The organism is Streptomyces sp. NPDC041940, from assembly GCF_055589465.1.
This window is the reverse complement of sequence record NZ_JBVJBP010000017.1, coordinates 125,555-180,936: the sequence shown is the minus strand read 5'-3', so window position 1 is coordinate 180,936 and position 55,382 is coordinate 125,555. Positions and strand designations below refer to the sequence as shown.

The 55,382-nt window shown below is 71.2% G+C and carries 50 protein-coding genes and 1 pseudogene (2 of these 51 running past the window's edge); 18 read left to right on the top strand and 33 right to left on the bottom strand.

Annotated features, from left to right (window positions below):
- The 11 genes and pseudogenes from ACZ6I3_RS26925 to ACZ6I3_RS26875 all read right to left on the bottom strand — a co-directional run.
- Positions 1-390: the 5' portion of a GvpL/GvpF family gas vesicle protein gene (locus tag ACZ6I3_RS26925; RefSeq protein ID WP_469418039.1), read on the bottom strand. The gene continues 366 nt to the left of window position 1, outside the view; the window shows 390 of its 756 coding nt (coding positions 1-390); its start codon is at positions 388-390; the stop codon falls past the left edge of the window.
- Positions 387-725: a gas vesicle protein gene (locus tag ACZ6I3_RS26920; RefSeq protein ID WP_469418037.1), complete on the bottom strand. Its 339-nt coding sequence runs from the start codon at positions 723-725 to the stop codon at positions 387-389. The genes ACZ6I3_RS26925 and ACZ6I3_RS26920 overlap by 4 nt, the downstream gene beginning before the upstream one ends.
- Positions 722-1,843, bottom strand: a complete 1,122-nt coding sequence (locus ACZ6I3_RS26915) for an SRPBCC family protein (RefSeq protein WP_469418035.1) — start codon at positions 1,841-1,843, stop codon at positions 722-724. Before ACZ6I3_RS26915 ends, ACZ6I3_RS26920 begins: the two co-directional genes overlap by 4 nt.
- On the bottom strand, positions 1,840-2,520 hold the full coding sequence (locus ACZ6I3_RS26910) for a DNA primase (RefSeq protein ID WP_469418034.1): 681 nt from the start codon (positions 2,518-2,520) through the stop codon (positions 1,840-1,842). The genes ACZ6I3_RS26915 and ACZ6I3_RS26910 overlap by 4 nt, the downstream gene beginning before the upstream one ends.
- Positions 2,517-2,780, bottom strand: a complete 264-nt coding sequence (locus ACZ6I3_RS26905) for a gas vesicle protein GvpG (protein WP_468183897.1) — start codon at positions 2,778-2,780, stop codon at positions 2,517-2,519. The genes ACZ6I3_RS26910 and ACZ6I3_RS26905 overlap by 4 nt, the downstream gene beginning before the upstream one ends.
- A gap of 4 nt (positions 2,781-2,784) precedes the next feature.
- Entirely contained in the window at positions 2,785-3,561 is a 777-nt protein-coding gene (locus ACZ6I3_RS26900) for a GvpL/GvpF family gas vesicle protein (RefSeq protein ID WP_469418032.1), read from the bottom strand.
- Positions 3,558-3,992, bottom strand: coding sequence for a gas vesicle structural protein GvpA (locus ACZ6I3_RS26895; protein WP_469418031.1), 435 nt, complete (start codon positions 3,990-3,992; stop codon positions 3,558-3,560). The genes ACZ6I3_RS26900 and ACZ6I3_RS26895 overlap by 4 nt, the downstream gene beginning before the upstream one ends.
- Before the next feature lie 46 nt (positions 3,993-4,038).
- The gene (locus tag ACZ6I3_RS26890) at positions 4,039-4,407 is read right to left on the bottom strand and encodes a gas vesicle protein GvpO (RefSeq protein ID WP_469418029.1); all 369 of its coding nucleotides are present in this window, start codon (positions 4,405-4,407) and stop codon (positions 4,039-4,041) included.
- A 97-nt stretch (positions 4,408-4,504) separates the two neighbouring features.
- Positions 4,505-4,984, bottom strand: a pseudogene (ligD, locus tag ACZ6I3_RS26885) (non-homologous end-joining DNA ligase LigD); the annotation flags it as partial.
- Entirely contained in the window at positions 4,981-6,828 is a 1,848-nt protein-coding gene (locus ACZ6I3_RS26880; RefSeq protein WP_469418027.1) for a transketolase, read from the bottom strand. The gene ACZ6I3_RS26880 and the pseudogene ligD, both read right to left, overlap by 4 nt.
- Complete coding sequence (locus tag ACZ6I3_RS26875) at positions 6,825-8,816, bottom strand: NAD(P)/FAD-dependent oxidoreductase (protein ID WP_469418026.1); 1,992 nt, start codon at positions 8,814-8,816, stop codon at positions 6,825-6,827. The genes ACZ6I3_RS26880 and ACZ6I3_RS26875 overlap by 4 nt, the downstream gene beginning before the upstream one ends.
- Positions 8,817-8,975: 159 nt before the next feature.
- Here ACZ6I3_RS26875 and ACZ6I3_RS26870 point away from each other — a divergent pair, with 159 nt between their 5' ends.
- Positions 8,976-9,938: an LLM class F420-dependent oxidoreductase gene (locus ACZ6I3_RS26870; protein ID WP_469418024.1), complete on the top strand. Its 963-nt coding sequence runs from the start codon at positions 8,976-8,978 to the stop codon at positions 9,936-9,938.
- Between the two features lie 4 nt (positions 9,939-9,942).
- Here ACZ6I3_RS26870 and ACZ6I3_RS26865 read toward each other — a convergent pair whose 3' ends face one another.
- On the bottom strand, positions 9,943-10,419 hold the full coding sequence (locus ACZ6I3_RS26865; RefSeq protein ID WP_469418023.1) for a phage holin family protein: 477 nt from the start codon (positions 10,417-10,419) through the stop codon (positions 9,943-9,945).
- Between the two features lie 48 nt (positions 10,420-10,467).
- Between ACZ6I3_RS26865 and ACZ6I3_RS26860 the strand changes: the two genes are divergently transcribed.
- Positions 10,468-10,815 (top strand): VOC family protein, encoded by a 348-nt coding sequence (locus ACZ6I3_RS26860; RefSeq protein WP_184588514.1) that lies wholly within the window; start codon positions 10,468-10,470, stop codon positions 10,813-10,815.
- A gap of 24 nt (positions 10,816-10,839) precedes the next feature.
- Here ACZ6I3_RS26860 and ACZ6I3_RS26855 read toward each other — a convergent pair whose 3' ends face one another.
- The 11 genes from ACZ6I3_RS26855 to ACZ6I3_RS26805 all read right to left on the bottom strand — a co-directional run bounded on the left by ACZ6I3_RS26855 (position 10,840) and on the right by ACZ6I3_RS26805 (position 23,370).
- Positions 10,840-11,418, bottom strand: a complete 579-nt coding sequence (locus tag ACZ6I3_RS26855; RefSeq protein WP_469418022.1) for a GNAT family N-acetyltransferase — start codon at positions 11,416-11,418, stop codon at positions 10,840-10,842.
- Between the two features lie 25 nt (positions 11,419-11,443).
- Positions 11,444-13,219 carry a CocE/NonD family hydrolase gene (locus ACZ6I3_RS26850; RefSeq protein ID WP_469418021.1) on the bottom strand — a complete coding sequence of 592 codons (1,776 nt, stop codon included), beginning with the start codon at positions 13,217-13,219 and terminating at the stop codon, positions 11,444-11,446.
- A gap of 132 nt (positions 13,220-13,351) precedes the next feature.
- Positions 13,352-14,284 carry a S66 peptidase family protein gene (locus ACZ6I3_RS26845; protein ID WP_469418020.1) on the bottom strand — a complete coding sequence of 311 codons (933 nt, stop codon included), beginning with the start codon at positions 14,282-14,284 and terminating at the stop codon, positions 13,352-13,354.
- The gene (locus tag ACZ6I3_RS26840) at positions 14,281-16,245 is read right to left on the bottom strand and encodes an LpqB family beta-propeller domain-containing protein (protein WP_469418018.1); all 1,965 of its coding nucleotides are present in this window, start codon (positions 16,243-16,245) and stop codon (positions 14,281-14,283) included. Before ACZ6I3_RS26840 ends, ACZ6I3_RS26845 begins: the two co-directional genes overlap by 4 nt.
- Positions 16,246-16,249: 4 nt before the next feature.
- Positions 16,250-17,563, bottom strand: a complete 1,314-nt coding sequence (locus ACZ6I3_RS26835) for a M20/M25/M40 family metallo-hydrolase (RefSeq protein ID WP_469418016.1) — start codon at positions 17,561-17,563, stop codon at positions 16,250-16,252.
- On the bottom strand, positions 17,556-18,389 hold the full coding sequence (locus ACZ6I3_RS26830) for a M55 family metallopeptidase (RefSeq protein WP_469418014.1): 834 nt from the start codon (positions 18,387-18,389) through the stop codon (positions 17,556-17,558). Before ACZ6I3_RS26830 ends, ACZ6I3_RS26835 begins: the two co-directional genes overlap by 8 nt.
- 71 nt (positions 18,390-18,460) lie before the next feature.
- Positions 18,461-19,558, bottom strand: a complete 1,098-nt coding sequence (locus ACZ6I3_RS26825; protein ID WP_469418013.1) for an SGNH/GDSL hydrolase family protein — start codon at positions 19,556-19,558, stop codon at positions 18,461-18,463.
- Between the two features lie 89 nt (positions 19,559-19,647).
- A complete protein-coding gene (locus ACZ6I3_RS26820; protein ID WP_469418011.1) occupies positions 19,648-20,931 on the bottom strand; it encodes an NAD(P)/FAD-dependent oxidoreductase in 1,284 nt (427 codons plus the stop codon).
- Positions 20,928-21,722, bottom strand: coding sequence for an amino acid ABC transporter ATP-binding protein (locus tag ACZ6I3_RS26815; protein ID WP_469418009.1), 795 nt, complete (start codon positions 21,720-21,722; stop codon positions 20,928-20,930). Before ACZ6I3_RS26815 ends, ACZ6I3_RS26820 begins: the two co-directional genes overlap by 4 nt.
- Positions 21,719-22,474: an amino acid ABC transporter permease gene (locus tag ACZ6I3_RS26810; protein WP_469418007.1), complete on the bottom strand. Its 756-nt coding sequence runs from the start codon at positions 22,472-22,474 to the stop codon at positions 21,719-21,721. The genes ACZ6I3_RS26815 and ACZ6I3_RS26810 overlap by 4 nt, the downstream gene beginning before the upstream one ends.
- Before the next feature lie 11 nt (positions 22,475-22,485).
- On the bottom strand, positions 22,486-23,370 hold the full coding sequence (locus ACZ6I3_RS26805) for a substrate-binding periplasmic protein (RefSeq protein ID WP_469418005.1): 885 nt from the start codon (positions 23,368-23,370) through the stop codon (positions 22,486-22,488).
- A gap of 217 nt (positions 23,371-23,587) precedes the next feature.
- On the opposite strand from ACZ6I3_RS26805, the gene ACZ6I3_RS26800 reads away from it, so the two are divergent.
- The gene (locus ACZ6I3_RS26800) at positions 23,588-24,769 is read left to right on the top strand and encodes a CdaR family transcriptional regulator (RefSeq protein WP_469418004.1); all 1,182 of its coding nucleotides are present in this window, start codon (positions 23,588-23,590) and stop codon (positions 24,767-24,769) included.
- Between the two features lie 9 nt (positions 24,770-24,778).
- On the opposite strand, the gene ACZ6I3_RS26795 is transcribed toward ACZ6I3_RS26800, so the two are convergent.
- From ACZ6I3_RS26795 to ACZ6I3_RS26780, 4 genes are all read right to left on the bottom strand, one after another.
- Complete coding sequence (locus tag ACZ6I3_RS26795) at positions 24,779-25,504, bottom strand: class I SAM-dependent methyltransferase (RefSeq protein WP_469418003.1); 726 nt, start codon at positions 25,502-25,504, stop codon at positions 24,779-24,781.
- An 89-nt stretch (positions 25,505-25,593) separates the two neighbouring features.
- Positions 25,594-28,014, bottom strand: a complete 2,421-nt coding sequence (locus tag ACZ6I3_RS26790) for an ATP-binding SpoIIE family protein phosphatase (protein ID WP_469418001.1) — start codon at positions 28,012-28,014, stop codon at positions 25,594-25,596.
- A gap of 144 nt (positions 28,015-28,158) precedes the next feature.
- On the bottom strand, positions 28,159-30,555 hold the full coding sequence (locus ACZ6I3_RS26785) for an MFS transporter (protein ID WP_469417999.1): 2,397 nt from the start codon (positions 30,553-30,555) through the stop codon (positions 28,159-28,161).
- Between the two features lie 163 nt (positions 30,556-30,718).
- Complete coding sequence (locus ACZ6I3_RS26780) at positions 30,719-31,162, bottom strand: SRPBCC family protein (RefSeq protein WP_184590182.1); 444 nt, start codon at positions 31,160-31,162, stop codon at positions 30,719-30,721.
- 170 nt (positions 31,163-31,332) lie between these two features.
- Between ACZ6I3_RS26780 and ACZ6I3_RS26775 the strand changes: the two genes are divergently transcribed.
- The 3 genes from ACZ6I3_RS26775 (at position 31,333) to ACZ6I3_RS26765 (ending at position 34,673) form a co-directional block, all read left to right on the top strand.
- Complete coding sequence (locus tag ACZ6I3_RS26775; protein WP_469417997.1) at positions 31,333-32,370, top strand: Rv2578c family radical SAM protein; 1,038 nt, start codon at positions 31,333-31,335, stop codon at positions 32,368-32,370.
- Positions 32,371-32,506: 136 nt separating this feature from the next.
- Entirely contained in the window at positions 32,507-34,084 is a 1,578-nt protein-coding gene (locus ACZ6I3_RS26770) for an alpha/beta hydrolase (RefSeq protein WP_469417996.1), read from the top strand.
- Between the two features lie 52 nt (positions 34,085-34,136).
- Entirely contained in the window at positions 34,137-34,673 is a 537-nt protein-coding gene (locus ACZ6I3_RS26765) for a GNAT family N-acetyltransferase (RefSeq protein ID WP_469417994.1), read from the top strand.
- 2 nt (positions 34,674-34,675) lie between these two features.
- On the opposite strand, the gene ACZ6I3_RS26760 is transcribed toward ACZ6I3_RS26765, so the two are convergent.
- Positions 34,676-35,251 carry an adenylosuccinate lyase gene (locus ACZ6I3_RS26760; protein ID WP_469417993.1) on the bottom strand — a complete coding sequence of 192 codons (576 nt, stop codon included), beginning with the start codon at positions 35,249-35,251 and terminating at the stop codon, positions 34,676-34,678.
- Between the two features lie 331 nt (positions 35,252-35,582).
- Here ACZ6I3_RS26760 and ACZ6I3_RS26755 point away from each other — a divergent pair, with 331 nt between their 5' ends.
- From ACZ6I3_RS26755 to pssA, 9 genes are all read left to right on the top strand, one after another.
- A complete protein-coding gene (locus ACZ6I3_RS26755; RefSeq protein ID WP_469417991.1) occupies positions 35,583-37,388 on the top strand; it encodes a 3-hydroxyacyl-CoA dehydrogenase family protein in 1,806 nt (601 codons plus the stop codon).
- Between the two features lie 115 nt (positions 37,389-37,503).
- Positions 37,504-38,313 (top strand): TetR family transcriptional regulator, encoded by an 810-nt coding sequence (locus ACZ6I3_RS26750; RefSeq protein WP_469417990.1) that lies wholly within the window; start codon positions 37,504-37,506, stop codon positions 38,311-38,313.
- 408 nt (positions 38,314-38,721) lie between these two features.
- On the top strand, positions 38,722-40,059 hold the full coding sequence (gene ccrA, locus ACZ6I3_RS26745; RefSeq protein WP_469418053.1) for a crotonyl-CoA carboxylase/reductase: 1,338 nt from the start codon (positions 38,722-38,724) through the stop codon (positions 40,057-40,059).
- A gap of 8 nt (positions 40,060-40,067) precedes the next feature.
- Complete coding sequence (locus ACZ6I3_RS26740) at positions 40,068-42,095, top strand: protein meaA (RefSeq protein ID WP_469417988.1); 2,028 nt, start codon at positions 40,068-40,070, stop codon at positions 42,093-42,095.
- Positions 42,092-43,054, top strand: coding sequence for an HpcH/HpaI aldolase/citrate lyase family protein (locus ACZ6I3_RS26735; protein WP_382486804.1), 963 nt, complete (start codon positions 42,092-42,094; stop codon positions 43,052-43,054). Before ACZ6I3_RS26740 ends, ACZ6I3_RS26735 begins: the two co-directional genes overlap by 4 nt.
- 5 nt (positions 43,055-43,059) lie before the next feature.
- Entirely contained in the window at positions 43,060-43,572 is a 513-nt protein-coding gene (locus ACZ6I3_RS26730) for a MaoC family dehydratase (protein ID WP_215117585.1), read from the top strand.
- A 2-nt stretch (positions 43,573-43,574) separates the two neighbouring features.
- Complete coding sequence (locus ACZ6I3_RS26725) at positions 43,575-44,780, top strand: acyl-CoA dehydrogenase family protein (RefSeq protein ID WP_469417986.1); 1,206 nt, start codon at positions 43,575-43,577, stop codon at positions 44,778-44,780.
- A 170-nt stretch (positions 44,781-44,950) separates the two neighbouring features.
- Complete coding sequence (locus ACZ6I3_RS26720; RefSeq protein WP_215117587.1) at positions 44,951-45,607, top strand: phosphatidylserine decarboxylase; 657 nt, start codon at positions 44,951-44,953, stop codon at positions 45,605-45,607.
- Positions 45,594-46,454, top strand: coding sequence for a CDP-diacylglycerol--serine O-phosphatidyltransferase (gene pssA / locus ACZ6I3_RS26715; protein ID WP_469417985.1), 861 nt, complete (start codon positions 45,594-45,596; stop codon positions 46,452-46,454). Before ACZ6I3_RS26720 ends, pssA begins: the two co-directional genes overlap by 14 nt.
- 87 nt (positions 46,455-46,541) lie before the next feature.
- Here pssA and ACZ6I3_RS26710 read toward each other — a convergent pair whose 3' ends face one another.
- The 3 genes from ACZ6I3_RS26710 to ACZ6I3_RS26700 all read right to left on the bottom strand — a co-directional run bounded on the left by ACZ6I3_RS26710 (position 46,542) and on the right by ACZ6I3_RS26700 (position 51,094).
- Positions 46,542-47,996 carry a glycosyltransferase family 39 protein gene (locus ACZ6I3_RS26710; RefSeq protein ID WP_469417984.1) on the bottom strand — a complete coding sequence of 485 codons (1,455 nt, stop codon included), beginning with the start codon at positions 47,994-47,996 and terminating at the stop codon, positions 46,542-46,544.
- A 159-nt stretch (positions 47,997-48,155) separates the two neighbouring features.
- Entirely contained in the window at positions 48,156-50,294 is a 2,139-nt protein-coding gene (locus ACZ6I3_RS26705) for an ABC transporter permease (RefSeq protein WP_469417982.1), read from the bottom strand.
- A gap of 89 nt (positions 50,295-50,383) precedes the next feature.
- On the bottom strand, positions 50,384-51,094 hold the full coding sequence (locus ACZ6I3_RS26700; protein ID WP_469417980.1) for an ABC transporter ATP-binding protein: 711 nt from the start codon (positions 51,092-51,094) through the stop codon (positions 50,384-50,386).
- A 504-nt stretch (positions 51,095-51,598) separates the two neighbouring features.
- Between ACZ6I3_RS26700 and ACZ6I3_RS26695 the strand changes: the two genes are divergently transcribed.
- A complete protein-coding gene (locus tag ACZ6I3_RS26695; RefSeq protein WP_469417978.1) occupies positions 51,599-51,970 on the top strand; it encodes a hypothetical protein in 372 nt (123 codons plus the stop codon).
- Between the two features lie 123 nt (positions 51,971-52,093).
- Here the strand turns inward: ACZ6I3_RS26695 and ACZ6I3_RS26690 are convergent, their stop codons facing one another.
- The gene (locus ACZ6I3_RS26690) at positions 52,094-53,212 is read right to left on the bottom strand and encodes a glycerate kinase (protein ID WP_469418051.1); all 1,119 of its coding nucleotides are present in this window, start codon (positions 53,210-53,212) and stop codon (positions 52,094-52,096) included.
- 201 nt (positions 53,213-53,413) lie between these two features.
- Here ACZ6I3_RS26690 and ACZ6I3_RS26685 point away from each other — a divergent pair, with 201 nt between their 5' ends.
- Both ACZ6I3_RS26685 and ACZ6I3_RS26680 read left to right on the top strand, forming a co-directional pair.
- Positions 53,414-54,484 (top strand): ADP-ribosylglycohydrolase family protein, encoded by a 1,071-nt coding sequence (locus tag ACZ6I3_RS26685; protein ID WP_469417977.1) that lies wholly within the window; start codon positions 53,414-53,416, stop codon positions 54,482-54,484.
- Between the two features lie 18 nt (positions 54,485-54,502).
- Complete coding sequence (locus ACZ6I3_RS26680; RefSeq protein ID WP_469417976.1) at positions 54,503-54,997, top strand: NUDIX domain-containing protein; 495 nt, start codon at positions 54,503-54,505, stop codon at positions 54,995-54,997.
- A 15-nt stretch (positions 54,998-55,012) separates the two neighbouring features.
- Here ACZ6I3_RS26680 and ACZ6I3_RS26675 read toward each other — a convergent pair whose 3' ends face one another.
- On the bottom strand, positions 55,013-55,382 hold the 3' portion of the coding sequence (locus tag ACZ6I3_RS26675; protein WP_469417975.1) for a hypothetical protein. The gene runs 14 nt beyond the window's last position; the window shows 370 of its 384 coding nt (coding positions 15-384); the start codon falls outside the window, past its right edge; the stop codon is at positions 55,013-55,015.

Sequence of the window (55,382 nt, the reverse complement as noted above, 5' to 3'; positions counted from 1 at the left end):
GGCGTACACCTTCACGCCCCACTCGACCCGGCCCTCCAGCCGGTCGAGGGTGCGCAGGAAGTTCTCTTCGCGGGCCTCCATCATCGTCCGTACGCCGCTGTCGTCCCGGAACACGGTGCCGAGCCGCAGCGGCAGCGGGGTCGTGACGGTGGTGAGCGCGTCGATCACGCCCTGATGGGCGCGGGCGGTCTCGGTGAGCCAGTCCAGGTCCTCCAGATGGGCGTGGAGCGGTTCCTCGGCGAAGTCCCGCTCCGGCACATGACTCACCACGGCGACGAGACCGTGGTGAGTCAGCGCGCGGGGCGGATCGCCCGCCACCCCCGACAGCTGGGACTGGAGCGGCGTACCGAAGGGGCGGCAGACGGCGTAGACGTACCGCAGTCCGGTCACTGGGACTCCTTCTTCTCCGCGCGGCCCGGCTCCAGCTCCTCCAGCCGGGCCAGCCTCTCGCGCAACTCGGCGTTTTCACGGGTCAGTTCATCACGGCGGGCCCGAGAGCTCAGGTTCGGGTCGCTCTCCCACCAGTCGATGCCCATCTCCTTGGCCTTGTCGACGGAGGCGACGATGAGGCGGAGCTTGATCGTGAGGAGTTCGATGTCGAGCAGGTTGATACGGATGTCGCCCGCGATGACGATGCCCTTGTCCAGCACCCGTTCCAGGATGTCGGCCAGGTTGGCACCGCCCCCCTGGCCGTAGGGTTCGGGCATCCTGCTGGGCGTTGTCATCGACGGCTCCCGCTGTCGGCGTACTCGTCCTCGTCCTCTTCTTCGTACTCCTCCTCAGGCTCCTCCTCGGCTTCCTCCTCGGGCTCTTCCTCGCCTTCGGCCTCCTCGTCGTACTCGGCCTCGGCGTCGTCCTCGTACTCGCCCTCGGGTTCTTCCTCTTCTTCCTCTTCCTCCTCCTCGTACTCGCCCTCCGGCTCGTCCTCCGGCTCCTCGCCCTCGGGGCGCTCCTCCTCCGACTCCTCCTCGGCGAGCGCGTCCTCGTGGCTGACGACGACCTCGCCGTCGCGGATCTCACCGCGCCAGCCGTCCTCCGCCTCGCCCTTGATCGTGATGAAGCGGACGTAGTTCTTCAGGTCGAGCCGGGCGCGGCGGCCCTGGGCGCGCCAGATGTTGCCGGTCTTCTCGAAGAGGCCGGAGGGGTAGTACTCGATGACCAGCAGGACGCGGGTGAGGTTGTCGGTGAGCCGGTGGAAGGAGACGACGCCCTTCGTCGTGCCCTTGGCGCCCTCCGACGTCCAGGCGATGCGGTCGTCCGGCACCTGCTCGGTCGTCTTCGCCTTCCAGCTGCGGTTGGACCAGAAGACCTTCAACTGCCAGTCGGAATTGGTGTCGTCGGCCTTGCTCGCGGACTTGACGCCCTTCGCGAAGGTGCTGAAGTCCTGGTACTGGGTCCACTGGTCGTACGCCGTGCGCAGCGGTACGCCGACATCGATGTGCTCGATGATGACGGTGGGCTTGTTGCCGGAGCGGCCTTTGCCCTTGCCCTTGCCCTTGCCGCCGAGGCCCTTGAAGGCACCGGTGACCTTGTCCTTGATACGCGAGCCGCCGGTCTCCAGTGCGGCGCGCAGCGGACTCTTGCCCTCGGCGAGCTTGCGGCCGCCGTCGAGGGCGAGCTTGGCGAAGCCGGGGCTGTTGCCCTCGGCGATGTCGTTCAGCTTGCCGGTGGTCTCGCCGAGCTTGCGGCCCACACCGGTCAGCATGCGCGTGGCCTGAGCGGCGAGGTACTCCTGCAGTTCGGCCTTCAGCCGGTCGGCGGCCTCGCTGTGGGCCAGGTCCGTGAGCGGGTTCTTCGTCGCTCCGTCGGCGGCGGACTTCGCCGAGCCGAGAGTGTCACTCATCCCTCACCGCCTCCCTTCGGCAGCCGGGACCGGGCGCTGCCGCCCCGGCGCCCGGAGGTCGCCTTCTTGGCGGGCGTGGTCTTCTTCGCCGCCGCCGTGCGGGCCGCCGTCTTCTTCGCGGGTGCCTTCTTCGCGGGGGCCTTCTTGGCGGGAGCCTTCTTCGCTGCCTTCTTCGCCGGCGCCTTCTTGGCGGGGGCCTTCTTGGCGGGAGCCCTCTTCGCCTCCGGCTCCTCGTCCTCTTCCTCTTCCTCGCCCTCGTCGGCACCGGAGTCCTCGGGCTCCTCGGGCTCCTCGGGCTCCTCGGGCTCCTCGTCCTCGTACTCGGCGTCCTCGGCGTCGTCGTCCTGAGCGCCGGGCACCACGCCCGTCAACTGGTCGCGCACCTGGGCGGTCCGGCCGTGCAGCCGGTCGGCGAGGGCGTCGATCTGCCGCTCGACCATGGCACCGGAGGCTGCCTTGCCGACACCGCGCAGATCCTCACGCAGCTGGTCGCCTATCTCCTTGAACTGCGGGTTGTTCCGCAGCTGCTGCTGGAGCAGCTCCGCGACCATGCGCGGGCTCAGGTTCAGCTTCTTCCCGGCCACCAGTCCGCCGACGGCGATCGCCATCTTCAGCTTTTTGGTACGTCCCAGGAGGTATCCGGCCCCCACCGCGAGGCCCAGTCCCATTCGGTTCATGGTGTCGTCCCGTTGCCCGTTCCCGCGCTCCCGCGCGAAGCGATCTCCAACCGGTCGAGAAGGTCGTCCTCAAGACGGTCGAATTCCTCCTCCGTGATCTCTCCGGCCTCCATCTGCTCCTCAAGGCGGGCCAGCTCGGCCCGGACCGTGGCGGGGTCGTAGTAGATCCGCTCGGCCTCCTGCACCACCTGTCTGATGGCCCAGGCGCTGCCGCGCACGGGTGCGAGCGGCAGCAGCAGCACCTCGGAGATCAGGCCCATGTCGTCACCCCGCTCCGGTGGTGTCCGTGCCGCTCGCCACGGTGCCCGCGGGCTCGGCCGGGCCGGGCTCCACGAAGCTGTACGGCGGCAACGGTCCGTTGAGCCGCACCTCCAGGTGCGGCAGGTCCTTGCGCGCCTGTTCCACGGCCGCCAGGAAGTCCTCCGCCGTCTCCCGGTCGACCAGGAACGACACATTGGCCAGCCAGCCGGTGGACTCGGGGCCCACGCTCACGGCGTCGGCGACCGGCTCCAGGACGGCCTGCAGTGCGGCGGCGTCGTCGGCCTCCTTGGCCTTGACCGCGGCCGCGACCAGCTCGCCGAGCCGGATCTTGTCGTCGTAACTACCGCCGCCGGACTCCCGGTTGGCCTCCGCGAGACCGCGGATGTCGGGACTCTCGGCCATCACCTGGTGGAGTACGGCCTCTTCCACATGGTTGGCCTTGACGTTGTACTCGACCCGGCCGTCCAGCGCCCCCAGGCGCTCCTTGTAGTGCTCGGCGCGCTCGGCGAGCACCCCGGTGATCGAGTTGTCGTCCGGGGCGACACTGCCGAACCGCATGGGCAGCACGCAGCCGGCCGCGCCCGCCTCGCTCAGCACGTTCTGATGGGCGAGCAACTCCCTGCGCTTGGGCCGCAGCCCTTCGGGCGCGTCGCTGACGACGGCCGCCAGGTCGCCCTCACGCAGGATGCGCACCGGGCGGGGCGGGTCGCCCACGCCGCCCATGCCCTCGGGCAGCGCCGGATGGGAGTGCGCCGCGATGCCGTAGACGTAGGTGCTCACTCCTGCTCCTCCTTCCGGCGGGCGGACGTGCTCTTGCGGGCCCGCGGACGCGACTCGGACTGACGCTCGGAGCCTTCGGACCGAGCCTGATTGAAGGCGTCGGAGATGGTCTCGGCGGCACCGGACAGCGCCCCCTTGGACTTACCGCGCGCTCCGGACTCGGTGATCTCGCCGACCAGGTCGGGCAGGCCCGGGTCCTTGCGCGGCCCGGCCTCCAGGTCGAGCCGGTTGCACGCCTCGGCGAAGCGCAGATAGGTGTCGACGCTGGCGACGACGACCCGTACATCGATCTTGAGGATCTCGATACCGACCAGGGAGACCCGCACGAATGCGTCGATGACGAGCCCCCTGTCCAGAACAAGTTCGAGCACGTCGTAGAGACCGCTGCTGCCGCCTCCGCCGCCGGACTGTTGTGCCGGTACGACTGTCATGCCGGATGTCCCTCCTTGTCGTGGGGTGTGGGTCCGGTCGGGCGGCCTAGCGGCCGCCGGGCCTGCGCGCGTCGGACCTGCCGCGTTCGTAGCGGCGGACACGCCGGTAACCGGTGAGCTGCCCCTGGGAGTCCAGGTCCACCTGGTAGCTCGCCATCAGGCTCATCGTGTCGGGCACGCGCTCGAGTTCGAGAACCTCGATCTCCAGCGCCCAGCCCTCCTCCGTCTGCTCGAAGGACGACACGGACTCGGCTTCCATGCCGGTGAGTTCCGCGAGCTGGCCGCGCGCCTGGCGCAGCACTTCCATGGGGCTCGGCCGGTCGTCGGCCGTGCTGTCAGTCGACTTGCGCGAATTCTGTGAGTTCTGGGACTTCTGTGAACCCTGTGACTCTTGCGTGTTTCTTGTGTTCGACATGGCCACCTCCCCCTCCGTGTGGCCGCAAGAGTGTTCGCCAAACCTCCGCGGTCTCATGCATCTGCCATTCGCCCAGGGAGGCTCGGGTGGCTCACCCGCGGGCGTGCAGTTCCGGGTCGTCGAGCTGGTCCCAGGTGATGGGGGTCGCCACGGGCGCGCCCGGCCGGGGCCGGACCGTGAAGGGCGCGACGGCGGTCTGGGCGCAGGCGTTGCGCTGCACGTCGAGGTAGAGCCGCCCGCCGCGGTCCTTCTTGCGGGCGGCGGTGGTGAGCCGGTCGGGGTGGTCGACGCTGTCGGCGCGGGACAGCCGGCGGTGCAGGGCGATGCTCGCCTGGTCGGCCAGGTAGAGGAGGGTGGCGGTGTCGTCACAGACGGTGTGGCGGACGGTGCCGCCCTCCTCGGCCGGCTCGACGCGCCTGCTCCACTCCGGGTAGTGCTCCGGGGTGTTCTTGAACGTCGGCCCGTCGAGCCCGTCCTTGGCGTGCGCGCCGCCGGGGAAGAGCAGCTTGTCCGGCCGGGGGACCGTCACGGTGCGACGGCCCGCCCGCACCCCGCGCGTGCCGTCGCCGCCGCTCACGGCACGACCGCCTCCTCCACCAGCAGCCGCCCGGCCGCCGCGATCGACTCGGCGTCGATGCCCGCGGCGTGCAGCGACTCGGCCGGTGACGCCGAGCCGGGCATCGACCGTACGGCGAGCCGCACCAGGCGCGGGACGGGCCGCCCGTCGGTGAAGGCGTCGAGGACCGCGTCCCCGATGCCGCCCTCCGGGTGGTGGTCCTCGACGGTCACCAGGCAGCCGGTCTCCTCGGCGGCCCGGCGCAGGGTGGCCCGGTCGACGGGCTTCACGGAGTACAGGTCGATCACCCGTGCCTGGATGCCCTGCCGCTCCAGGGCGTCGGCGGCGGCCAGTGCCTCGTGCACGGTGACGCCCGCCGCGACCAGGGTCAGCCGGTCGTGCCCGGAGGAGCGCAGCACCTTGCTCCCGCCGACCGGGAACTCCTCGTCCGGGCCGTAGATCACCGCGCTCTCGCCGCGCGAGGTGCGCAGGTAGCGGACGCCCTCAAGGCCGGCCATCGCGCCGACGAGCCGGGCGGTCTGGTTGGCGTCGCACGGGTACAGCACGGTCGAGCCGTGCACCGCCCGCATCATCGCCAGGTCCTCCAGGCCCATCTGGCTGGGCCCGTCCTGGCCGATGGCGACACCGGCGTGCGAGCCGACCAGGTTGATGCCGGCGCCACTGACGGACGCCATCCTGATGAAGTCGTGGGCCCGGGTCAGGAAGGCCGCGAACGTCGCGGCGTACGGCATCCAGCCGCGTGCGGCGAGCCCGACCGCCGAGGCGACCAGCTGCTGCTCGGCGATGTAGCACTCGAAGTAGCGGTCGGGGTGCTCCTTGGCGAAGAACTCGGCGCGGGTGGAGTCGCCGACCTCGCCGTCCAGGGCGACGATGTCGCCGCGGCCGGTGCCGAGCGCGGTGAGCGCCTCGCCGAAGGCGTTGCGGGTGGCGACCTCTTCGCCCTTGTCCCACCTGGGGAGTTCGTAGTTCCCGGTGTGGACGGCGTGCAGCATGCGGGCGGCCGGCGGTTCCTGCACCTGGACGCGGATGTCGCGCGGACCGCCGAGTTCGGCGATCGCCTCCTCGGCCTCCGGCAGCGGCTTGCCGTGCAGGCCCTCGCGGTCCTGGACGCTCTCGACGCCCTTGCCCTTGAGGGTACGGGCGAGGATCGCGGTGGGCTGGCCCTTGGTGGAGGCGGCCTCGCCGTAGGCGCGGTCGACGGCGTCCACGTCGTGCCCGTCGACCTCGATGGTGTGCCAGTCGAAGGCCTGGAAGCGGCGGGCGTAGGCGTTCAGGTCGTGGCCGTGCCGGGTCGGGCCGCGCTGGCCGAGCCGGTTGACGTCGACGATCACGGTGAGGTTGTCCAGGTGTTCGTACCCGGCCTGCTCGGCGGCCTCCCACACGGATCCCTCGGCCAGCTCGCTGTCGCCGCACAGCACCCAGGTGCGGTAGCCGGTGCGGTCCAGCCGCTTGCCGGCCAGCGCGATACCGACACCGACCGGCAGGCCCTGCCCGAGCGAACCGGTGGCCGTCTCGACCCACGGCAGGCGCTGCGGTGTGGGGTGCCCTTCGAGGCGGCTGCCCAGCTTGCGGAAGGTGAGCAGTTCCTCGTCGTCGATGGCGCCGGCCGCCTTGTACGCGGAGTACAGCAGCGGCGAGGCGTGTCCCTTGGACAGCACGAAGCGGTCGTTGCCGGGGTGGGCGGGGCGGTCGAAGTCGTAGCGGAAGTGGCGTGCGAGCAGCACGGCCATCAGGTCGGCCGCGGACATCGAGGACGTCGGATGCCCAGAGCCCGCGGCGTCGGCGGCGCGGACACTGTCCACGCGCAGCTGTCGGCCGAGATCGGTGAGTTCACCGGTGTTCATGAGTCTCCTTTCGCGGAGTCGTCCGGTGGGTCGGAACGCTTGACGGGGCCGGGGGCGACATCAGGACCCGGAGGTGGTTGATCGTCAGGGGGCCGCAGAACGGGCACGGGCTGATTCTTGGCGGGCTCACCGCCGGGCTGATTCCTGGCGGGCTCACCACCCGGCTGATTCCTGGCGGGCTCACCGCCGGGTTGATTCTTGGCGGGCTCGCCACCCGGCAGATTCCTGGCGGCTCCACCACCCGGCTGGTTCCTGGCGGCTCCACCACCCGGCTGATTCCTGGCGGGTCCACCACCCGGCTGGTGTCGCGCGGGTGCGCCACCGGGCCGCCCCTCTGGGGGCTCACCACCCGGCTGCCCTGCGGAGGGATCACCACCCGGCTGCCTCTCGCCCGGCCCGCTCCTGCCCCGTGTGCCGCCGAGCGGTCCCTTGGCGGGCCTGTCGGCGGGCCAGGTCCGGGCCCGTTCTCCGGCCGGTCGGCCCTTGGCGAGCTCCGTTTCCGAGCGGCGCTCCGCGGCCCCGGATCCGGACAGTGTCACCCCGGATCCGGGCTGCCCCTTCGCGGGCTCTTCTGCGGCCCGGCCCTTCCCGGGCCCGGTGCCGGTCCCCCCGTCGTAGATGTCGGCCCGTACCGCCGCGCCCGGCCCCGAGCGGGCGCTCGCCTCCTGCCGCGTCCCGGGCCCGCCCGGCACCCGGGCCACCTCCGGCGACGACGTGTCCAGGGGCACGGACCAGGACCGTACGAGCCCCAACTGCACGGCCTGGCGCGGCAGTACCGCGTCCAGCAGCCAGTCGGCGGCGACCCGGACCCGGTTTCCGGGCATGGCGGCGAGGTGATAGCCACGCGTCACCGCACCCGCCGGTACCCCGGACAGCGCCACGCCGAGCGGATTGGCCGCGGCCTTCGCACCGCCCAGGTCGACGACGAAGCCCAGGTCGCGATGGCGGTAGGGCTTGCGCTCCCCGCCCAGGCCGAGTGACGCGGCGACGTTCTCGGCCGCGACCTTGCCGTGCCGCCAGGCGTGCTGCGCGGTCATCGGCGTACAGCTGCCCGGCTTCTCCAGATCGGGCACCGCGGCCGCGTCACCGCACGCGAACAGCTCCGGACGCCCCGGCACCTGGAGGTACGGGTCGACGAGCAGCCGCCCCTTCTCCAACGGCAGCCCGAGGGACGCGACCAGCGGGTCGGGCCGTACGCCCACGCACCAGACCAGCGTCCGGGTCTCGACGAACTCGCCGTCGCTCAGTACGACCCCGTCGGGCAGGGCCTCCTTCACGGAGGTCCCCGTCCGCACGTCCACGCCCCGCTGCCGCAGCACCCGGTCGGCCGTGGCGGAGAGCTTGTCGTCCATCTCGGGCAGCACCCGCGGCGCCACGTCCAGCAGGATCCAGCGCGGTCGCATGCCCTGCCGCAGCGGGTGCTTGCGTACCTGCGCGTCGGTGAACATCTGCCCGTGCGCGGCGACCTCGGTGCCGGTGTACCCGGCGCCGACCACGACGAAGGTGCAGCGCGCGGCGCACGACTTGGGGTCCTCGGCGGCGGCTGCCAGCTCCACCTGCCGGGTCACGTGGTCGCGCAGATACAGCGCCTCGGGCAGCCCTCGGAAGCCGTGCGCGTGCTCGGCGACGCCCGGGACGGGCAGCAGCTTGTTGACGCTGCCGGCGGCGATCACCAGCCGGTCGTAGGCGAGCGTGCCGCCGTCGCCCTCGGGGCCCGTGTAGTGCAGCGTGCGTCCGTCGAGGTCGATCCGGTCGGCCTCGCCGAGCACCAGCCGTACGTGCGGCAGCGTGCCCGAGAGGGAGACCGTGACCCGGCGCGGCTCCAGGATGCCGGCGGCGACCTGCGGCAGCAGCGGCAGATACAGGAAGTAGTCGGTGGGGTTCAGCAGGGTGATGTGGGCCCGGCCCCGGGTCTGCCGGGCCAGGGTGCGCGCGGCACGGTAACCGGCGAAGCCGGCACCGACGATCACGATGCGGGGTCGACTCACGGTTCACCTCCGGCGCTGTCGCGTACCTCGGGAGCCTTCCGCGTCCCCCTGGCCAGGGCACCCAAACGTCCGCCCGGCCCGGAACCCGCCGGTTTCCGCCCCTGCGCCCGGGTACCCGGGGCGGGATACGGACCACCCACGTCGCGGAGGCACTCCCCCATGCCCGAGTACGGATATTTCCTCTCGTGCGAGCAGTACGGACCAGCCGAACTGATCGAGCAGGCGCGGATGGCCGAGCAGGCCGGATTCCAGGCGCTGTGGATCTCGGACCACTACCACCCGTGGAACGACGAGCAGGGCCAGAGCCCGTTCGTCTGGTCGGTGATCGGCGCGCTGTCCGAGGCGGTGTCGCTGCCGGTCGAGACGGCGGTGACCTGTCCGACCGTGCGGATGCACCCGGCGGTGGTGGCGCAGGCCGCGGCGACCAGCGCGGTGATGACGGCGGGCCGCTTCCGGCTCGGCGTCGGCTCCGGCGAGGCGCTCAACGAGCACATCCTCGGTGACCACTGGCCGCCGGCCCATGTCCGTCTGGACATGCTGGAGGAGGCCGTCCAGGTGATGCGCCGGCTGTTCACGGGCGAGGAGGTGAACCATCACGGGCCGCACTACACGGTGGAGAACGCCCGCCTGTACACGGTGCCGGACGAGCCCGTCCCGATCGACATCTCCGGCTTCGGCCCGGCGGCGACCCAGCTCGCGTCCCGCGTCGGCGACGGCTACATCACCATGGCGGCGGACGAGACCATGGTGGAGCAGTACCGCAAGGGCGGAGGCGGCGGAAAGCCGGTCAGCGGCGGCACCAAGGTCTGCTACGACACCGACCGGGACGAGGCCCTGCGCACCGTCCACCGCCTCTGGGCGAACGAGCAACTGCCGGGGGAGCTGGGCCAGGTGCTGCCCTCGCCGAAACACTTCGAGCAGGCGCAGCAACTGGTCACCGAGGACATGGTGCGCGAGAACCGGGTGTGCGGCGACGACGTGGACGCCCACGTCGCCGAGCTGAAGCGGTTTGCCGACGCGGGCTTCGACCGGGTCTACGTCAACCAGATCGGGCCCGATCTGCGCGGCTTCTTCGACTTCTACCGCACGAAGGTCCTGCCGCAGCTCCAGCAGGGCCTCTGACGCGTCACCCCCGGGGGCGGGGCACGTCCGGGGCGTCCGTCGGCCGCGGGGGCACCGTGCCCGGGGCGGGCCCGGCGGCGGGCGGGGCCGGCGGCACGGGCGGATACGGCAGACCATCGGCCGCGGCGGCTGCCCGGCCCGCGTCATCACGGCCTGGGACCGCACCGGCCCCGTGCCCGGAACCCGGGCGGTCCGGCCGGGCCATGCCACGCAGCACATAGGCCGCGGCGCCCAGGAGCACGGCGGTGATCAGCGCGGCCGCCCAGCCGGGCAGGCCGAGGGCGAGGGCCAGTCCCACGGCGAGTGCGAGTGCCGCGCCCGCGTACAGGGCGAGTGCGCCGGACGCGGCGTACAGCGTGGCCCTGCGGCGCTGCTTGCGTGTCTGCTCGCGCAGTTCGTCCCGTACGGTCTCTCGCGCCACCTGCGCCAGCTCGTCAACCAGATGTTTGTCCAGATGCTCCAGGTGATCCATCGGCTTCATACCCGGCCGGGTACCCTCGCCCCCCGGCGCGTAACTAGGCTCGTCCTCATGGAGATTCTGGGTGCCACACTGCGCGTCTGCGTCGACGACCTCGAGACCGCGATCCCCTTCTACGAGCGGCTGGCGGGCGGCAGCGCCCAGCGCTTCGAACGGGGCGGTGTCGAGGTGGCGGCGATCGGCTGCTTCCTGCTGATGAGCGGTCCCCCGGCCGAACTGGAGGTGCTGCGCAAGGTTTCCGCGACGATCGCCGTCAAGGACGTCGACGACACCCACCGGGTGCTCACCGAACTGGGCGCCCACATCGTCGCGGGCCCCATCGCGTCCCCGGCCGGCCGCAATCTGATCGCGCTGCACCCGGACGGGTCGATCTACGAGTACGTGGACCGCAACGCGTGAGGTCCGCCGGGGCCGGACCCGGACTCAGTGCCGCTCCGGCCCCGTAACCGTCTCGGCGGTGATCGCCCAGCGTTCGTGGTCGCGCCAGGCCCCGTCGACGAAGAGCATCTTCGGCGAGAAGCCCTCCAGGCGGAACCCGCAGCCGCGGGCCAGGGCGATCGACGCGGCGTTGGCGGGCTGGACGTTGATCTCCAGCCGGTGCAGTCGCATCGGGCCGAACGCGTACCGCACGACGAGGTCGAGACCTTCGCGCATCAGCCCCCGCCCGGCGGCGTGCGCGAAGGCGCCGTAGCCAAGCGCCCCGCACTGGAAGCCGCCCTCGACGATGTTGTTGATGTTGATGAACCCGGCGATGGCCCCGTCGCCCCGCTCGCTGACGTCGCCCTTCTCGCAGACGAGGAAGCCGGCCTTGGACGGGTCCTCGATCAGCCGCCCGGCGTACGCGGTGTAGGCCTGGGCGCTCTCGGGCGGGAAGAGCCAGGGGTGGTGCAGGTCCTTGCTCTCCCGTGCCCGGGCGGTGAACTCGGCGCCGTCCCCGTAGGTGAAGTGGCGTATGCCCACCCGGGGGCCTTCGGCGAGGTAGCGGGATGCGTTGTGGGGCACCCCGCCACAGTAGCCGGGCCTCCTGTCAGGAGCCCGCGACCGGCAGCCGGAGCACCCCGGTGTTCCGCGGCCCGCTGACCACGGTCACCGGTTTGATCCCCCGGTTGCCGAAGTACGCGTCGTCGCTCGCCGCGATCACGAACCGCAGCCGGTGCCCCTTCTCGTACCGGTGCACGATCCCGGGCAGTGTGACGGTGAAGCTCTTGGTCACGTCCGGCACCCGGACCGGCGCGACCAGACGGCGCACCAGGGTGCGGGTGCCGTCGGGGGCGACGTCGTAGAGCTTGGCGAACAGCACGAGCTTGTCGGCCGCGTCGCCGGAGTTCTGGGTGCGCTCGGCCTTCGGGGAGTTCACCTTGAGGGTGGCCCGGGGCGCGCCCACGACGTCGAGGGGGCGTGACAGCGGGGTGCTGGTCCAGCCGAGGTAGGTGCCCTCGGTGTCGTGCGGTGGTGTGTCGGGCAGTCCGATGAGGCCGGCCAGCGAGCTCTCGGAATGGCTCGTGGGAATCGCCCAGTTGGTGTATCCGCGGCTGCCCCGGGCCACCTTGTCGCGGTTGTCGACGAGCTTGCCGTCGCCGGAGAGGTACAGCGTGCGGCTCGGTGCGGGGAGATGGTCGGCGGTGGCGTAGGCGCGGTCCGGGTCGGTGATCCAGTCCCGGTGATAGGCGAAGGCCGGTCCCGTGTCGGCCTGCGTCCGGCCGCGCAGATGGCGGTCGAACCAGGCGAGGACGCGCCGGCCGACGTAGCTGGTCTCCAGGTTGCCCTTCGACAGATCGAGTTCACCGGGGCCGGTGAGCCCTCCGCTGTGGCCCCAGGACTGCCAGATCATCTTCACGGGGGTGCCCTGTGCGCGAAGCGTCCGGTACGTCGCCGTCGCCTCGTTGAGGTTGAAGAGGGTGTCGGTCTGTCCCTGGACCAGCAGGGTGGGTGTCTTGACGCGATGGAGGTACGACGCCGGGGAGACGCTCCGCGCGAAGGCGAGCAGCTCGGCGGTCCGGTCGGCGGGGTAGCCGCCGGAGTTGAGCGTGTGGATGGTCCGGCAGGCCTTGGTGACGAAGTGCAGACAGGAGAGGCGGTTGATGCGGGACGGGTCGAGGCTGGGCTGGAGCAGCGGCTGGCCCTCGCCGATGAGGTAGAAGCCGTTGGTCCACTGCCATTTGAAGGCGCCCGGGACGCCGGTGCCGCCGGTGGCGTTGTTGGGGGCCAGGGCGTACGCCAGGTCGTTCCAGGTGATCATGGGGACGAGCGCGTCGAGGCGATGGTCGACGGCGGCCGTCGCCAGCTGGACGGCGCCGCCGTAGGAGCCGCCGATCATGCCGACCCGTGGGTCGCCGGGCCGGTCGAGGGTGACGAAGTCAGCGGTGGTGCCGTCGTCGGCGGCGCGTTCGCCGCCCAGGAAGTCGACCAGCCGCGCGGTTGCGGCACCGTCGATGGCCGGGTCGTCGAGGGAGATGAGACAGCCGCTGCGGCCGAATCCGAGCCCGGAGTAGATGAGGGAGACGTAGCCGCGCTGGGCGAAGGCCTTGCCGATGGTGTCCGTCGAACCGTCCGACTTGCTGCCGCCGAAGCCGTTCGTGCCGAGCACGGCGGGCGCCCGGTGGGTCCGGTCCACGCCCGCCGGGCGGTACAGGTCGGCGTCGACCGTGCAGGGCCGGCCGCCCGCCTGGACGGTGAACTTGAGCGGGGTGACGGTGTAGGAGCCCGCCGCGGTGGCGGGCGGGGTGAGGGCGAGGGGGGCGGCCAGGGCGGCGCCCAGAGCGAGAGCGAGCGGCGCGCGGGATCTGGGCACGCGTCGGGACACACGGACCTCCACGGTGGGGACAACCCGAATACCGACCAGTAGGTACTTGGTCGGTAGTCATCGTGTGACACGTGTCAGGGAGCGTCAATCACCGAAACGAGGGTTCTTGACAGGATTTCAGTAACGGCATGTTCAGCTCAGGGCCGGTTCGTCGAAGGTCAACGTGCCCTTCCCGGCGTCCAGTTCGGCCACCATCCCCAAGGGCATCGTCAGCGCGCCCTCGCCGTGCCCGAAACCGAACTCCTCCACGACCGGGACACCGATCCCGCCGAGCCGGTCGGCGAAGACCGCGCGCAGGTCCTCGTACAGGCCGCACGACGCCCAGGACCCGAGCACCACCCCGGCGACCCCGTCCAGCCAGCCGGCGCGCAGGAGTTGGGTCAGGTACCGGTCCAGGCGGTACGGGCTCTCGCCGACGTCCTCGATCAGCAGCAGTCCGCCCCGGGCCGCCGGGTGGGCGTGCGGGGTGCCGAGGTCGCTCGCGAGCAGGCTCAGACAGCCGCCCAGGGTGACGCCCCGGGCCCGCCCGGGCACCAGGGCGCTGCCGCCCGGGGGCACGGCCGTGACGGTCCGCACGGTCTCCGGCGCGAAGAGGGTCGCCCGCAGCTGCTCCTGGGCCCGGGCGCTCTTGAGGAAGTCGACGCCGGCGACCGCGGGGCCGTACAGGGTGACAAGGCCGAGGCGGGTGGCGAACGCCTGGTGCAGGACGGTGATGTCGCTGAACCCGGCGAACACCTTCGGGCCCGCCGCGCGCAGCGCCGCCCAGTCGAGCAGGTCGACCATGCGCTGCGCCCCGTACCCGCCCCGGGCGCACAGCACCGCGGCGACGGACGGGTCGCACCAGGCGCCTTGCAGATCGGCGGCCCGCTCGGCGTCCGTTCCGGCCAGGTAGTCCAACGCGCGGTGCCGGCCCAGCACATGGGGCGCCACCACGGGGTCGAGGTCCCAGGCGCGCAGGATGTCGAGCCCGGCCTGGAGCCGCTCCTCGGGCACGGGCCCGCTCGGCGCGACGACGGCGACACGGGCGCCGGGGGCGAGCCGGGGCGGTCGCAGAAGCTGGTTCACGTGCTGAGCTCCAGAGTCGGGACACCGGGCGGATCGAGCCGGAACACCTGGGCGTACAGGGAGAGTTCGGCCTCCAGGGCGCGCACCATGGTCTCCGCCCGCCGGAACCCGTGCCCCTCCCCCTCGAAGGCGAGATAGGCGTGCGGCACCCGCCGGCCCTCCAGCCGGGTCAGGAACCGCTCGCACTGGACGGGCGGGCAGATCGGGTCGTCCAGGCCCTGGAGCAGCAGGAACGGCACGCCGAGGCGGTCGGCGTGGGTGGCGGGCGAGCGCTCCGCGTACCGCGCGGGCACCTCGGCGAGCGGCCCGATCAGGCTCTCCAGGTACCGCGACTCGAAGTCGTGGGTCTCCCCCGTGCCCCAGCCGGTGAGGTCCAGGATGGGGTACTTGATCGTGCCGCAGGCGTAGACATCGGTCGTGGTGAGCGAGGCCGCCGCGGTCCAGCCGCCCGCGCTGCCGCCCCGGACGGCGAGCCGGTCGCGGTCGGCGGTGCCCTCGTCTGCGAGGGCCAGGGCGACGGCCGCGCAGTCCTCGACGTCCACCACGCCCCACTGCTCGCGCAGCCGCTCGCGGTAGGGGCGGCCGTATCCGGTGGAGCCGCCGTAGTTCACCTCGGCGACGCCGATGCCGCGCGAGGTGAAGTAGGCGATCTCCAGGTCGAGCACCAGGGGCGCGTGGCCGGTGGGCCCGCCGTGCGCCCAGACGACGTACGGCGGCCGTTCGTCGTCCGGCGCGACACAGCCGGGGTGGTGGGGCGGGTAGATGTGGGCGTGGATGTCGCGTCCGTCAGGGCCGGTGAAGGTGCGGATCTGCGGCTCGGGGTAGTACGCGGGGTCCACGGCGTCGTCGTGCTCGGCGCCGATGACGCGGGCGTGACCGGTGGCGGCGTCCAGTTCCACGACCTCGTGGGCGCTGCGCGGGCTGGCCCCGACGGCGACGATCCGTTCGCCGTGCGCGGCGAGGGTGGGCGCGAACTCGGTCCAGGGTCCGGCCGCGTCGACGACCTCGCCCGTCTCGGGGTCCAGGATGCCGAGAGCGGTGGCGCCCCGGCCGTGCACGACGGCGATCAGGCCGCTGTCGAGCGGCGCGAACCATCGCATGCCGAGCTTCCACAGCGCCCCGCCGAACTCCTCCTCGCGGGGGCACACCGGCTCTCCGTCGAGGTGGAGGTTCCACCAGCCGCTGCGGTCGCTCGCGTGCAGGAGGCGGCCGTCGTGGGTCCAGTCGGCCTGGGCGATGGACTCGCCGGGCCCGCCGGCCACGGTCCGCGCCTCGTGCAGGCACCCGTCGGGGCCGACGTCGGCGAGGATCAGTTCGGTGCCGTCCCACGGCATGCGCGGATGGTCCCAGGCCAGCCAGGCCGCCCGCAGCCCGTCGGGGGAGAGCCTCGGCCCCGTCACGAACCGGTGCCGGGCGTCGGTGAGTTCGCGTACGGCGTCCCGGTCCCGGGCGGCGGAGCCGTCGAGCGGGACCGCGGCCGGGACGCGGCGCACATCGGTGGGTCCGTCTCCGGTGAACTCCTCCAGCACGCACCACACCTCGCCCCGCTCGGGCCGCAGCGACGGCTCCGCCCAGCGCAGGCCCCCGCCCACGGGAGACACCGGCGTGAGCGGGCGGGGCTCTCCGCCCGGCTCACAGCTGTACAGCCGCTGGTCGGCGAAGTTCACGAACACCACCAGCGGGCCGTCGTCGCCCGCGAGCGCCGCCCAGGGGTGCCCGCCGTACTCGATGACCCGGCTGCGTACGTTCCACGGCGCGGGCAGCACCGGCTCCTCCGTGCCGTCGGTGTGCCGCCGCACCAGGGTGCGCCGGCCGCCCTCGGCGGGGCGCGGCTCGGTCCACCACACCTCGTCGCCGACGAAGCCCACGTACTCCGGGTGCCCGTCGTGCGCGGCGGCCAGGGCCGCGTCGATGGGCGAGGGCCACGCCCCGTACGCCAGCGTCCGCACGCTCTCCCCCACTCCCCTAGGCCGTCCGCAGGAACCGGTCGAGTACCCGCACACCGAAGTGCAGCGCCTCGACCGGGACCCGTTCGTCGACGCCGTGGAACATCGCCCCGTAGTCGTAGCCCTCCGGCAGCTTCAGCGGTGTGAAGCCGTAGCCGGTGATGCCGAGGCGCGAGAACTGCTTGGCGTCCGTGCCGCCGGACATGCAGAACGGCACCACATGCCCCTCCGGGGCGAACTCCTCGACGGCGGCCCGCATCCGGGCGAACGTCGGCGAGTCCACCGGCGACTCCAGGGCGACCTCGTGGTGGTGGAACTCCCACTCCACGTCCGGCCCGGTGAGCCGGTCGAGGGTCTCGCGGAACTCGTCCTCGCCGCCGGGCAGATACCGGCCGTCCACCTGCGCCACGGCCTCCCCGGGGATCACGTTGACCTTGTAACCCGCGTTCAGCATCGTCGGGTTGGCACTGTTGCGCACGGTCGACTCGACGAGCTTCGCGGCGGGGCCCAGCTTGTCCAGCAGCGCGTCGACGTCCGTCAGGTCGCTGTCGATGCCGTAGAGCGCGGCGAGTTCGGTGAGCGCCGCGCGTACGGTCGCGGTCGGCCGCAGGGGCCATTCGTGCTCGCCGATCCGGGTGATCGCGGCCGACAGCCGGGTGACCGCGTTGTCCCGGTTCACCTTGGAGCCGTGCCCGGCGCGTCCGCGCGCGGTGAGCTTAAGCCAGGCCGTGCCGCGCTCCCCGGCCGCGATCGGGTAGATCTGCCGCCCGTTGCCGTCGTGGAAGGTGAAGGCGCCCGACTCGCTGATGCCCTCGGTGCAGCCCTCGAACAGGGCCGCGTGTTCGCCCGCGAGGAAGCCGGAGCCGTCCTCGGCGCTGGCCTCCTCGTCCGCGGTGAACGCGATGACGATGTCCCGCCGGGGCCGTACGCCCTGGCGCACCCAGCCGCGCACCACGGCGAGGATCATCGCGTCCATGTTCTTCATGTCGACGGCGCCGCGCCCCCAGACGACCCCGTCGCGGACCTCCCCGGAGAACGGGTGCACGCTCCAGTCGGCCGCCTCGGCCGGTACGACGTCCAGATGGCCGTGGAGCAGCAGCGCGCCGGCTCCGGGGTCGGTGCCCTCGACGCGGGCGACGACGTTGGTCCGGCCCTTCGTGCGCTCCAGGAGCGTCGGCTCGATCCCGGCCTCGGCGAGCCGCGCGGCGGCGTACTCGGCGGCGGGCCGCTCCTGGCAATCGCCGCCGCCCCGGTTGGTGGTGTCGATCCGGATCAGGTCGGACGTGTACGTCACGACCTCGTCCAGCGCCTGCCTGTCCACCTGCTCAGCCATACTGCTCCTCCACCGCGGCCGAGACGATCGTGGTGACCGCCTTGAAGGCGCGGATGCCCTCGTACATGGTCTCGCTCGTACAGGCCACCTTGCGCTCCCCGATCCGGTCCACACCCGGCACGACGGTGGCGGCCATCGCCAGATGTTCCGCGTCGAACTCGACGGCGACGGTGAACGGACCGCCGTGCACGGGTTCGTGACGCACCGCCAGCGCGGTGGCCTCCTTGGCGGCCGCGCGGATGTCGGCGGCGGTCCGGGCGGGGGTGCGGCACACGGCCGCGTACCGCGACACATGGTCCTTCACCGCGACCTTCAGCGCCTCGGGCGCGTACCCGAGCGCGTCCTCGCAGGCGATGTCGTCCCCGGTGACCAGCACGACCGGCACCCCGAACTCGGCGACGACATGGGCGTTGAGCAGCCCCTCGCTGGCCCGTACGTCGTTCAGCCACACGCCCGTGATCTGGTTCGCGAGGTAGGTGTGGGCGAGGACGCCCTCCATGCCGGCGCCCGCGTGGTAGCCGACGAACGCGATGCCGTCGACGTCGCCGTGCTGCACGCCCTCCACCATGGAGAGCGCCTTGTGCCGCCCGGTGAGCAGCTGGGCCCGTTCGTCCAGCCGCTCCAGCAGCAGATTGCGCATCGTCGCGTGCGCCTCGTTGATGATCACCTCGTCGGCGCCGCCGTCGTGGAAGCCGAGCACGGCGGCGTTGACGTCGGAGGTGAACAGCGAACGGCAGCGCTCCCACTGCGCGGCGCCCGGCACGACGTCGTCCGGCCAGGTGACCCCGGTGGCGCCCTCCATGTCGGCGCTGATGAGGATTCTCATGACGACCCGTTCCGGATGGAGATCTTCATGGTTCGTCACGTTACGCGCTGCGGGCAGAACCGGCTACGACGTCACCAGCGGATCGGCAGGTCGCCGAGGAACGAGGTGAGCCGGCCGGCGAGGAGCCGGTGGTCCCGGGCCGAGTAGTGCCAGTGGCAGCCGGCGTGGTCCAGGCCCGTGTCGTCGAGCCGCCAGTAGCGGACCCGGCGGTCACCGGCGCCGGTGCGCTCCTGGACCACCTGCTCGACATGTCCGGCGAACGGCCCCGCACCGACGGCCAGCAGCGTGGTGCCGGGCCCGTAGCGCGTCCGCAGCTTCTGGAGGAAGCCGCTGTAGGCACTCCGGTACGCGGCGGCGAGGCTCTCGTCCGTCCAGGGCTCGCCCGGGTTGAGCGGCGTCGAGAAGTCGTTCGTGCCGAGGTGGACCACCACGAGCCGCGGCCGCCAGGTGCCCGGGTTCTGCCAGACGTCGCCCGGCACGTTGAGCAGCGCGCGGTCGTAGAAGGTGCGGTAGTTCTCCTGCGGCGAGCCTCCGTTGTAGTTGCGCACCATGCCCCGGCCCGAGTACGCGTTGATCTGGTAGTCGGCGCGCAGCCGCCGGGCGGTGAGGGCGGCATAGCTCACGTCGGCGTTGGTGGTGCGGGCGACCTGCTCGCCGGTGCAGTCGCGGGAGGCAGAGAGGTTGCCGTAGCCCGCCGTGAGGGAGTCTCCGACGAACTCGATCTGGCGTCCGCGGGCGGCCGGGCGGGTGAGCACGGCCCCGCCCGGCGCGGCGACGAAGCCGCCGAACACGCTGGTGCTCCACGGGGTGTCGTTGCGTTTGACGAGCCGTACGGTGTGCGCTCCCTTGCGCAGGCCGTCGACCCAGTGCGTGGTCCTGCCCGGCGTGACGAGGGTCGCCACGGTGGTTCCGTCGACCTGGACGTCGTAGTCGGCGGCCGGGTCGTCGAGCACGATGCCGACGCCGGTGCCCCTGATCCGGCCCTCGAAGTACACGCCGGGCCAGCTGTACCGGAGCACGTCCCCGCCGTCCTCGACCCGCCCGGCGGTGTGCACGCTCGTCGCCACTCCGCCTTTGTCCGGGGCGGCGGCTGTGGCAACCGCGGACGTGCCGAGCAACACCGTCGACGCGGCCGACGCGACCAGCATCCGTAACCAGGGCGATGTCATGACTGTCCTCCGGAGGACGAGACAGGTGCACGGACCGGGCAGAATGACCGTACACCGACAAAAACCTCGCTCACCAGGCCGCGTCGGGCTCAGCTCCGGAGCCGGCCGAAGCGGAAGGGCACCAGCGCCTCGGGCCGCCGCCCGGTGACCACGTACTCGGCGAGCCGGTGCCCCGTCACCGGCCCCAGGGTGACGCCGAGCATGCCGTGGCCGGTGGCCGCGAAGGCGTTGTCGTGCCCCGGGACGCGGTCGATCACCGGAAGCCCGTCGGGAAGGAACGGCCGCCCTCCCACCCAGGGGTCGCGGATCAGCCCGACCAGGTCGTCCGGGTCGTCGAACCAGCGGCCCAGGTAGTGCCGGCTGGCGAGGGCTACCGCGACGATACGGCGCCAGTCGAGACGGTTGTTGTTGCCGCTGAGCTCCATCGTGCCGCCGATCCGCGTGGTGCCGCCGATCGGTGAGGCGACGGCCCTGCGCTCGCCGAAGTACAGCGTGTGCCGGGGCGCCGGATCCAGGTCCACGGAGAAGCTGTAGCCCTTGCCGGCCTGGAGGGGCAGGTGGTGGCCGAGAAGCCTGAGCAGCCCCGGGGAGCGCATGCCGGCGGCGACGACGACCGCCGCGCAAGGCAGCTCGTAGTCGGCGGTGCGCAGGGCGGTGACCCGGCCGCCCCGCGACCGGAAGCCGGTGATCTCGGCGTTCTCGTGGATCTTCACACCCGAGGCGGTCAGGGCCTCGCCCAGGGCACGCGCGAACGCCTCCGGGTCGACCACGCCCTCCCCCGCCACGAGGTAGGCCGCGCGTACGGCCGGTGACAGGGCCCCGTCCAGCAGGTGCGCCTCGGCACCCGTGGTGATGTCGTCGGGCACGGGATAGTGCCCGTCGGCCATCTCCCGCTGGATCGCGAGGTGATGGCGTGCCTCGGCCGGCGACAGGAAGGCGTGCACCATTCCGGGCCGGGTCAGCGTCGTGTCCACTCCCGCCTCCCGCAGCCCGTCGAACAGGCCGAAGGTGTCCCGGTTCAGCCCGGCGATCGCCGCGTAGCCGCGCCGGAAGGCCGCCGGTGTGCTGCTGCGCCAGAACCGCCACAGCCACCGTACGAACGCCGGATCCGGAAGAGGGCGCAGATAGAGCGGGGAGTCCGGGCGGCCGAGCGAGCGCAGGGCGTAGCGCACCACGCCCGGGGCCGGCACCGGCGTCGAGTGGCTGAGGCAGACCCAGCCCGCGTTGCCCCGCGACGCCCCGGAGCCCAGTTGCCGCCGCTCGACCACCTCCACCTCGAGGCCCGCGGCGGCCAGGTAGTACGCCGTGCACAGCCCCACGACGCCGCCGCCCACGACGACGACCGGGCCGGCCGTACCGGATACGGCGCTCATGACGGGTTCCCGTACGACGCGAGGAACTCCCGGGTGCGGGCCTCCGCAGGGGTGTCCAGGACGTCCTCGGGCCGGCCCTCCTCCACGATCCGGCCGCCGTCGACGAAGACGACATGGTCGGACACCTCGCGGGCGAACGGCAGTTCATGGGTGACCAGCAGCATCGTCATCCCGTCGGCGGCGAGTTCACGCATCACGCTCAGGACCTCCCGGGTGGCCTCGGGATCCAGGGAGGACGTGGGCTCGTCGAACAGCAACACCTCGGGTGTGAGGGCGAGAGCGCGCGCGATGGCGACGCGCTGCTGTTCGCCGCCGGAGAGCTGTTCGGGCCGGCCGAGGGCACGGTGGGCCACACCCACCCGCCGCAGCAGCGCCACGGCCCGCTCCAGCGCCCGCTCCTCGGGCACGCCCGCCTTGCGCTGCGCGAGCACCACGTTCTCCACGGCCGTCAGATGCGGAAACAGATGGAACCGCTGGAAGACCATGCCGACCGTGCGGCGCAGCCGGGGCAGATCACGGCACACCGTGCGGCCGCCCTCGTGCACCACCTCCCCGGCGACCTCGACGGTGCCCCGGTCCGGGCGTTCCAGCAGGTTGACGCAGCGCATCAGGGTGGTCTTGCCGCCGCCGCTCTGCCCGATGACGCTGACGATGCTGCCCCGGCGGACCTCGAGGTCCACCCGGTCGAGAACGAGCCGTCCGTCGAAGGACTTGCACAGCCCCTCGATCTGTACGACGGGCTCGGAGGAGGCCCGGGTAGCGGGGGTCGCGGCGGCCACCGACTCGGTCATGCGGAAACCTCCTTCACGGGTACGCCGGCGACGGGCTCACCGGCCAGCAGGGCACGGGCCGCCCGCAGGCGCCGCCGTCGCCAGGGCGTCAGGGGCACTCCCGAGCGGACCTTCCGCTCCAGGAGCAGCAGCAGTTGGGACAGCGGGTAGCAGAGGGCGAAGTAGATCGCCGCGATCACCAGGTACACCTCCAGGGCCCGGAAAGTGGCGGAGGTGATGAGCCGCCCCTCGGACATCAGCTCGGCGGCGGAGACGGTGACCAGCAGCGAGGTGGACTTGAGCAGGTCGACCAGCATGGTGTTCGTGCCGGGCAGCGCCAGCCGGAGGGCCTGGGGCAGCACGATGTGGCCGAAGATGCCCGCCCTGCCGATGCCCAGCGCCTCACCGGCCTCGGTCTGCCCGGCGTGCACGCCGCTGATCGCGGAGCGGAAGATCTCCGACAGGTAGGCGGCGTAGAAGACGATCAGGCTGAGGCAGCCTGCCGTGAAGACGTCCAGCCGGATCCCGGCGGAGGCGAGGCCGAAGTAGGTGAGGAAGATGATGGCGAGCAGCGGGATGTTCTTGAACACCTCGGTGTAGACGGCGGCGAGGGCTCGCGCGGGCCAGGACCTGCTGAGCCTGAGCAGCGCCACGGCAAGGCCGAGGAGCACCGCGCCGGCGAAACCGACCACCGTGTAGGACACGGTGCGCCCGAGCGCGTCGATGAGATCGGGCCGGTAGTCGGACCAGGGAACCTCGAAGAGACCGGACATGGCGACTGCTTTCACTTGGCGATGGACGGGGGCGTCCAGTCCTGGGGCCGGTCCACACCGCGGCGGGCCGTGGCCACGTCGGCGGCGGGCACGAGGAACTGCTTCGGGTCGCCGCCGTACTTCCTGACGAGCTTCGTCAGCTCGCCGCTGCCGTACATGGCGTCGATCCGCGCGGAGATCGCCCGCTCCAGCTTCGTGGCCTTCCTCGGCAGGTAGAAACCGGTCTGGTACGGCTGGAAGTACTGGTAGGCGGGCTCGGCCTTGACCTGTGCCGCGGTCGGCGGGGTCAGGTACTGCGTGTCGATCTTCAGCTCGGGCCGCTGCTTCTGTGCCGCGATGATGAGCAGCGGGTCGAGGAAGCCGACGTCGACCCGGCCGGCACCGAGGTCGTCGAAGACGCCGTTGGCGTCGGGGTAGGCGTGCAGTTTCGCGCCGCGCACGGCCTGGATGGACTTGACCCAGACGTAGCCCTCGACGGTGCCCAGGTTCAGGTTCTCCAGATCATCGACGGTCTTGTACGACTTGCCGCTGCGAACGGCCATCGCAGGGGGCGAGTAGTAGGGCGGATCGGTGAACAGCCCCTGTTTCTGGCGTTCCGCGGACCAGGCGACGCCGCCTACGGTGATGTCGACCCGGCGGGACTGCACCCCGGCGAGCATGCCGGCGAAATCCGTCACCTCGGGCTCCACCTTCAGGCCCAGCCCCTTGGCGACGGAGGCGAGAATGTCACCGTCGAGTCCGACGATTCTGCCGCCCTGGACGCTGGTGTAGGGCGCGTAGGGCTGGACGGCCACCTTGATGACGCCGGGCGTGAGCGTCCCCAGCGCGGCGGCCTGCGCCGACACGTTCTCGGGGGCGTCGTCCCCGCCCGAGCCGCAGGCGGCGGCCGTGGACATCAGGAGCATCGTTGACAGGGCGAGGGCAAGCGAACGCATACGGATCATCGGCTCGGGCCTTCCGGCTGGGCGCCCCGGCGGGGTCTGACTGGGCCCATACGCTAGGCAGCCCCCAGCCCCGCGTCACCGTTCACTTCGTACGAACTTGTGGCTGGAATCGCCCCCTCCCCTGTACGGTGCGTCCAACCTCGGACCGTCCGCCGACGGGAGGAACGCCGTGCTCAGCCCGTCACTCGCGCAGGAGATCGCCGGGGACACCTCCGCGGTCATCGGCTTCAACGTGCTGATCACGGACGCGGACGGCATGGTCATCGGCAGCGGCGACAGCAGCCGCGTCGGCACCTTCCACGAGGCGTCCGTCGAGGTCATCCGTACCAAGGAGCCCGCGACGCACAACGCGTCACAGGCCCACGCGCTGCGCGGGGTGCGCCCCGGGGTCACGCTGCCCCTGGTCACGGACGGGCAGGCGGTGGGGACGGTCGGGATCACCGGCACGCCCGCCCAGGTGGGCCGCTTCGGCCTGCTGGTGAAGCGGCAGACGGAGATCCTGCTGCGGGAGTCCGTGATGCTGCGCTCCCGGCTGCTCGCCGAGCGGGCCGCCGAGAAGCTGCTCGCCGACATCGCCTCCTACGACCCGGCGGTCGTGGAGGGCGAGTTCCTGATGTTCCGGGCCGCCGAACTCGGCTTCGACCTGCGGCTGCGCCGGATCGCGGTGGCGTTCGAGGTGACCGTGCCCGACCCGGGCGCCCGTCGCGTCGCCCCGGCCCGGGACATGGCGCTGGTCCGCTCGGAGCTGCTGCGCACGGTCCGCGATGTCTTCGCCGACCCGCAGGACATCGTCGCGAGCACGGCGCCCGGCTGGATCGGCGTCCTGCACCGGCTCCCGGCCCGGGAACCGGCGGACGCGCCGGCCGCCGCCTGCCGCCGGGTCACGGACGTCATCGCCGCCCAGGACGGGCTCGCCGCCCGCGCCGGCATCGGCGAGCCGGCCACCTCCGTCGGCGGGCTGCACGACTCCTACCAGGACGCCTGCGACGCGCTGCGGCTGGGCGCCCGGGTGGGCGGCGGCTCAACCGTCCACCCGATCAGCGATCTGCGGGTCCATCAACTGCTGGCGGCGGCGAGTCAGTCCGCCCGCACGCGCCTGCTCGACCTCACCGCGGCGCGGTTGCGGGACCAGCCGGACTGGCCGGCGCTCCGCGACACGGTCACGGCCTGGTGCGAGAGCGGCCTCAACCTCGTACGGGCGTCCGAGGCGCTGCACATCCACCGCAACACCGTCGTCTACCGCATCAACAAGATCGAGCGGCTCACCGGCCGTTCGCTGCGCGAGCACCGGACGGCCATGGCCCTGTACCTGGCCTGTCTGGCCGACCGGCTGGGCGGCCCGGAGCGCTGATCGCTCGCCTCAGGCGGTACGCCCCGCCACCAGCCACCTGGAGGGCAGCTCGATGCGCGTGCCGTCGGGGTGGTATTCGGTGGTCGTCAGGGGCAGCTCGCCGCCCGCCAGGACGGTGAGGCCGGCCGAGCGCAGATACTCGGGGACGGCCTCGTCGGAGACCTCGCCGGGGGCGATGCCGTGCCGGAACACCGGCGCGAGCTTGGGCGGCGGACCGTCGGGGCCGCCGGCCAGGCCCATCAGCAGCGGCTTGGCGGACCCGGAGAGCTCCACCAGGAAGGCCCGGCCGCGGTCGCCGACCAGCGTGGCGATCCCGTCCACCAGCGACTGCCGGTCGTCCGGTTCGCACTGGTGCAGTACGCCCCGCATGTAGACGTTGGTGTCACCGAGCTCCGCGTGCAGGGTCTGCGTCTCGCTCTTCTCGGCGGCGTCCAGTTGCCGGTACGTGGCCTGCTCCGCCGGGTCGGCCCGCCGGGCGTGGTCGAGGGCCGCGGCCGACAGGTCGGTGCCCACGACCCGCGGGAAGCGGTCGGCGAGGTAGCGGGTCTGGGTGCCGTTGCCGCAGCCGAGGTCCACCATCGGCAGCGCGGGATCGGCCACATGAGGTTCGAACAGGGCGAGGTGCGGGCCGGCGGTCAGGACCGGCTCGGCGTCCCAGAACACCGCCCCCGGTTCGGCGGACGCCGCACGCCAGAACCCCTCCCACGCCTCCCGGTACCGACTCGTCACGCTCATGACCGACTCCCCAGGGTGCGACCGAATCCCGCCGTGCGGCGGGCGAGTCCGGTGTACCGCGCGGCGCGGGCCACGACAAGCGTCCGGGGTCAGCGCCTGGGCAGTGTCAGTTCGAACCACACGGTCTTGCCCGTCTTGGTGCGGCTGCTGCCCCACTCGCGGGACAGCGCGCTGACGACCCGCAGACCGCGCCCGGCATCGTCGAGCGAGCCGCTGCTCAGCAGCGTCGGAAGCTCGTGATCGTCGTCGTCCACCTCGCACAGCAGGGTGTCGCCGCGGACGAGGCGCAGTTCCACGGGGCGTGCGTGGGAGTGCCGTACGGCGTTGGTGACGAGTTCGCTGACCATCAGCTCGGCGGACGCGACCAGCTTCGCCAGGCCCCAGTCGTGCAACTGCTCGCGGACCGCCGCGCGGGCCCGGCCGGCCTCGGCCGGGTCGAGGGCGAGCCGCCACTCGGCGACGTCGTCCGGCTCGATGCCGTTCAGGCGGGCCATCAGCAGCGCCACGTCGTCCTTGCGTCCGCCGCGGGTGTTGAGGGCGCGGATGATGGTGTCGCAGGCGTCGTCCATGGACGCCGCCGGGTGGGCGGCCGACTCGCAGAGCGTCGCGAGGCCCACCCCGATGTCCTCGCCCCGCACCTCGACCAGCCCGTCGGTGCACATCACCAGCCGGTCTCCCGGCTCCACACGCAGGCGTTCCGCCTCGAAGGGCACGCCCCCGACGCCGATCGGCGCGCCCGTGGGCAGCTCCAGCAGTTCGCTGCGCCCGTCGTCGGCCCGGACCAGGACGGGCGGGATGTGTCCGGCGTTGGCGAGGTGCAACTCGCTCGCGATCGGGTCGTACACGGCGTACAGGCAGGTCGCGAGGTAGGTGTCGCCGAGGCGCTGCGCGAGGTCGTCGAGGTTGCGCAGCAGCTGGGCGGGCGGCAGGTCGAGTCCGGCCATGGTCTGCACGGCCGTCCGCAACTGGCCCATCATCGCGGCCGAGTTCAGGCCGTGGCCCATGACGTCGCCGACGACGAACGCGGTACGGCCGCCGGGCAGCTTCACGGCGTCGAACCAGTCGCCGCCGACCCGCCCGAGCATCGTGCCCGGCAGATAGCGGGTGGCGATGTCGCAGCCCGCCATGCGGGGCGGGATGTGCGGCAGCATGCTGTCCTGGAGCGTCTCGGCGACGTTCTCCTGGAACGTGTACATGCGCGCGTTGTCCAGCACGAGGCCGGCGCGGGCGGCGAGTTCGGCGCCGGTGACGCGGTCCATGTCGTTGAAGACGGGCCGTTCCGGGTGCCGCAGCAGGATCATGAAGCCGAGCACGACATGGCGGGCCTTCAGCGGCACGACCAGCATGGAGCGGCCCGTGATGAGCGGCCGGATGTCGCGCTTCTCGAACTGCGCGGCGATGGCGTGGCCCATCTCCTCGCTGATGCGCGGCACGAGGACGGGTTCGCCGGAGGTCATGCACTGGAAGAACGGCGTGTGCGCCGGGAACGGCATGGCCTCCCCGACCGGCACGACGTCGTCCCAGCGGCCGGGCTCGTCGGTGTGCTCCACGGCGACCCGGTGCCACAGGGTGGTCGTGTCGGGCACCCCGTCCGGGAACCCCTCGCCGGCGACGACCTGTTCGCGCAGATACGTCCCGGCGACGTCGGTGAACCGGGGCACGACGGCCCTGCTGACCTCGGTGATCGTGCGGGACAGGTCGAGGGAGGTGCCGATGCGGCCGCTGACCTCGTTGAGGAACTCCAGATGCTCGCGGACGGCCGCGTATTCGAGGTCCTCGCCCTCGTCGGGCAGTTCCTCCGGGACGGGCTCCCCGGCGGCCAGGGCCCGCGCGGCACGTTCCCTGCGCGCCTTGCGCTCGGCCCGCCGGGCCACGCCCCAGTCGGGAGTGACGGGCACCCGGTCGTTCTGGCTGAACTCCAGGATCGGATAACCGAGTTCGAGGACCTGCCCGACGATGCGGGCGCTCTCGCCGACGCTCATGCTGGGCAGGATCTCGGGCAGCCGGCGGGCGAGCTCCTCCGCCCCGGGGAAGTCCGTGTGCAGCGCGAAGCCGGGCGCTATCCGCTCCAGCGCCCCGTCGTCCCCGCGCAGCCCTTCGGCGTCGGCGGCCAGCACGAGCAGCCGCTCGGGCCCGGGAGTCACCAGCGGGTAGGCCCACCACAGGATGTCGACCCGGCCGCCCCCGGACGCGGTGAGCCGGGCGCGGCCCGCCGCCGGGTAGGACAGGCCTCCGTCGAGGGACGATTCGAGGTCGGGTCCGAGACCGTCGTAGGCGGCGTGCGGGGTGGTGTCCCGCTCTTCGGGCAGGGCGCCGGAGACGGGGAGCAGGTCAAGGGCCGTGCGGCCGATCGCCTCGTCCTTGGGGACGCCGAACAGGCGCCGTGCGCCCCGGCTCCAGTGGGACACGAGGCCGTCGCGGTCGACCACGACGACGGCCAGGGGGACGCGGCCGGGCTCGTCGGGTTCCGTCGTCGTGCCCTGTTCAGCCCTGTCGGTGCCACGGTCCATGGCCCAGGCCCTCTCTCCCCACGGATCCGCGAGATCTACGCCGGCGTCACCACCGTACGGCGCCCGCCGGTCGCGATGTGAGGCAATGCGGGAATTGCTCGCGCGGGCCTCGCACCGGCGTGCGACCCCGCGCGCCGGTGCGCCTCAGTCCTCGTGTCCCAGCTGGAGGTCCCGCTCGGTACGGCCGCCTCCGGCCACCTGGAGGACGGTGGCGACGGGCGGGTATCCGGCGGCGATGACGGTGTACTCGCCGGAGGACAGGTCGACGAACCGGAACGTCCCGTCGGGGCCCGTGGTGAGGGTGTCGACGACATTGCCCGCGACATCCAGCAGGGTCACACGGGCGTCCTCCACGGGCCGGCCGCCGCCCGCCCGGACGGTGCCGCGCAGGACGGCACCGCCGGCCAGTTCGATGTCCCGGCGGGTCTCGCGGTCGGCCTGGACGGTGACGAGCAGCGCGGCCGGGCGGAAGGCGGGCGCTCCGGCGGCGAGGGTGTACTCACCGGCGACCAGTTCGGTGATGACGTAGCCGCCTTCCCGGCCGCTGCGGGTGGTGGCCACGACCGCGCCGTGCGCGTTGGTGAGCGTGACGGTGGCGTCCCGCACGGGCGTGCCGTCGGCGGTGACGACGCTGCCGACGAGGTTTCCGGCGCCGCCGAGGACGATGTCCAGTTCGACGGGGCGCTCGCCCACCGTCACGGAGACGGCCTGCGGCTGGTGGCCGCCCGCGGCGGCGATCAGTACATAGGCGCCGGGACCGGGAGTGGGGAGCGCGTAGCGCCCGTCCTCGCCGCTCGCGCCGCGCCCGGTCTGCTGCCCGGTGACGTCGATGAGCGTGAGCGCCGCGCGCGGCACCACGGTCCCGTCGTGGTGCTGCACCGAGCCGCAGACGGGCATTCCGGCCGCGTGCGGTGCGCGCGCCTGCGGGATCGCGGCGTTCCCCGGCGCCGTGTCCGGGTCGGTGGCTGAGGCGTAGTGGGACACCAGTGGTTTCTCCTTGAGGAAGAAGGCGATGACCAGTCCGAGGACGAGCACCGGCACCAGGTAGAGGAAGATCTGCGGCATGGCGTCGGCGTACGCCCGGATGTAGCCGTCGCGCAGGGCCGGAGGCATCGCGTGCACGAGTTGCGGGGTGATGGACTCGGGCTCGGGCAGCCGGTCGCCCGCGCGCGTGGGGAGGCTTTCGGCCGGCGCGTCGGCGAGCCGGCCGGCGAGGAGCGTGCCGAAGACGGCGGCTCCCACGCTGCCGCCGATCTGCCGGAAGTAGTTGTTGGCGCTGGTGGCGGTACCGAGGTCGGCGGGGCGCACCGAGTTCTGCACGGCGAGGATCAGGACCGGCATCACCATGCCGATGCCGGCGCCGAGGACGGCCATCCAGATGCTGGAGTGCAGCCGGGGCGTGTCGGCGTCGAGGCGGGAGAGCAGCCACATCCCGGCGACGGAGAGGGCGCCGCCGAGGATCGGGTAGGCCTTGTAGCGGCCGGTGTGGCTGATGAGCTGTCCGACGATGATCGAGGCGCCGACGATGCCGCCCGTCAGCGGCAGCATGAGCAGGCCGGACTCGGTGGCGGAGGCCCCGTCGACCATCTGCAGCCAGGTCGGCAGATAGCTGGCGGCGCCGAACAGTCCGGCTCCGGTCACCAGGCCGACAAGGCCGGTGACGTTGAAGACGGAGTCCTTGAACAGCCGCAGCGGGATGAGGGGTTCGACGGCGAAGTGCTCGACGACGAGGAAGAGGACGGTCGCCGCGGCCGCTCCGGCGCCGAGGCCGAGGATCATGCGCGAGTCCCAGGCGTACTCGGCGCCGCCCCAACTGGTCAGCAGCACCAGGCAGGTGGAGGCGGCGGTCAGCAGCAGTGCGCCGAGGACGTCCAGCCGGGCCCTGGCGGCCGGCTTCGGGAGCTTCAGCGCGACGGCGACGAGGGCCAGGGTGAGCAGGCCGAAGGGCACGTTGACGTAGAAGCACCAGCGCCAGGAGAGATGGTCCGTGAAGTAGCCGCCGAGCAGTGGCCCGACCACGGAGGCGAGGCCGAACGCGGCGCCGATCAGGCCCATGTAGCGGGCGCGCCGCCGGGGCGGCACGATGTCCGCGATGATCGCCTGGACACCGATCATGAGGCCGCCCGCGCCGGCGCCCTGGAGGGCGCGGAAGGCGATCAGCTGGTCCATGGTCTGCGCGCGGCCCGCGAGGGCGGAGCCGGCGACGAAGACGACGATGGCGAACTGGAAGACGCCCTTGCGGCCCAGCAGATCGCCGAGCTTGCCGTAGATCGGCAGTCCGACCGTGGCGGTGAGCAGGTAGGCGGTGATCGTCCAGGACATCCGGTCCAGGCCGTGCAGCTCGCCGACGATCTTCGGGAGCGCGGTGGCGACGATCATCTGCTCCAGGGCTGCCAGGAGCAGGGCCAGCAGGAGAGCGAAGAAGATCAACCGGACCCGGCGGGGACTCAGTTCGGCGGCCGGGTCCGGGTCCGGTGGTGGGGCGGGGGTGTCGGGTGGCGCCACCGCCGGTTCGTCCTGCGCCAGAGTGATTCCGCCCACCTACCGCTCCCCTCGTCGCGCTGCCGCACAATTCCCGCGTAAAAGCGACAACTATGAGCAAGCACGACGAGTTACGGCATGCGGCGGGTCCGCCCGGAGATCACCCGAACCGGTGAGGGGGCGCAACGGCCCCCGCAAGGTTGGATCTTGGGGAGACGGGAGGTTACTTCTCGACCTCGGAGGCGAGCTTGACGAGCATCGCGTCATAGATCCGGCCGAGGCCCTTGGGCGCGAAGGTCTTTTCGAAGAAGCCACCGATGCCGCCGGCGCCGGTCCAGGTGGTGGTCACGACGACCCGGGACTTGCCCTCGCCGGCCGGGGTGACCCGCCAGGTGGTGACCATCGAGGAGTTGCGGTCCTTCTCGACCAGCTCGCCGTCGGTGGGCTCGCTGACCTCCAGGAGGCAGTCGCGCACGCGCTTGCTGGTCGCCTGGAGCTTCCAGTGGACGAGGGTGCCCTCGCCGTCGCCGCCCTCGCGCACCTCGTACTCGCTGAAGTGCTCGGGCAGCAGCTTCTCGCGCGTCCCGCTGTAGTCGGCGAGGGCGTCGAACACCGTCTCCGCGTCCGCCGCGACGATCCGCTCCGTAGTGGCCTCGACCTGCGCCATCAGGTTCCTCCAGGACATGGTTTCTCGGGGGTCGGGGCAAGCCAACCACCCCGCTGCCCGGCCTCCCAAATCGGGGTCCCCGAACCCGGTCGAACATGTTCGTAAAGCACCCTCGCACGATCAAGGGAACATGTGTTCTATTCTGTGGGCAGTGCTACCGAGGAGGCGTCATGCGCTGGGAGAACCTCACAGTGGACTCCGAACACAGCCGGGCCGACTCCGCGCTGTTCGGCGCGGACGCGGTGACCACCCGCACCTTCGACACGCCGGAGTTCGCGGGCATCACCTTCCACGAGATACGCGCCCGTTCGATCATCAACCGGGTGCCGGCGGTCTCGCGGATGTCGTTCCAGTGGACGGTCAACCCGTATCGCGGCTGCTCGCACGCGTGCGTGTACTGCTTCGCCCGCAAGACCCACAGCTATCTCGACCTCGACACGGGCCTCGGCTTCGACACCCAGATCGTCGTCAAGATCAACGCGCCCGAGCTGCTGGGCCGGCAGCTCGGCTCGCGGCGCTGGCAGGGCGAGCACATCGCGATGGGCACGAACGTCGACTGCTACCAGCGCGCCGAGGGCCGCTACCGCCTGATGCCGGGCATCATCTCGGCCCTGCGCGACCACGCGAACCCCTTCTCGATCCTGACCAAGGGCACGCTGATCCTGCGCGACCTGGACCTGATCAAGCAGGCCGCGGAGGTGACCGATGTCGGTATCTCCGTCTCGGTCGGCTTCACCGACACCGAGCTGTGGCGCACCGTCGAGCCGGGCACGCCCGCGCCGGAGCGGCGTCTGGACGTCGTACGGACCCTGAGCGAGCACGGCATCGGCTGCGGTGTGCTGATGGCGCCGGTGATCCCGTTCCTGGGTGACCGGCCGGACCAACTGCGGGCCACCGTGCGGGCGATCGCGGCCTCCGGCGCCACGTCCGTCACCCCGCTGGTGCTGCATCTGCGGCCCGGCGCCCGCGAGTGGTTCATGGCCTGGCTGGGGCAGCACCATCCGCATCTGGTGGCCCGCTACGAGCGGCTGTACGCGGAGGGCTCCTACGCCCCGAAGTGGTACCAGCGCCGGATCACCCGTCAGGTCCACGAACTGGCGGAGGAGTACGGCATCGGACCCACGCGCGCGGACCTGCCGCGCCGGATCCGGCCGCCCGAACCGGCCGGGCCGCCGACGTCCGAACCCACCCAACTGTCGCTCATATAGGAGCGTTCGAGCGCATCTCGCGGCCCAATCGGGTCAAGTCTTGACAGAACACGTTCTTCCAGAGCCGCTTGCCGGGACGAATCGGCGATGACCGTGAACTCCGCGGTCCGACGCCTCTCCGCCCTGGAAGGACTCCATGAGAACACGCGCAGCCGTGCTGTGCGGCGCTGCCGTCGTGCTGGCCGGGAGCCTTACGGCCGTGCCCGCCGAGGCGAGCGCACCGCACTCGGCGGAAACGTTTCGCGCCTCGAAACCCGGCTGGAAGAAGTGCGGCACCACCGACTATCCGATGCTCCAGTGCGCGTCCGTCAAGGTGCCGCTCGACCACGCGAACCCGCGCGGTCCGCAGATCACCCTCGCGCTGTCCCGCGTCCCGCACACCGCCGAGACGTTCCAGGGCCCGCTGCTGGTCAACCCCGGCGGCCCCGGCGGCGACGGTCTGACGCTCGCCGGTTTCGTCGCGGACTCGCTGCCCAAGGAGGTGGCGGCCCAGTACGACATCATCGGCTTCGACCCACGCGGAGTGGGCCAGAGCAAGCCCGCGCTGGACTGCCGGCCCGGCTACTTCGGCCCGGTACGCCCGGACTCCGTGCCGGGCACTCCCGAGGCCGAGCGGGCCAACCTCGCCCGCGCCAAGTCCTTCGCCGTCTCCTGCGGCGAGAAGTACGGGCACCTGCTGCCGTACATCAACACGGTCAGCGCCGCGCACGACATCGAAGTGATCCGGCAGGCACTGGGCGCGCCGAAGATCAACTACTTCGGCTACTCGTACGGCACCTATCTGGGCGCGGTCTACGGGCGGCTGTACCCGCAGCATGTCCGGCGCATGGTCCTGGACTCGATCGTGGACCCCACCGACGTCTGGTACACCGCCAACCTCAACCAGGACCACGCCTTCAACGACCGCCACCGCGCCTTCATGGCCTGGGTCGCCAGGCACGACGAGCGGTACCGGCTCGGCACCGACCCGGAGAAGATCGAGGCCACCTGGTACGCGATGCGGGCGGCGCTGGCCAAGAACCCGGCGGGCGGCAAGGTGGGCGCCGCGGAGCTGGAGGACACCTTCGTCCCGGGCGCCTACTACAACGGCTACTGGCCCTATCTGGCGGAGGCGTTCGCGGCGTACGCGAACCGCGGGACCACCGCCCCGCTGGTCGAGGTGTACAAGAACTTCGGCTCGGTCGACGCCGCCGACGACAACAGCTACAGCATCTACACCGCGGTGCAGTGCCGGGACGCGTTCTGGCCGCGTGACTGGCACCAGTGGCGCGAGGACAACTGGGCGGCGTACGAGAAGGCGCCGTTCATGACCTGGAACAACGCCTGGTACAACGCACCGTGCGCGTTCTGGCCCACCGACGCGGCGCGTCCGGTGAGCATCGCCAACGGCCAGCTGCCGCCGGCCCTGCTGTTCCAGGCGACGAACGACGCGGCCACTCCCTACGAGGGTGGCATCGCCCTCCACGACCTGCTGGCGCGCTCCAGCCTGGTGGTCGAACAGGGCGGCGGCAACCACGGCATCACGCTGAGCGGGAACGCCTGCCTGGACAAGTACCTGGCGACCTATCTGTCCGACGGCACCGTGCCACGTGGTGTCGGCACCCGGGACGCGACGTGCGACGCCCTGCCGGACCCCAAGCCGCTGACATCGAAGACGGCGTCGATGTCCGCCCGCGGCTCGACCCTGCACCGCCTGCTCGGCTTCCGCGGCTGAGCACCTGACCGACCGTCGGGGCACTGTCGGACCCGTGGTCCACTATGGGCCCATGAGTGAGCTGAAGGGGCTTCGGGTCCGGGAGATGGTGCCCGCCGACTGCGAGCGTGTCGCCGAGATCCGCACAGCCGGCTGGCAGAACGCGTACCGGGGCCTCATACCGCAGTCGTATCTGGACGGGCTGAGCGCCGCCGAGGACGCGGAGCGCCGCCGCGCGTACCTCGCGCAGGGCGACGGCAGCGTGGTCAACCTGGTCGCGGAGGACGCCGGCGGCACGCTCGTCGGCTGGGCCTGCCACGGCCCGTACCGGGACGGTGAAGTCCTCACGCCGGAAGCCGAGTTGTACGCCATCTACGTCCACCCGGAACACCTGGGACGCGGTGCGGGACAGGCACTGCTCGCGAAGTCGGTCGAGCGCTGCTCCACCGCGGGACACGGCCGGCTGCTCCTGTGGGTCCTCAAGGAGAACGGCCGGGCCCGCCGTTTCTACGAGCGGGCCGGCTTCCACGCGGACGGCGCCGAGGAGCCCTTCGAGGTGGAGGGCACCGCCGTCCCCGAAGTGCGCTACGCGAGACCGCTCCCCCGCTGACCTCACCGCTGCCTGGGAATCCTCCCCAGCGCGCGCACCGCCGCCTCGGCGAGCACCGGATGGGCGAGGGCCTCGTCCAGGACGGGCCTGGCCCGGGCGTCGCCCAGCGCGCCGAGGCCGTCCACGCAGGCGAGGGCCACCCGGCGGTAGGGGTCGTGCGGCCGCAGCCGCCGCCGCAGGGTGGTGATCAGCGCGGGCACGGCCTCCGGGGCGCGCAGCTCGACCAGGAGCCGTACGGGGTGGAGGGCGTAGGCGACACGCAGTTCGTTGGTGGCGAGGGCTGCGGCCGCGCGGGCGGTGCGCGGGTCGCCGAGGCGGGCGAGGGCGTAGGCGGCGGAGGCACAGCGCGGCGGGTCACGGTGGTTCAGCAGCAGCACCAGGGCCTCGAAGGCCCGCCGGTCCCGCGCGAGCCCGAGCCGGAACGCGGCCAGCTCCCTCGCCCACAGCTGCTCCCCGGGTGCCGTCAGCACACCTGCCAGGGCATCGACGTCCTCGGTCGCCACGAGCCGCTCGAACGCGGGCGCCGCCCCCGACTCCTGCCGTAAGCGCAGCGTGAGTGATCGCAACTCTTCGTCCATGACTGAGAGGGTAGGGGTGGCGCGAGCTGCGCGGGACGTACATCACAAAGACGAGGGCTGGCGCGCTCGTTACCCGCCAGTTAAGCTCAGACGAGCGAGTTACCCACTCGTTTTTCCTCGCGGCGGTCTGGTGACGCGGCCGTCGTGAGAGCAGTCGGTTCGGTGCTTCAGGTACCGAGGTGCGACTCGGCCCCGGGACAGGGCCGGTCCTCCCTTCACCGGGCGTGTGCGCTTGCGGCCCGGCAACACCCGCACTTCTCACGCACCCGGTGCGCCCCTCGGCGCACCCGGGCGTGTTCCCCGTCGTCACCCTCATTCCTGGAGTCCCGCGATGGCCACTCCCCTGTCCGACCCGTCCCAGTCCCCGCTGCAGACCATCGCCGTCGTCGGCCTCGGCACGATGGGCACCGGCATCGCCGAGGTCCTCGCCAAGGCCGGCCGCGAGGTCGTCGGCATCGACATCAGCGAGGCCCAGGCGGCGAAGTGCGTCGCCGCCCTGGAGGCCTCCACCGCCCGCGGCGTCGAGCGCGAGCGGCTGACCGAGCAGGACCGCGCCGACATCCTCGCCCGGGTCCGCACCTCCACCGACCTCAGGACGGCGGCCGACGCCGACCTGGTCATCGAGGTGGCACCGGAGTCGTACGAGGTCAAGCAGCAGATCTTCCGGGAGCTGGACGGGATCGTGCGCCCCGGGACGATCCTGGCGACCGGCACCAACGCCCTGTCCGTCACCCGGCTGGCCGCCGAATCCTCCCGTCCGGAGCGGGTGCTGGGCCTGCACTTCTTCAACCCGGCCCCGGCGATGCGGCTGGTCGAGGTCGTCTCCTCGGTGCTGACCGCGCCGGCGGCCGTCGCGGCGGTCACCGACCTCGCCCTGGACCTGGGCAAGGAGCCCGTCGCGGTCGGCGACCGCCCGGGGTTCGTCGCCGACGGCCTGCTCTTCGGCTATCTCAACCAGGCCGCCGCGATGTACGAGGCGAAGTACGCCTCCCGCGAGGACATCGACGCCGCGATGCGGCTGGGCTGCGGGCTGCCCATGGGCCCGCTGGCGCTGCTCGACCTGATCGGCGTCGACACCGCGCGCACGGTCCTGGAGGCGATGTACGCGGCGTCCCGCGACCGTCTGCACGCACCGGCCCCGATCCTCAAGCAGCTGAGCGAGGCGGGCCTGACCGGCCGTAAGGCGGGGCGTGGTTTCTACACCTACGAGGCGCCGGACAGCCCGGTCGTCGTGCGGGACGCGCTGACCCCGCTGGAGGGCGGCGACCCGACCGCCGGCCGGGAGATCCACTCGGTCGGTGTCGCGGGCTCGGGCACCATGGCCTCGGGGATCGCCGAGGTCTTCGCCAAGGGCGGGTACGACGTGGTCATCGCCGCCCGCAGCGAGGAGAAGGCCCAGGCCGCGAAGGCCCGGATCGGCAAGTCCCTGGCCCGCTCGGTCGACAAGGGCCGGCTGACCGCCGAGGCCGCCGCGCAGACCCTGGACCGCATCACGCCGACGGGCACGTACGACGACTTCGCCGACGTCGACCTGGCCGTGGAGGCCGTCGCCGAGGACCTGGAGGTCAAGCGGCAGCTCTTCGCCGCCCTGGACAAGGTCTGCAAGCCGGGCGCGATCCTGGCCACCACCACCTCGTCCCTGCCGGTCGTCGCCTGCGCCCGTGCCACCTCGCGTCCGCAGGACGTGATCGGCATGCACTTCTTCAACCCGGCGCCGGCCATGAAGCTGGTCGAGGTCGTCCGTACGGTGCTGACGGCCGACGACGTCCACGCGACGGTCCGCGAGGTCTGCGGCCGGATCAGGAAGCACGCGGTCGACTGCGGGGACCGGGCGGGCTTCATCGTGAACGCGCTGCTGTTCCCGTACCTGAACAACGCGATCAAGATGGTCGAGGAGCACTACGCGTCCCTCGACGACATCGACGCGGCGATGCGGCTGGGCGGCGGGTACCCGATGGGTCCCTTCGAGCTGCTGGACGTCGTCGGACTGGATGTCTCGCTCGCCATCGAGAAGGTCCTGCACCGCGAGTTCCGCGACCCGGGGCTCGCCCCGGCGCCGCTGCTGGAGCACCTGGTGGCCGCGGGCTGCCTCGGCCGCAAGACCGGCCGTGGCTTCCGCGAATATGCCAAGCGCTGAGGGTCCCGGCGACTGGTTCCGGTCCGGCACCGAGTGGGGTGGCCTGCTCGGCCCGGACCGGTTCCACGAACCAGGCCATGCGCAGCGAGCTGCGCACATGCAGTACGTTCAGGGCATGCCCCAGCCCGCCAAGTCCTCACGTACACCAGCTACGACCGACGCGCCGGAACGTTCCGCAGGCTCTCGCGCCGCCGCCCAGCGGCTCAAGATGCGCCGGGAACTGGCGGCCGCCGCGATGGAGCTGTTCGCGACCAAGGGCTACGAGGCGACCACCGTCGACGAGATCGCGGCCGCGGCCGGGGTCGCCCGGCGCACGTTCTTCCGCCACTTCCGCTCCAAGGAAGAGGCGATCTTCCCCGACCACGACGACACCCTGATCCGCGCCGAGGCGGTGCTCAACGCCGCACCCGCGCACGAGCATCCGCTCGACACGGTGTGCCGCGGCATCAAGGAAGTCATGAAGATGTACGCGGCGCGGCCGGAGATCTCGGTCGCCCGCTACAAGCTGACGCGTGAGGTGCCCACGCTGCGCGAGGCGGAGATCGCGTCGGTGGCCCGTTACGAGCGCCTGTTCACCCGCTATCTCCTCGGCCACTTCGACGAGCGCGCGCACGCCGACGACGCCAACGACGACCCGCTGCTGGCGGAGGTCGCCGCGTCCGCCGTGGTCACCGCCCACAACCACGTCCTGCGGCGCTGGCTGCGAGCCGGCGGGCAGGGGGACGTGGAGACGCAGCTGGACCACGCCTTCGCCATCGTGCGCAGGACCTTCGGCACGGGCATCGGAGCCGGGCGCTCCACGGAGCCGCAGCCGGCCGCGGCCACGGCCTCGACCCAGGGCGAGGTGCTGGTGACCGTCGCCCGTACCGACGCCCCGCTGGACGAGGTCATGAGGACCATCGAGCAGGCGCTCAAGGAGCGCTGAGCGGCTCGCGAGGGAGCACGGAGCAGCTCGCGCCACTGTGATGACGGCCACCCCACGGGGTGGCCGTTTTGGCATGTCAGGGGCCGTTTTGACATGCCCCGCCGAGGCCATTCGATCGATCATCGCTCATTTGTTACGTAAAGATTTCATCTGAGAGCAAGTTCTGGCACTCAGTGCCTTGCGGGGTGACACGCGGTGTCATACGTTGAAGAGGTCCGGGCGACGTCCCAGCAAGCTCACCGCCTGCTCGCCCGGACGCCTGCGTCACAGGCAACCTCCCGCGCCACAAAGCGCTGCCGAACAGCACCACCGCCGAACCGACGGCACTCCCTCAACCCTCAGCAGCAACGACGTAACCCTCAGCGCCCCTCCCTCAGGGCGCACACCGCCGGAGGCAACACCGTGACCATGAAGGACATCCTGGCCGCGATCCAGTCGCCCGACTCCGTGTCGGAGGACTTCGCCGCCCTCCCGCTCCCCGAGTCGTACCGCGCGATCACCGTGCACAAGGACGAGACGGAGATGTTCGCGGGGCTCACCACCCGCGACAAGGACCCCCGCAAGTCGATCCACCTGGACGAGGTTCCGGTCCCGGAGCTCGGCCCGGGCGAGGCCCTGGTGGCCGTCATGGCCTCCTCGGTCAACTACAACTCGGTGTGGACCTCGATCTTCGAGCCGCTGTCGACCTTCGGGTTCCTGGAGCGCTACGGCCGCACCAACGAGCTGGCCAAGCGCCACGACCTGCCGTACCACATCATCGGCTCCGACCTCGCGGGCGTCGTCCTGCGCACCGGCCCGGGCGTCAACGCCTGGCAGCCCGGTGACGAGGTCGTCGCGCACTGCCTCTCCGTCGAGCTGGAGTCGTCCGACGGCCACAACGACACGATGCTCGACCCCGAGCAGCGCATCTGGGGCTTCGAGACCAACTTCGGCGGCCTCGCCGAGGTCGCGCTGGTCAAGTCGAACCAGCTGATGCCCAAGCCCGACCACCTCAGCTGGGAGGAGGCCGCCGCCCCCGGCCTGGTCAACTCCACCGCCTACCGGCAGCTGGTCTCCCGCAACGGCGCCGCCATGAAGCAGGGCGACAACGTGCTCATCTGGGGCGCGAGCGGCGGACTCGGCTCCTACGCCACCCAGTTCGCGCTGGCCGGCGGCGCCAACCCGATCTGCGTCGTCTCCAGCGAGCAGAAGGCGGACATCTGCCGGTCCATGGGCGCGGACGCGATCATCGACCGCAACGCCGAGGGCTACAAGTTCTGGAAGGACGAGAACACCCAGGACCCCAAGGAGTGGAAGCGCTTCGGCAAGCGCATCCGCGAACTCACCGGCGGCGAGGACATCGACATCGTCTTCGAGCACCCCGGCCGTGAGACCTTCGGCGCGAGCGTGTTCGTCACCCGCAAGGGCGGCACCATCACCACCTGCGCCTCGACCTCGGGCTACATGCACGAGTACGACAACCGCTACCTGTGGATGTCGCTGAAGCGGATCATCGGTTCGCACTTCGCCAACTACCGCGAGGCCTGGGAAGCCAACCGGCTCATCGCGAAGGGCAAGATCCACCCGACCCTGTCGAAGGTGTACTCCCTGGAGGACACCGGCCAGGCCGCCTACGACGTGCACCGCAACCTCCACCAGGGCAAGGTCGGCGTGCTCGCGCTGGCCCCCGAGGAGGGCCTGGGCGTGCGCGACCACGAGAAGCGCGCCAAGCACATCGACGCCATCAACCGCTTCCGGAACATCTGAGGTCGTCCATGAGTGAGCGTCAGAAGGACCGGCCGTGGCTCATGCGCACGTACGCCGGTCACTCCACGGCCGAGGCGTCCAACGAGCTGTACCGGCGCAATCTCGCCAAGGGGCAGACGGGTCTGTCGGTGGCGTTCGACCTGCCGACGCAGACCGGCTACGACTCCGACCACATCCTCGCCCGCGGCGAGGTCGGCCGGGTCGGTGTGCCGATCGCGCACCTCGGTGACATGCGCCGGCTGTTCCAGGACATCCCCCTGGAGCAGATGAACACCTCGATGACCATCAACGCCACGGCCATGTGGCTGCTGGCGCTCTACCAGGTCGTCGCCGAGGAGCAGGGTGCGGACATCACCAAGCTCCAGGGCACGACCCAGAACGACATCGTCAAGGAGTACCTGTCCCGCGGCACCCATGTGTTCCCGCCGGGGCCGAGCCTCCGCCTGACGACGGACATGATCGCGTACACGGTCTCCCACCTCCCGAAGTGGAACCCGATCAACATCTGCAGCTACCACCTGCAGGAGGCGGGCGCCACGCCGGTGCAGGAGATCGCGTACGCGATGTCCACCGCGATCGCCGTGCTCGACGCCGTGCGCGACTCCGGCCAGGTGCCGCAGGAGCGCATGGGCGACGTCGTCGGCCGTATCTCGTTCTTCGTGAACGCGGGCGTCCGTTTCGTCGAGGAGATGTGCAAGATGCGCGCCTTCGGCCGCATCTGGGACAAGGTCACCCGCGAGCGGTACGGCATCGAGAACCCCAAGCACCGCCGCTTCCGCTACGGCGTCCAGGTCAACTCCCTGGGCCTGACGGAGGCGCAGCCGGAGAACAACGTCCAGCGGATCGTGCTCGAGATGCTGGCCGTGACCCTCTCCAAGGACGCCCGCGCGCGTGCCGTGCAGCTGCCCGCCTGGAACGAGGCGCTGGGCCTGCCCCGCCCCTGGGACCAGCAGTGGTCGCTGCGCATCCAGCAGGTGCTGGCCTACGAGAGCGATCTGCTGGAGTACGAGGACATCTTCGACGGCTCGAAGGTGATCGAGGCGAAGGTGGAGGAACTGGTCGAGGCCTCGCTCGCGGAGATCGACCGTATCCAGGAGATGGGCGGCGCGATGGCGGCCGTCGAGTCCGGCTACCTCAAGTCGCAGCTGGTCTCCTCGCACGCGGAACGCCGGGGCCGGATCGAGTCGGGCCAGGAGAAGATCATCGGTGTCAACGCCTTCGAGGGCACCGAACCGAACCCGCTGACCGCCGACCTGGACACCGCGATCCAGACCGTCGACCCGGCGGTGGAGGCCCGGGTGATCGCGGGTCTGCAGAACTGGCGCGACAACCGCTACCAGCCGCCCTTCAACCACCCGCGCCCCTGCAAGGCGCTGGAGAAGCTGAAGGAGGCCGCCCGCGGCACCGGGAACCTGATGGAGGCCACCCTGGAGTGCGCCCGCGCCGGGGCGACGACCGGCGAGTGGGCCGGGGCCCTGCGCGAGGTGTTCGGCGAGTTCCGTGCTCCGACGGGCGTCTCGTCGGCGCCCGTGGCCGTCCCGGTCGAGGAGGGCAGCACGCTGGCCCTGGTCCGCCGCAAGGTGGATCTGACGGCCAAGGACCTGGGAGTCGGCAAGCTGCGCTTCCTGGTCGGCAAGCCGGGCCTGGACGGGCACTCCAACGGCGCGGAGCAGATCGCCGTGCGCGCGCGTGACGCCGGCTTCGAGGTGGTCTACCAGGGCATCCGGCTGACGCCCGAGCAGATCGTGGACGCGGCCATCGACGAGGACGTTCACGCGGTCGGCCTGTCCATCCTGTCCGGCTCGCACGCCCAACTGGTCCCGGACGTGCTCGAACGGCTGCGTGTGGCCGGTGCCACAGATATTCCGGTGATCGCCGGTGGCATCATCCCCAACGGTGACGCCGAGCAGCTCAGGGCCGCAGGTGTGGCCGCCGTCTTCACCCCGAAGGACTTCGACATCACCGGAATCATCGGCCGCATCGTCGACGAGATCCGGAAAGCGAACAAGCTCGACCCCCTGGAGGTCCCCGCATGACCACGGTCAACCGCCTTCGCCCCCGGCGTTCCTGCCTGGCGGTACCGGGCTCGAACCCCCGCTTTCTCGAGAAGGCACAGGGCCTCCCGGCCGACCAGGTCTTCCTCGACCTGGAGGACGCGTGCGCCCCGCTCGCCAAGCCCGAGGCGCGGCACACCATCGTCAAGTTCCTCAACGAGGGCGACTGGACGGGCAAGACGCGCGTCGTGCGGGTCAACGACTGGACGACCGAGTGGACGTACCGGGACGTCGTCACGGTCGTCGAGGGCGCCGGCCAGAACCTCGACTGCATCATGCTGCCGAAGGTGCAGACGGCCCAGCAGGTCGTCGCCCTCGACCTGCTGCTGACGCAGATCGAGAAGACGATGGGCTTCGAGGTCGGCAAGATCGGCATCGAGGCGCAGATCGAGAACGCGCAGGGCCTGAACAACGTCAACGAGATCGCGACGGCCTCCCCGCGCGTCGAGACGATCATCTTCGGCCCGGCCGACTTCATGGCCTCCATCAACATGAAGTCGCTGGTCGTGGGCGAGCAGCCGCCCGGCTACCCGGCGGACGCCTACCACTACATCCTGATGAAGATCCTGATGGCCGCCCGCGCCAACAACCTCCAGGCGATCGACGGCCCCTACCTGCAGATCCGCAACATCGACGGCTACCGCGAGGTCGCCCAGCGCGCCGCCGCCCTCGGCTTCGACGGCAAGTGGGTGCTGCACCCGGGCCAGGTCGAGGCGTCGAACGAGATCTTCTCGCCCTCGCAGGAGGACTACGACCACGCCGAGCTGATCCTGGACGCGTACGACTACTACACGTCCGAGGCGGGCGGCAAGAAGGGCTCCGCGATGCTCGGCGACGAGATGATCGACGAGGCCAGCCGCAAGATGGCCCTGGTCGTCTCCGGCAAGGGCCGGGCCGCCGGCATGCAGCGGACCAGCAAGTTCGAGATCCCGGAGGCGTGACGGCGATGCAGTTCGGACGCACCTACGAGGAGTTCGAGGTCGGGGCGACGTACAAGCACTGGCCGGGAAAGACGGTCACGGAGTACGACGACCACCTGTTCTGTCTCCTCACCATGAACCACCACCCGCTCCACATGGACGTCAACTACGCCGAGAAGACGACCGACTTCGGCAAGAACGTCGTGGTCGGGAACTACATCTACTCCCTCCTGCTCGGCATGTCCGTCCCGGACATCTCCGGCAAGGCCATCGCCAACCTGGAGATCGAGTCGCTCAAGCACGTGGCGCCGACCTTCCACGGCGACACGCTGTACGGCCAGACGACCGTGCTCGACAAGTGGCCTTCCAAGTCGAAGAACGACCGCGGCATCGTCTATGTCGAGACCAAGGGCTACAAGCAGGACGGCACGCTGGTCTGCGTGTTCCGCCGCAAGGTCATGGTGCCGACCGAGACCTACATCAAGGAGCGCGGCGGCGAGCAGCCCGGCCGCCCCGAGCTCAAGGAGCAGGAGAAGTAGCCATGGCGCGACTCGCCCAGACCGCCGGTCTGACCGACATTCAGCAGGAGATCCTCTCCACCGTCCGCGACTTCGTGGACAAGGAGATCATCCCGGTCGCGACCGAGCTGGAGCACCGCGACGAGTACCCGCAGCAGATCGTCGACGGCCTCAAGGATTTGGGCCTCTTCGGCCTGATGATCCCCGAGGAGTACGGCGGTCTGGGCGAGTCGCTCCTGACGTACGCCCTCTGCGTCGAGGAGATCGCCCGCGGGTGGATGTCGGTGTCCGGCATCATCAACACCCACTTCATCGTGGCGTACATGCTCAAGCAACACGGCACGCAGGAACAGAAGGACCATTTCCTGCCGAGGATGGCGGCGGGCGACATCCGCGGCGCGTTCTCGATGTCGGAGCCGGCCCTCGGCTCGGACGTCTCGGCGATCACGTCGAAGGCGGTGCGGGACGGCGAGGAGTACGTCCTGAACGGCCAGAAGATGTGGCTGACCAACGGCGGCACGTCGTCGCTGGTGGCCGTCCTGGTCCGAAGTGACGAAGGTCACCCCGAGGGCACCGCGCCCCACAAGTCGATGACGACCTTCCTCGTCGAGAAGGAGCCCGGATTCGGCGAGGTCCGCCCCGGCCTCACCATCCCCGGGAAGATCGACAAGATGGGCTACAAGGGGGTCGACACCACCGAACTCATCATGGATGGCCTGCGGATTCCTGCGGATCGGGTGCTCGGCGGGGTCACCGGCCGTGGTTTCTACCAGATGATGGACGGCGTCGAGGTCGGGCGCGTCAATGTGGCGGCACGTGGCTGCGGTGTCGCACAGCGTGCGTTCGAACTGGGAGTGCGGTATTCGCAGCAGCGCCACACCTTCGGGAAGCCGATCGCCCAGCACCAGGCGATCCAGTTCAAGCTGGCCGAGATGGCTACCAAGGTCGAGGCCGCGCATGCGATGATGGTCAATGCAGCTCGCAAAAAGGACTCCGGTGAGCGAAACGACCTCGAGGCTGGGATGGCGAAGTACCTCGCCTCCGAGTACTGCAAGGAGGTCGTCGAGGACGCCTTCCGGATCCACGGCGGCTACGGCTTCTCCAAGGAGTACGAGATCGAACGCCTCTACCGTGAGGCTCCGATGCTGCTCATCGGTGAAGGTACCGCCGAGATCCAGAAAATGATCATCGGTCGGCGACTGCTCGAAGAGTATCGATTCCAGGGCTAGATGTCCGGATACGGGGTGTTTTCTTGGAGAAGAAGATCACACCCCGTCAGCACGCTTCAGCCGCCGACTCGGCTGCCTGGCTTACCCAGTTACGGCCCCGAGCCGCTACCATCGCCGGAAAGCCGCCGTCCCCCGTCAGAGTGCGGCCTCATCCGCTACGAAGGTCATCCATGCCCCACAGCCAAACCTCTGCACCACGCGACAGCCGGGCCGGCGTACGCCTCGCGCGCGGAGCATCGCCGTGGCTTCTTCCGACCGTCGCCACCGCAGCCCTCAGCCTGGCCCGTGCCCGGCGCTCCGGCGCCGCCAAGGCCGTCGCCGTTCCCGCCACCGCGCTTGCGGCGGGGATGCTGTGGTTCTTCCGCGACCCCGAGCGCGAGATCACCCAGGGCCGGGTCATCTCGCCCGCCGACGGTGTGGTGCAGAGCATCATGCCGTGGAAGGACGGCCGCACCCGCGTCGCGATCTTCATGAGCCCGCTCAACGTGCACGTCAACCGCGCGCCGCTGGCCGGCACGGTGACGTCGGTCGAGCACATCCCCGGTGGCTTCGTTCCCGCTTTCAACAAGGAGAGCGAGAACAACGAGCGGGTCGTGTGGCACTTCGACACCGAGCTCGGCGACATCGAGATGATCCAGATCGCCGGCGCGGTCGCCCGTCGCATCGTTCCCTACGTGCCCCAGGGCACCAAGGTCGAGCAGGGCGAGCGGATCGGACTGATCCGTTTCGGTTCGCGTGTGGACATCTACCTGCCCGAGGGCGTGGAGGTAGACGTCGAGGTCGGTCAGAAGACCGTGGCTGGGGTGACTCGCATTGACCGTGATTGATTCTGATACCAAGGCCGGCTGGGTCCCGGAGGCCGACGAGGTGGACGAAGAAGAGGAGATGCCCCTCTCCCTTCGCCTCTCGATAGCGGACACTCTCACGCTCGGCAACGCCACGTGCGGGTTCATGGCGGTGTACTTCACGACCACCGGCATCCTCATCCCGCACCTCTCGGGTGACGATCTGGGCATGGCCCGCAACAGCGCGGCCACGGCCGTGATCCTGATGCTGTGCGCGGCGGTGTTCGACCTGTTCGACGGTCTCGTCGCCCGCAAGCTGCGGTCGTCGCCGATGGGCGCGGAGCTGGACAACCTCTCCGACCTGATCAGCTTCGGTCTGGCACCCGCGTACTTCGTGCTCGTGTACGGCATGGTCGCGCGGGACGCGCATGAGCGGGTCGCGGCGGTGGGCGCGATCGTCGTGCTGTTGGCGGTGGTGCTGCGGCTTGCGCGGTTCTCGTGCGTCACCGTGAAGGACGGGACGTTCCAGGGCATGCCGTCGCCGTTCGGGGCACTGACGGTCGTGTCGATCGTGCTGCTTGAGCTGCCGTTCGAGGCGACGCTGCTGGCCGTCATCGGTACCGCGTGGCTGATGGTGAGCCGAGTCGAGTACCCGAAGCCGCGGGGCGTCCTCGCGGTGGCGATGCTCGGCTGGATCGTGTCGGCCATGGGCATGCTGGCGGCCTGGGCGTTCGACGCGCCGGGGGGCCAGGTACTGCTGCAGATGGGCTGCGCGCTGCAGATCGTGATGGGGGCGACGATCCCGCTGTTCGCCACGGCGCGTCGGGTGAACACCTTCCGTGACAACCGGCGCGAGAGCCGCGAGGCGCGGGCGGCGCAGGTCCCGTAGCCCGGCTTACACATTGCCCGAGGGGCCCGGACCGAATCGCGACTCGGTCCGGGCCCCTCGGGTTTTCCGCGGCAGACCCTCGGTGCCCTACCTGTCCGGCCGGAGCCTTTCGTACACCGTCACCCGCCGCCCGCGGACCTGCTGGTCCGCCACCACCGTGAAGCGCTTCTTCAGGACGGCGATCTTCTCCTTGTCCCTTTCCGCCGACACCGGCCGGGCCACCTCAGGCATATCGGTGATCAGCAGGACCCTCCGCCGTGCCAGCATCGCGGTCCGTATGCGCTCCGGGCTCGCCTCCTCACCCTTCAGCGTCCCGGACGCCACAGGACTCTCCGCCAGCGCGATGTCCTCGAGACCGGCGAACGCGGCGGGGGAAACCAGCGCGGTATCGCGGCGGGCCGCCGGAACGAAGACAACCGCGTCGCCATCCTTCTTGAGCTGTCGCACGTCCGCCGCCACCGCCAGCACATCGTCCACGCGGCTGGCCGGGGACCGTTTGGCCAGCGACTGCGGCCACAGTGCGATCACGGCCACGGCGACCACGGCCGGCACCAGCCATCGTGACACGCGGGGGAACCACGGCTTGATCGTCCGTGCCAGCGCACTCAGTGCCGCACCGATCAGCAGGGCCAGGCCCAGCATGCTGAACAGGACATAACGGTCCAGGAAGAGTGGCTTGGCCAGGGAGAGGCCGATCAGGCCGATCTGCGGCACGGCCAGCAAGGGCAGAGCGACGGCTGCCAGCGACAGCCGGCCTGCCCGTGGCCGGTCCAGCAGGGCCCCGAGAGCGCCGATGGCCAGCACGATCGCCGGACCGATCAGCATGTGCCAGGTCAGCGGCGGTATCCAGGACACCTGCCGGGCCTGGGTCAGGGTGAACAGGATCATCGGCAGGGCGGCTGCCACGGCGGCCGTGGCGGTCGCCGCCCAGCGGGTCCATGTCCCGCGCCCGGTTCTCGTCCAGGCCAGGGTCGCCGCGTGCGCGGGCAGTATCAGCAGCGACAGCCAGTTGAGCAGCGCGCACAGCAGGACCGTACCGCCGTAAGCCACCCAGACCGCTGTGCGGTCGCGCCCCTGCAACGCGGTGACCAGCAGCAGTGTGGAGATGCCGGCGCCTGCCGCGACCAGTGCGTACGGGCGTCCCTCCTGGAGGTAGAACTGCACAGCGGGAAGCAGCCCGAAGATCAGCCCTGCTCCCAGACCCGCCCGGCCATCGGCCAGCCGGTGGCCGATGACCGTCACACACGCCGCGGCCACCGCCGCGGCCAGCACGGAGGGCAGGCGCAGTGTCGCGATGCCGGGCCCGAAGCATTCGAAGAGCCCGTGCATCAGCAGGTAGTAGAGGCCGTGCACGGCATCGACCTCCCCCAGCATGTGCCAGATGTCGGCGGTGGACCGCCGGGCCACCTGCCAGGTCGCGGCTTCGTCCCGCCACACGCTGTGCTGGCGGGACAGCCCCCACAGGCCGAGGGCGAGGGTCCACAGCAGCGGTATCGGCCAGACGGGCAGGCGGCGCCGCAGGATGGTTATGTGGCAGCTCATGGAGTTGTTCAGATCCTTGGGATGGCGGAGCCGACCGAAGTCGGCCCCGGGCGTCCGATGAGACGCCCGGTGCGGGCCGATGGCCTCGTACGGGAAGAGCGCCCTGACCGGCGGGAGCGGAGGGTCGGCCGGATCACCGACGCATACGGGAGGTGATGGCTAGGCTCGCCAGTCGCGTGCCTGTTGCCCGGCGACGCGAGCAGCCCACAGCCCCATCACGACAGACACGGCGAGCACCACGGTGACGGTGGCCGCCATGAGGCCCCCGGGGACGAAATAGGCCATTCCTGGCCGGGCGACCGGTCGTGCGGTCCAGGCCGCGACGACGCACCCGGCCAGGGCGGCGAGCGCGAGCGGCGCGACGATCGCCCAGGCCGCGCTGCTGCGAAAGACCCGGTATCCACCGGTCAACACGGTCAGCGGCGCCAGTGCCCGGCCCTGGCGCAGGAACTCGGCTTTGCCACTGAGGCCGATGGCGAGCACGAGGAGTCCCGTCCCCAGCACACCGAAGAGCCGGATCCACCGGCCCTGGTCCCGGTCCGGAATGCCGTCCGCCAGCCACTCCTCCCCGGGAAAACGGACTTGGGCCCCGCGGGGATAAGCCCGGTAGGAGGCTTCCTTGAGAGCCGCGACGGCAGGGATGCCGCCATCGGCCCTCACCACCGCCAGGGTGTTGGTGCTCCGCGCGCTCTGCCTGGCCAGCTCGGCATGGTCGGCCCTGACCACCTTCAGATAGGTGCCGCCCTGCGTGTTCCAGTGGAGCAGCTGCTGCAGGCGCCGATCGAGAGCGACATCGACGCGGGCCGGTGTGGGCGAACACGGCAACCGAAGGCTCTCCAGAGCGACGCATCCTCCGCTGATCGTGATGGGGCCGTCACCGGCGGTGCGGGGAGGCGCGAGGACGACAGGCACATTGCCCTCGGGGATGAACTGGAGATAGGCGGCGGTCTCCCTGGTGGAGACCGTCCCTCTGGGACCGACTTCGGCCACGTTCCGGTCGGTAGCGCTGAGGACCTCCTCCATCGCGGCGTTGTAGGTCCCGAACATCGCCTGCCAGGCGAGGGCCTGCGTGAAGACGATCAGCGCAACCGTCACACCGGTGACCAGGCGGGCCGTGGTCGCCGGGTAGTGGCTGATGCGGCGGCCCGCGATCAGCGCACCGGCCCACCCTCGCTGCCGCCCGGTCCGCTCCAGGCTTCCCCCGAGCTTGGCCACCACGACTGCCACTCCGGCCGGCAGGGTGAGGACGACGAGGGCAAGGCCGATCCAGCTGATCCATGCCCGGTACTGCGTATGGTCGCCGGCGAGTTCCGGACCGCGGCTGGCGAGCAGGATCGCCGGCGCACAGAGAAGCGCGAGGTACCGCTGCCGGCGTGACCTGCTCGCGCCGGCGGGCCGGGTCCCCCTGGCCCGGCCGGACAGCTGATCGTTGATGACGGCAAGGGCCAGCGCCGTCACCATGACGGCCACGGGAGTCAGCAGCACCGGCCAGCCGTGCTGACGCACGTCGGCGGATGACGTCACGTAGCCGACGAACGGGACCCGGATGTCGACGAAAGCGGCCACGGCGAAGAACGGAAGCGACGCGAAGGCTCCCCACGTCACCGGTCGCATCGCCTCGCCCACGGCGATCAGGGCCCGGTCGCGCCTCAGCCCTCCCAGGGAGTCGACCAGGGCGCCTCTGCGGTCACGGCCCTGTGCGCCGGCACGGAGTGCGGTGAACAGGAGCACGAGACCCGGTACGAGCAGCAGGCCGAGGACGAGGCTCTGGAACATCCACTCGGGCTTGTCGTTGTCGCGCCCCATTCCTGGCTGCAAGCCTTCAGCCGGCATGCCTGCCTCCGGCCCGAAACCGACCACGGTCTCGATCGGCGCCTCGGCCTTCATGCTCTTGGCGGGCCGGACGTAGGCGAGCCACTCTCCGGGGTCGTCCAACCCCTCCTGTCCGACCGTGCCCGAGAGTTTTCCGTAGCGGTCGGCGATCCCCTCCGCGGCGCCGGCTTTCAGCAGACCGGGGGACAGAACGGCCTCACCCGGCCCCGGCCAGCGATCCACCCCTGGGGGAAGCGGTGCGTTCGGCGTGTGCGGCGCGATGAATACGACGCTGAAGATCCGCTGCCCTTTCAGCGCGTCAGAGCCGGCCAGCCACAGCGTGGCGCGGGTTGCCTCTGATCGCTCTGTCTGCCCGACCGGGGTCCTGGCGTCGCGCCGCAACTCCTTGCCGGCATAGGAGGCGTGCACCATCGCCAGCAGACCCAGGCACAGTGCGACAGCGAAAGCCGAAAGCGCCAGGGCCACGGCCCTGGTTCCGGCCGCCTCCGAGCGTCGGCCCGCGTCGCGTCCTATGCGCAGCAGCTGAAGTGACAAGCCACCGTGTCTCGCCCCGCTCACGCCTCCACCGCCTCCCGCGAGGGGGCGGGAACCAGCAGACCGGCCTCAAGACGCAGCACCCGGTCCGCTCGTGCGGCAACCTCGACATCGTGCGTCACCAGCACCAGCCCACACCCGCGCCGCCGAGGGAACTCGAAGAGCAGTTCCGCGATGCGTGCAGTGGCGTCAGGGTCGAGGGAGCCAGTGGGCTCATCGGCCAGAATCAGCTCGGGCGAGTTGATCAGCGCACGGGCCACAGCTGTCCGCTGATGCTCGCCTCCGGAGAGTTCCTCTGTCGTCTCCGCCCGCGGAACGCCTAGTTCGTCCAGCAGTCGCTGTGCCTGGCGGTACGCGCCGGCGCGGTCAGAACGCGACAACAGCGCCGCCAGCGCCACGTTGTCCAGCGGGCTGAGTTCGGGCAGCAGCTCTCCGAACTGGAAGACCGTGCCGATGGTTTCGCTGCGCAGCTTGGCCATCTGCTTCCCGCGCAGCTTCGTCACTTCCGCACCGGCGACCCTGATGCTTCCGCCGTGCGGCTCGATGAGACCGAGGATCGACGAGAGCAGCGTGCTCTTGCCCGAACCGCTCGGACCCGTGATCGCTACTGACTCGCCGGCACGGACGCTGAGCTGCAGACCCTTGAACAGGGAGCGATTGCGGACCGAGTAGTCCAGATCCTGAATGTGGAGTACGGGATCGGGCTCGGGCCCGATGTCAGAGTTGCTCACGTGATGTGCCCTCGGGTAGCTGTTGCCGCGCCACCGTGCGACGTCGCGGTGGCGCTGCAGGGCAGAGGCGGCCCCCTCTGTCCCGCGGATGGCGGGCTTCCGGTGAGCATGAAAGAGCGCCCCCGCGAATCGTCCCCCGTTGCGCGAGAGAGGTCAGCCTCTCGCGATCGGTGCCGATAGTAGGCCAACGTGAAAAGAGATAACAGCATGCCCTCGGCACCATCACGTTGCGCCAGTTGGCCCGATGCCGGCCCCGCCGCAATTTCCCTTGCCAGCCGCCGACTTTGGCATATGATCTTGCACTGGTCGCGAGGAAGGTCTTCTTCTCGCTTCCATGGGGGGCTCTACAACGGAAGCCGCTTGGCCTGACCTGCCTCGCGTCGTCCGCCCATGGGTGCGTCGTCTCTGAAGGCCGTCATCGTGATGACCACCAATCGCAGCTGTTGAGTTGCTGCGTCACAGGGGAGAATCATGCAGATATCCAGGAGCGCCAAGAAGGCTGCGATGGCAGTCGCCATGCTCGGCGCCGTTGCGGGGGCATCGCCGGCCTACGCCGACGCCGGCGAGGACGTCACTTCCAGGCTCAACCACCACACCAACCCGAACATCCACATCTCTTACGCCTACAGCTGGCAGTCGTCCGGCAACAAGAACGTCGCCGTGCGCGACGAGAGCGCGGACGGGAACCCCGTCTACTCGGAGTTCGACCGCAAGAACACCAAGGGCCTCCGCCTCTGGAACACCAAGGGCCAGGGAGAGACCACGTACAGCGACTCCTCCACGAGCAACTACGTCGTGAAGGTCACCGCTTGCGTGCAGTTCGACGGGACCCCGGACAAGTGCGGCCCGGACGACCGGCCCGGCGACGGACGCTGATACCGCGCCCCGGACAGCGGCTCACTGGCGTTTGACGATCGTGTCAAGGCCCGGATGCTTCCCGCATCCGGGCCTCACTCGTCGCACGCGCCGGGCCCTCCTCTGCTGCGACGAGGGTCCGGCTCAGGTCAGGAAATCCCGGGCGATCCGTTGCGCGACCCGTTCCAGGATCGGCCCCGCCTCGGCGATGCACTTCGCCACGTCCGGTTCCGCGTCCGTCAGGGGGTAGGCCCGGCGGAAGCCGGAGCGGCCCAGGACTTCCGGGGGGAGGGCGAGGCGGCCGCAGACCGCCACGACGTCCTTGCCGGCGGCGCGGGCCGCCGCCGCGACGCCCGCCGGGGCCTTGCCGTGCAGGGTCTGCTCGTCGAGGGAGCCCTCGCCGGTGATCACCAGATCGGCGCGGTCCAGCGCGGGGGCGAAGCCCAGGACGTCGAGCATGACCTCGATGCCGGGGCGGAACCGGGCGCCCAGCAGCAGGGCGCCGTAGCCGATGCCGCCGGCCGCGCCCGCGCCGGGCGAGGCGGCGTATTCGGCGGCCTTCGGACCGGCCGGCCCCTCCAGCACCTTCGCGAAGTGCGCGAGGGCGGTGTCCAGGGCCGCCACGTCGTCCGGTGAGGCGCCCTTCTGCGGGCCGTAGACCGCGGGCGCGCCCTTCGGGCCGGTCAGCGGGTTGTCGACGTCGCTGGCGAGGACCAGTTCGACCTCGGTGAGGCGCGGGTCGAGGCCCGACAGATCGGCTGTGGCCAGTTCGGCGAGGCCGCCGCCGCCCGGCGGTACCGGCTCGCCGTCCGCGTCCAGGAACCGGGCGCCCAGCGCGGACAGCATCCCGGCGCCGCCGTCCGTGGTGGCGCTGCCGCCGACCCCGAAGACGATCGTGCGGGCGCCCGCGTCCAGGGCGGCCTGCAGCAGCTCACCGGAGCCGTACGTGGACGCCGTGAGCGGGGCGAAGACGCCGGCGGGCAGCCGCTGGAGTCCGCTCGCCTCGGCCATCTCCACGACCGCGGTGCCGTCGCGCAGCGCGAACGCCGCCGTCACCTCACCGCCGAGGGGGCCGGCGACCCTTACCTCCCGGCGCTCGAACCCGGCCGCGACCGCCGCGGCCACGGTGCCGTCGCCGCCGTCGGCCACCGGCAGCGCCTCGACCTCGAGGTCCGGCACGGCCCGGCGCAGCCCGGCCGTCACCCGCTCGGCGACCTCCACGGCCGTCAGCGACCCCTTGAACTTGTCCGCGGCGACGAGCACCCGCTGCGTCGTTCGGGTACCGCTCACTGCAGCGTCTGCCACTTGCACTCCCCTTGCTCTCCGGGCCCTCACGCACGTCAGGGCCAGTCGCGCCGCTGTGACCTTAACCTCAGGACGCCCCGGCCGTCAGCATCTGCCCGACTCCTGGACCGGCGGCCCCGGCTGCTCGGGCGATCCCGCGGAAACGGGTAGACCGTAACCATGACCCTCGTCGACACCGAAGCAGCGCTCGCCGACCGCATCCTCGGCGGCTGGCTGGGCCGCATCGCGGGCAACATGCTCGGCAAACCGGTCGAACAGGGCGAGGTCTGGACACGCGACCGCATCGACCGCTACCTCAGACAGGCCGCTGCCCTCCCCCTGACCGACTACCTGCCCGAGCCCTCGGGCGACGACGCGACCGCGCTGCGGCCCGAGTGGCGCCAGTGTGTGCGCGGCCGGATCCACGGCAGCTGCCGTGACGACGACGTCGACTACGCGATCCTCGGCCTCCACCTGCTGGAGACCCACGGCTTCGGCTTCAGCACCGAGCAGGTCGGCGACCTGTGGCTGCTGCGGCTGCCGTACCTCCAGACGTTCACCGCCGAGCGGGCCGCTTACCGCAATCTGGCCGGCGGGCTCAAGCCGCCGCTGACGGCGACGTACGACAATCCGTACCAGGAGTGGATCGGGGCGCTGATCAGGGCCGACATCTACGGCTGGACCTGCCCGGGCGTGCCGCGCCGGGCCGCCTCGCTGGCCCGGCGGGACGCGGTGCTGTCGCACACCGGCAACGGGGTCTACGGGGCGATGTGGGCGGCGGCGCTGATCGCGGCGGCGTTCACGGCACCCACCGTGCGGCATGCGGTCGACCAGGCCCTGACCGTGATCCCGGCGAGCAGCCGCCTCGCCCGCACGGTACGCCGGGTGGTCTCCCTGCACGACACCCGGATGTCCTGGGAGGACACGCTCACCACGGTCGCCGAGGAGACCGTCGGGATGGGCTGGATCCACACCGTTCCGAATGCCGCGGTCCTGACGGCCGGCCTGCTCTACGGCGACGGCGACTTCACGCGCACCATCACCCTGACCGTCCGCGGCGGCCTGGACACCGACTCCAACGGCGCGACCGCGGGTTCGGTGGCGGGCGTGTTCGGCGGGGCGGCCGCCATCCCGGAGCACTGGAAGGCCCCGCTGGAGGACACGGTCCGCAGTGCGGTGTTCGGCTTCGACGGGGTGCGGATCAGCGAGCTGGCGGAGCGGACGCTGCGGCTGGCGGATCTGCAGGCCTGACGTGGTTACCCTGCCCCCATGACCACCTCTGCTGACTTCGCCGCCTACATCGCGTCCCTGCCCCGCGTCCTGGCCGGCGCCGCCGCGCTGTTCCGGGACGGCGGGGGGCGGGTGCTGCTCGTCGAGCCCAACTACCGGGAGGGCTGGACGCTGCCCGGCGGCACGATCGAGTCCGACGACGGCGAGACCCCGCGGCAGGGCGCTCGGCGCGAGACGGCCGAGGAGATCGGCCTGGACCGCGAGCTCGGCCGGCTGCTGGCAGTGGACTGGGTGCACGGCCCGGGGCGTCCACCGCTGGTGGCGTACCTGTACGACGGCGGGGTGCTCGGCGAGGACGACATCAAGGAGATCCGCCTCCAGGAGGCGGAACTGCTCTCCTGGCGTCTGGTCCCACGCGAGGAGCTGCCCGACTACCTGCCGGGCGCCCTCGGCGGTCGCGTCCTGACCGCGCTGGACGTCCTGGCGGACGGTTCGGGCACGGCGGAGCTGGAGAACGGCCGGCGCGTCGGCTGACCCGGGCCGCCGGCGTCAGTCGCGCAGCACAGGAGGACGTCCGCGTCGACGGCGAGCCCAGACCCACCGGAGCAGAATCAGCGCGAAGCACAGCACGCCCACCCCGCCCAGGGAGTAGGACAGCCACCGGGCGGCGCCGCTCAGCGTGCCCAGGAGAGCGCAGGCCAGAGCGCCGATGGACAGGACGAACAGGCTGAAGGTCTCCCAGCCGGACGTGCCGCTCTCCCGGTCGACCCGTTCGTCGAACTCCTGGCGCGCCTGCTGCTCGTACCGCTGTCGGGCGTGTGCCATGGCGAGCGTCTCGCGGACGTGGTTCATTCCTTCCGGCAGCCGGGGCTCGCGGACCCGGCGAAGACGGATGGCGCGAAGGTTGAAGCTGAAACGT

Excerpts from the sequence above, each read along its gene's own strand:
- ACZ6I3_RS26870 (WP_469418024.1), top strand. The coding sequence starts at position 8,976 with ATGCCCGAGTACGGATATTTCCTCTCGTGCGAGCAGTACGGACCAGCC.
- ACZ6I3_RS26865 (WP_469418023.1), bottom strand. The coding sequence starts at position 10,419 with ATGAAGCCGATGGATCACCTGGAGCATCTGGACAAACATCTGGTTGAC.
- ACZ6I3_RS26750 (WP_469417990.1), top strand. The coding sequence starts at position 37,504 with ATGCCCCAGCCCGCCAAGTCCTCACGTACACCAGCTACGACCGACGCG.
- ACZ6I3_RS26905 (WP_468183897.1), bottom strand. The coding sequence starts at position 2,780 with ATGGGCCTGATCTCCGAGGTGCTGCTGCTGCCGCTCGCACCCGTGCGC.
- ACZ6I3_RS26810 (WP_469418007.1), bottom strand. The coding sequence starts at position 22,474 with ATGTCCGGTCTCTTCGAGGTTCCCTGGTCCGACTACCGGCCCGATCTC.
- ACZ6I3_RS26815 (WP_469418009.1), bottom strand. The coding sequence starts at position 21,722 with ATGACCGAGTCGGTGGCCGCCGCGACCCCCGCTACCCGGGCCTCCTCC.
- ACZ6I3_RS26860 (WP_184588514.1), top strand. The coding sequence starts at position 10,468 with ATGGAGATTCTGGGTGCCACACTGCGCGTCTGCGTCGACGACCTCGAG.
- ACZ6I3_RS26910 (WP_469418034.1), bottom strand. The coding sequence starts at position 2,520 with ATGAACCGAATGGGACTGGGCCTCGCGGTGGGGGCCGGATACCTCCTG.
- ACZ6I3_RS26755 (WP_469417991.1), top strand. The coding sequence starts at position 35,583 with ATGGCCACTCCCCTGTCCGACCCGTCCCAGTCCCCGCTGCAGACCATC.
- ACZ6I3_RS26825 (WP_469418013.1), bottom strand. The coding sequence starts at position 19,558 with ATGACATCGCCCTGGTTACGGATGCTGGTCGCGTCGGCCGCGTCGACG.
- ACZ6I3_RS26790 (WP_469418001.1), bottom strand. The coding sequence starts at position 28,014 with ATGGACCGTGGCACCGACAGGGCTGAACAGGGCACGACGACGGAACCC.
- ACZ6I3_RS26880 (WP_469418027.1), bottom strand. The coding sequence starts at position 6,828 with ATGAACACCGGTGAACTCACCGATCTCGGCCGACAGCTGCGCGTGGAC.
- ACZ6I3_RS26795 (WP_469418003.1), bottom strand. The coding sequence starts at position 25,504 with ATGAGCGTGACGAGTCGGTACCGGGAGGCGTGGGAGGGGTTCTGGCGT.
- ACZ6I3_RS26765 (WP_469417994.1), top strand. The coding sequence starts at position 34,137 with ATGAGTGAGCTGAAGGGGCTTCGGGTCCGGGAGATGGTGCCCGCCGAC.
- ACZ6I3_RS26835 (WP_469418016.1), bottom strand. The coding sequence starts at position 17,563 with ATGGCTGAGCAGGTGGACAGGCAGGCGCTGGACGAGGTCGTGACGTAC.
- ACZ6I3_RS26805 (WP_469418005.1), bottom strand. The coding sequence starts at position 23,370 with ATGTCCACGGCCGCCGCCTGCGGCTCGGGCGGGGACGACGCCCCCGAG.
- ACZ6I3_RS26915 (WP_469418035.1), bottom strand. The coding sequence starts at position 1,843 with ATGAGTGACACTCTCGGCTCGGCGAAGTCCGCCGCCGACGGAGCGACG.
- ACZ6I3_RS26685 (WP_469417977.1), top strand. The coding sequence starts at position 53,414 with ATGACCCTCGTCGACACCGAAGCAGCGCTCGCCGACCGCATCCTCGGC.
- ACZ6I3_RS26710 (WP_469417984.1), bottom strand. The coding sequence starts at position 47,996 with ATGAGCTGCCACATAACCATCCTGCGGCGCCGCCTGCCCGTCTGGCCG.
- ACZ6I3_RS26720 (WP_215117587.1), top strand. The coding sequence starts at position 44,951 with ATGCCCCACAGCCAAACCTCTGCACCACGCGACAGCCGGGCCGGCGTA.
- ACZ6I3_RS26735 (WP_382486804.1), top strand. The coding sequence starts at position 42,092 with ATGACCACGGTCAACCGCCTTCGCCCCCGGCGTTCCTGCCTGGCGGTA.
- ACZ6I3_RS26890 (WP_469418029.1), bottom strand. The coding sequence starts at position 4,407 with ATGTCGAACACAAGAAACACGCAAGAGTCACAGGGTTCACAGAAGTCC.
- ACZ6I3_RS26820 (WP_469418011.1), bottom strand. The coding sequence starts at position 20,931 with ATGAGCGCCGTATCCGGTACGGCCGGCCCGGTCGTCGTCGTGGGCGGC.
- ACZ6I3_RS26895 (WP_469418031.1), bottom strand. The coding sequence starts at position 3,992 with ATGACAGTCGTACCGGCACAACAGTCCGGCGGCGGAGGCGGCAGCAGC.
- ACZ6I3_RS26760 (WP_469417993.1), bottom strand. The coding sequence starts at position 35,251 with ATGGACGAAGAGTTGCGATCACTCACGCTGCGCTTACGGCAGGAGTCG.
- ACZ6I3_RS26830 (WP_469418014.1), bottom strand. The coding sequence starts at position 18,389 with ATGAGAATCCTCATCAGCGCCGACATGGAGGGCGCCACCGGGGTCACC.
- ACZ6I3_RS26680 (WP_469417976.1), top strand. The coding sequence starts at position 54,503 with ATGACCACCTCTGCTGACTTCGCCGCCTACATCGCGTCCCTGCCCCGC.
- ACZ6I3_RS26770 (WP_469417996.1), top strand. The coding sequence starts at position 32,507 with ATGAGAACACGCGCAGCCGTGCTGTGCGGCGCTGCCGTCGTGCTGGCC.
- ACZ6I3_RS26775 (WP_469417997.1), top strand. The coding sequence starts at position 31,333 with ATGCGCTGGGAGAACCTCACAGTGGACTCCGAACACAGCCGGGCCGAC.
- ACZ6I3_RS26780 (WP_184590182.1), bottom strand. The coding sequence starts at position 31,162 with ATGGCGCAGGTCGAGGCCACTACGGAGCGGATCGTCGCGGCGGACGCG.
- ACZ6I3_RS26725 (WP_469417986.1), top strand. The coding sequence starts at position 43,575 with ATGGCGCGACTCGCCCAGACCGCCGGTCTGACCGACATTCAGCAGGAG.
- ACZ6I3_RS26730 (WP_215117585.1), top strand. The coding sequence starts at position 43,060 with ATGCAGTTCGGACGCACCTACGAGGAGTTCGAGGTCGGGGCGACGTAC.
- ACZ6I3_RS26695 (WP_469417978.1), top strand. The coding sequence starts at position 51,599 with ATGGCAGTCGCCATGCTCGGCGCCGTTGCGGGGGCATCGCCGGCCTAC.
- ccrA (WP_469418053.1), top strand. The coding sequence starts at position 38,722 with ATGAAGGACATCCTGGCCGCGATCCAGTCGCCCGACTCCGTGTCGGAG.
- ACZ6I3_RS26740 (WP_469417988.1), top strand. The coding sequence starts at position 40,068 with ATGAGTGAGCGTCAGAAGGACCGGCCGTGGCTCATGCGCACGTACGCC.
- ACZ6I3_RS26920 (WP_469418037.1), bottom strand. The coding sequence starts at position 725 with ATGACAACGCCCAGCAGGATGCCCGAACCCTACGGCCAGGGGGGCGGT.